This window comes from Pseudoalteromonas sp. SG43-7, from assembly GCF_014164295.1.
Taxonomy (GTDB): domain Bacteria; phylum Pseudomonadota; class Gammaproteobacteria; order Enterobacterales; family Alteromonadaceae; genus Pseudoalteromonas; species Pseudoalteromonas rhizosphaerae.
This window is the reverse complement of sequence record NZ_JACJEY010000014.1, coordinates 57,672-112,966: the sequence shown is the minus strand read 5'-3', so window position 1 is coordinate 112,966 and position 55,295 is coordinate 57,672. Positions and strand designations below refer to the sequence as shown.

Here is a 55,295-nt window from a genome sequence, read left to right as displayed (position 1 = left end):
CAAAAAAGCTGGCACTGCCAGCTTTTTTGCGTTTATACGGATACTTTTCATAAATGTTCTAATGTACTTTCATTTAAAAAACGACTTAGCTTTCTCAGATTTAAGCCCTCATTTATTTCTCATTCTTTCCTCTTTGTGCAATAAAATTTTAGTGAATTATTCACAAAGAAATTAAGGTTCGCTGCGCTTAAAGAGCTAGCCTACGCAAATAGAACCGATTTGATAAATTATTGGCTCTATTCGTTTCACTGCAGTGCCCTTCCTTTTAATACATAATCATTTTGACAGCGGTTACTAGCAACAATGCGGCGAAGATTTTTTTGACTAACGTGACTGGTAAGTGATGGGTGGCTTTGGCGCCTAACGGGGCGGTAAACCAGGATGTGCAAATGATACCGAATAACGCTGGTAAATACACAAATCCAGCAAATCCATTTTCTAGTGCAAAATGGCCGCTGCCTGAGCTGATGTAACCAATTGAACCAAATAATGCGATAACAATGCCGCATGCGGATGCACATCCTATGGCTTTTTTCATATCGACTGAGAAAAACGTTAACAATGGTACCAAAAGCGCGCCTCCGCCAATACCGATCATCGCAGACAAGCCGCCGATGATCGTGGTCATAATGGTTAACACACCTTTATTGGGCATGTCACGCTCAACCGATGGCTCACGCTTATTACTTACAAACATCTTTATCGCAATAAGTACCACTGTGACAGCAAACACTAAGCGAACAACCTGCTCAGGTAATAGTGCCGCTATAAAGCCACTGATAAGCGCCCCCAGTGCAACGCCCGTCATTACCCAAGGAGCAAGAGTCCATGGAACATTGCCATTTTTATGATGTGCGATTGCGGAAGACGTTGATGTAAATAATATTGATGCTAATGACGTTGCAATTGCGGCAATAACGACTTGCTCAGCTGGTAGAATTTCAAAATGCAGTAAAATAATACTCAACACAGGAACAATAACCAACCCGCCCCCAATACCTAGCAGCCCTGCTAAAAAACCTACGCCACAGCCAAGTAAGGCGCAGTATAAAATCAACATTATCAATTCACTCATTGCGTTTATCTCTTATTATAATTTTGGGGCACTCATGCCAGATGAATGCGTTTCTATTTCCAACAGAGCAGCGATCACTCACCACATTGGCCGCGAGTATATCAATATAACTGATGCCCATTGATATATTTGCTAAATTAAGCCCTGAATAATCCTCATGTTTTAGATGAAATAAATACAAGATACCCACCCAGAAGTCTAAATATCTGTATAGCCAAGTTGGCACTCTGTCTTTTAAAGTGCCACTTCAGATAATTTATAGCTAATGCCGTGCAATATTATTAGTTGATGAATACAGCTCATGTTTTAGGTGAAATTAAACCGTTTTTATTCATGTACCGATCCACGTATAAATAGCTCAACTCTTAGAGGCAACACAGTTTTACAGCGGTTTTAATTAAGCCATCAGGCACAAACACAAAAACTGTGAACATCACTTACTGAGAGATCAGTAACGTTAATTCGCTCAAGAGCACAGCATAAACGCAGGTTTTAAATCAGATAATTGGATACAGATCACCATGACTAAAGATTTCACATTTACTATTAAGAGTATTTGTCTCGATGAAAATTATCATCCAGTAGCTAATACACGTATCACTACCAATTTTGCAAACTTGGCCAGAGGCAGTTATCGCCAAGCAAACTTACGCAACGCCTTAAAAATGATCGATAACCGTTTTAATGCCTTGGCGCAGTGGGATAACCCAAAAGCGGATCGTTATTCTGTAGAGCTTGAAATCATCTCTGTTGATATGGATATTGCTGGCAGTGGTAATAGCTTTCCATCGATTGAAATATTGAAAACAAATATTGTTGATCATCACACTAACAAACGCATTGAAGGCATTGTAGGAAATAATTTTTCCTCCTATGTGCGCGACTATGATTTTAGTGTATTACTGCAAGAACATAATAAAGATCAGCCTAAATTTAGTATTCCTGATAACTTTGGCGAGCTGCATGGCAAACTATTTAAATATTTTATTAGTTCTGACAGCTACAAAAAGCACTTTAAAAAGCCGCCAGTAATATGCCTAAGTGTTTCGGATAACAAGACCTATCATCGTACTGAAAATCAGCACCCTGCGTTAGGTGTTGAATATCAGCCAAATGAACCGTCTTTGACTGAGCAATATTTCAAAAAAATGGGCTTGCAGGTGCGTTATTTTATGCCGCCAAATAGTGTAGCGCCCTTAGCCTTTTATTTTGTTGGTGATTTGCTAAATGATTACACTCATCTTGAGCTTATTAGCACTATTAGCACTATGGAGACATTTCAAAAAATCTACCGACCAGAGATCTATAATGCCAATGCGACTGCGGGGAAATCATATCAACCAAATTTGAAGAACCTAGATCATTCACTCACGCAAATTGTTTATGACCGTGAAGAGCGCAGTAAATTGGCGAATGAACAGGGGAAATTTGCTGAGCAGCACTTCATCAAGCCATATCAAACAGTGCTTGAGCAATGGTCTGCTAATTACGCGTAATAGCGAGTTCAATCGTTAGATTCAATCGCAACTTAAAAAGTTAACCCAAATAAATGGCATTATTTATTATGAAAACATCTATTAGCAAAACAATATTACCGACTTCAACTGCAGGCAGCTTACCTAAACCTTCATGGCTTGCAGAGCCAGAGACTCTTTGGTCACCTTGGAAACTTCAAGGTGATGAATTAATTGACGGCAAACACGATGCATTACGGATCTCTCTGCAAGAGCAACAACGCGCAGGTATTGATATTGTCAGTGATGGCGAGCAAACACGCCAACACTTTGTTACCACATTTATTGAGCACCTTAACGGTGTAGATTTTGAAAACCGTAAAACGGTGAGAATTCGTGACCGCTATGATGCCAGTGTACCGACAGTCATTGGACCTGTTAGTCGTATAAAACCGGTTTTTGTTGATGATGCTAAGTTTTTACGCAGCCAAACCAAAAAACCGATCAAATGGGCGCTACCAGGTCCTATGACTATGATAGATACACTTTATGATGACCATTATAAAAGCCGCGAACAGCTCGCTTGGGAATTTGCCAAAATTCTTAATCAAGAAGCCAAAGAACTAGAAGCTGCGGGGGTTGATATCATTCAATTTGATGAGCCTGCATTTAACGTGTTTTTTGATGAGGTAAATGATTGGGGAATTGCGTGTTTAGAAAAAGCCATTGAAGGCCTTAAATGCGAAACGGCCGTACATATTTGTTATGGTTATGGCATCAAAGCCAATACAGATTGGAAAAAAACGTTAGGCTCAGAATGGCGACAATACGAAGAAGCATTTCCAAAACTGCAGCAATCTAATATTGATATTATCTCATTAGAATGTCACAACTCTCATGTACCAATGGAACTACTTGAACTTATTCGCGGTAAAAAAGTAATGGTTGGCGCCATTGACGTTGCCACCAATACCATAGAAACACCTGAAGAAGTGGCAAATACGCTACGTAAAGCACTGCAGTTTGTCGATGCTGACAAGCTCTACCCGTGTACTAACTGTGGTATGGCCCCCCTACCTCGCGCAGTTGCAAGAGGTAAGCTCAATGCGTTAACCGCTGGCGCAGAGATTATTAGAAAAGAGCTGGCTCAAAGTAATTAAAATCTAATTTATTTCATGAGGTGGAGTAACCACCTCGTCCTAATTTATTTTCAACAATTACACTTACTACAAATACAATAAGCCTATATACACATAAAGTATTTAATACCCGCGCTTTTGCCAAAACTCAATTTCTGACATGGACTCTTGTTCAAACACTGAAAATGTTTTATCGGCAATCAGTTTACCGTTTAGCTCTATGGTCATGCGCCAGTCACCTATTTTATTGCTGATAGGTTGCCACAAGGTATCACCTAAGTAAAAGTGCCAGTCATTGTCTTTAACGTATTCAAAGCCGTCAAATGGTGGCATTACCTCACCATCAGCATCCGGTATGTCAGGATGATAAATACAATAATGAAGCTTTTCGCCTTTGGCTTTTTTAATATTAATGATAAAACCAAACTCCACATCGAGTTGTGCGGGTACTTTTGTGGTAAATGCTTGAATTTGCGGTAAGGCTTTTGATGATGAATCCCACTTTGTATAAATACCAAAGCTTTGCATAGTGATTGCGGGCTGAGTTTTTGCCATTATTTATCCTTTTTTTGATGCATTAGTTTAACGTATTTACACGGCAAAATTAAGCGCCAAAACGTTTAGGATCTTTAGGATAGAAAAAATCAGGCTGGCGATCACACAAGGCAAACTCACGGGTATTTTTGTAAGGTAGTTTCATAAACCCGGCAACCCCCACATCAGTAATGCTCACCGCATATTGCATCAACTTATTAAGCAAGCGCTTAAACTGTGCTTCTTTAGTGCCATCTAACAAACGATAGTAATGATGTATTTTCATTCTATCTGGTAAAGCTTCAAAAATAATGCAGCCGGTATGATGTATTTGGTTTAACTCAAATACGCATTTGATCACTTTTTTAGGTAGCTGCAGTTGCTCGTCCGGATCTTTACCGTCTTCAAAATAAGAATGTGGTCGGGTGACTTCTGAGCTTTTTAAATTCATTACCTCATAGTCAAGCTCTGGAAGTTGTTCAAACTTAAATGCCCCTGTGCCATCACGCTCCAGTTGAATGGTCTTTCTGGCATCAAATAAACAACACTTAAATAAGCCTTTTTGATGAATGCCTTGTGCCAACATCACGGTATTATTAACCGCTTGGGTAAAAGCATGGCCTAAACTTTCATCATGCATGATCAGTGATGATTCAACGAACAGTGATTCCTCTTTCCAATGAAAGCTTAAGCCCCCTACTACTGGGTATTTTGCTAATCGGCTGATAGAGGCTAAAAATGCTTTTTCAGTATCACCGGTATCAAACAGGAATTCTTTATAATACCGGTCCAATTGAGCGTCATTTACATCAAGCAGTTGTTGATTGAGGTCGGCTTGGCGTAAAAATTGTTTACGTGAACTATAAACCACAGTATCAGGTAGTTCGTCATCGTTACCAAACCAAAATGGAATATTGGCTCGCACATCTTCAGCTAAATTGAGCTCTGGTAAATATGCTTTTGCCATAGCAGGCATATTACGTATAAAGTAATCACCCGCCCCGTCTCTTGTAATTTTATTTTTAGAGAGCATACCGTCAATCACTTTTGCAAGCTCCATAGGGAGCCCTAGTGAACTGGCTGGGATCACTTGCGCGCCAAATCGGCATGACTGTGCAGAAGCCAGTGCGTATAAGGTGGACGCCACGCCTTGCTCATCAAAACGCGGCGATGATTTAGCACCTGACATTTGCTCATCACCAATAAAATACACATCCCCCATCCGCGCATTGGTGGTACTTAAATCGCCAGACATTAAATCCATAAAGTTACTGGTGATTGGCTCGCCATTACTGTCTATTTGGGCATACACCGAGCTGCCCCAGTCCACCAGCGATAAGCCTTGGGTATGTTCATCCCACACTAGATTAGAGGGCTTGATATCGCCATGCACAATCGGTTGTGGCGTTATGCCATTTTGCTGAGTGCGTAGGTCTATTAATACATTACGTAGTTTTAGCGCTAAACTGGCGATTGCTGCTGCGCTAAAGCGGCCTTTTTTAAGTGATACTTTTTCTAAGTCTTCGCCCAGCGCGCGGGCCATCATTAAAATGCCCTGCTTTTTTATCCGTTCAAAAGCATAAAACTTAGGCACTAATGGGTTATCAACTTGCGAGAGCATATACGCTTCGTCCTCAAGTCGATCACGTACACTTTGCGCCAAGGTGATACGTGAAAATTTAAACACCCAAGGAAGTTTACGCTCATCTAAACCCGCAAATACAAATCCAAAAGCACCCGAGCCAATCATTTCAACCTGGCTGTAGCCTAAATTAGTGAGTTGCTTAATACAGATATTCAACCATTGGCGATGTTTTTTGGCGTCATGGTGCGAAAGCAAATAGACCGACTGCTCTTCATTGATATAAAAATTGCGGATTGCTTTGGTTTTCACTGCGAGGTCTCAACGTATTCTAAAAAATGTAAGGGATAAGGGTGAAGCTAGCTTATTGATTATTAATTTTTTAGTTCTAAATTTCTAGTCATTTAGCCTCAGCTTAGCGTGTCCTGACATTTTGCGCAAAAAAGTGTAAAAAGGCAATCTGTGTTAAAAAATAATGCCCCCAACTCACTAAACGACAGGTGATACTCTTTATTCATGGTAATTGCTTAGTTAGATATTACAGACTTTCTGATTGGTAAAATAAAAGAAAAAAAGCCGCGTGATCAGCGAACTGATCACAACAGCTTTTAACAACCAGAATCGTTATAAATTAGAGTGCTTGTTCAAGCTCTGGTAGCACATCAAATAAATCTGCTACTAAACCATAATCCGCCACTTGGAAGATTGGCGCATCGGGATCTTTATTGATAGCCACAATTACTTTTGAGTCTTTCATACCCGCTAAGTGCTGAATTGCGCCACTAATACCTACAGCAATATATAAGTTAGGCGCAACGATCTTACCGGTTTGACCCACTTGCATATCGTTTGGCACAAAGCCTGCGTCAACCGCAGCACGAGACGCACCAATTGCCGCGCCTAGTTTATCGGCAATACCATTAAGTAATGAAAAGTTCTCGCCATTTTGCATACCGCGTCCACCTGATATAACCACTTGCGCAGCAGTTAACTCTGGGCGCTCAGATTCGGTTTGCTCAACACTTACAAATGCGCTTAATTCACTGCTAAACACAGAATCAACAACACGACTCTCAGCGGGAGCTTGCTCACCTTGCAGATCAAAGCTACTTGCACGAACGGTGATCACTTTTTTGCTATCCAGTGATTTTACAGTTGCGATGGCATTACCTGCATAGATTGGACGTTTAAATGTATCAGCGTCAACCACATCAATGATTTCTGAAATTTGTGCAACATCAAGTAATGCGGCAACACGTGGCATGAAATTTTTGCCCGTTGTAGTGGCACTAGCAACAAGATGCGAATAATCTGGCGCAAGCGATAACACTAAATCTGCGATGTTTTCAGCTAACTGATGCGCATACTCACTATGATCAGCCACCAGCACGGTGTTTACACCTGCAATACTGGCCACTATTTCACTCATTGGTGCTACGTTTTCACCAGCAATTAGTACATCAACAGCAAAACCAAGCTTTAATGCTGCGTTTATGGTTTTAGAAGTTTCAGGCTTTAAACTGCCATTGTCATGATCTGCTATAACTAATGTTTTCATTTAAATCACCTTCGCTTGTGTTTTTAATAAATCAACTAACTGGGCTACATCATCAACAATGATACCGCCACTGCGTTTTGCCGGTTCATGTACCGCAACAAGTTCGATACGCGGGGTTAAGTCTACACCTAAGCTATCAGCTGCAATTACCTCAAGTGGTTTACGTTTGGCTTTCATAATATTTGGCAATGATGCATAACGGGGTTCATTCAAACGTAAGTCTGTTGTGACTACGGCCGGTAACTTTAATGCCACTGTTTGTAAACCGCCATCAACTTCACGCGTCACATTAACAGTGCCATTTGCTATGTCGACCTTTGATGCAAACGTACCTTGCCCGCGCCCAGTAAGAGCCGCCAGCATTTGACCTGTTTGATTGTTATCTGAATCAATCGACTGTTTACCTAAAATTACCAGTTCAGGGGCTTCTTGCTCGACGATTTTAGCAAGCAGCTTTGCAACGTGCAGTGATTCTAATTTTTCGTCAGTCTCAATATGAATCGCTTTATCGGCGCCCAGTGCCAGAGCTGTACGTAATTGTTCTTGAGATGCTTTAGCACCAATGGTTACAGCAATCACTTCAGTGGCAGTGCCCGCCTCTTTTAAGCGGATAGCTTCTTCAATGGCAATTTCGCAAAATGGGTTAAGTGCCATTTTCACATTAGTTAGATCAACGTCGCTATTATCTGCTTTAACGCGTGCTTTTACGTTGTAGTCGATAACTCTTTTTATTGGAACGAGAACTTTCATAGGAACTCCATAATTATTTAAACCTACAAGCTAACGTGTACGTCAACCTATTTATTTTATGAAATCAGACTACTTCCTGTTGACGTAAACGTCAACCTAAAATAACCTTAAACTATTCATCGCCTGTAACGTTTCATTTGCAAGTATGAAATTGCCCTCGTAAAGGCACAGGTCCGTCACATAAAAGAGGTTAATATGGTCGAACGCGAAACCATGGAATTTGATGTCGTTATTGTCGGCGCAGGCCCAGCAGGCTTAGCTACCGCCATACGATTAGCGCAACAAGCACAAGAAAAACAACAAGAGTGCATGATCTGCGTGGTTGAAAAAGGCTCTGAAGTGGGCGCTCATATTTTATCGGGCGCAGTATTTGAAATCACCGCTTTGGACGAGTTACTGCCCAATTGGCAAGAACTTGGCGCACCAGTGACCACTAAAGTAACCAGTGATGAAATATATTGGTTTAATAATGACAGCAAAGCCACCGCTATCCCTCACTTTGCCGCACCTAAAACATTTCATAATACTGATAACTATATTGTCTCTATGGGTAATGTATGCCGCTGGCTTGCAGAGCAAGCAGAAAAACTAGGTGTTGAGATTTTCCCAGGGTTTAGCGCGCACTCACTGATTATTGAAGATGACACAGTAAAAGGCATTATTACCGGCGATATGGGCCTTGATAGCAATGGCAATGAAAAAGATGGCTTTATGCCTGGCATGGAACTTCGTGCTAAATACACTGTATTTGCTGAAGGTTGTCGTGGTCACTTAGGTAAACAGCTGATCACTCAATTTGCACTTGCTCAAGATGCCTCACCGCAACATTATGGTTTAGGCTTTAAAGAAATTTGGCAAATCGATCCTGCTAAACACAAGCAAGGCACGGTAGTTCATGGCACCGGTTGGCCCTTAAGTGCAGATACTAACGGTGGTGCGTTTATGTACCACAGTGATAATAATCAAGTTGTAGTCGGCTTAATTGTTGATTTAAATTACTCAAACCCGCATTTAAGCCCGTTTGATGAATTTCAGCGCATGAAACACCACCCAATCTTTAAAGATGTATTAGCCAGTGGTGAACGTATTGCTTATGGCGCTCGTGCGATTGCAAAAGGTGGCTTACACTCATTACCAAAAATGCACTTCCCGGGTGGTTTGTTGGTCGGCTGTGATGCTGGCACCTTGAATTTTGCCAAAATCAAAGGCAACCACACAGCGATGAAGTCAGGTATGATTGCCGCTGAGGTGATCTTTAGCGCGCTTACAAACGAGCAACAGCATACTGACTTAGTTGACTACAGCGAAGCATTTAAACAAAGCTGGGCTTATAAAGAGCTATACCAATCACGTAACTTTGGCCCTGTGATGCATAAGCTAGGAAAATTTCTTGGTGGTGCGTATAACACCCTTGATCAAAATATTTTTGCAGGGGCATTACCTTTTACTTTTAAAGATAATATCCCAGATCACGCAACGCTAGTTGATAAAAATCAGGCCAGTGTCATTAATTACCCGAAGCCTGATGGTCAACTCAGCTTTGATAAATTATCTTCGGTGTTTTTATCAAATACCAATCATGAAGAATCTCAGCCGTGTCATTTAAAACTAAAAAATAGCGCTATTCCTATCGATGTTAACTTAGTTAAATTTGACGAGCCTGCTCAGCGCTATTGCCCGGCGGGTGTGTATGAGATACAGCAAATTGCCGGCAAAGACGAGTTTGTGATCAATGCACAAAACTGCGTGCATTGTAAAACCTGCGATATTAAAGATCCGAGCCAAAACATCACCTGGGTAACACCTGAGGGAGCCGGTGGTCCCAACTACCCAAATATGTAATCTAAATACAATTAAAGCGCTTGATACAGCGTAAAAATAATATTTTACATATAAGTTATAAACCTATCCTAAATTGCAGGGGCTTCGGCCCCTTTTTTGCGCTATGCTAATAAGAATTATATATGAGTGAGATATTTTTATGCCGTCGTCTAATGTTGTATTCCGTTTTTTAGCAGAGCCCACCGATGTGAATTTTGGCGGGAAGGTTCATGGCGGTGTCGTCATGAAGTGGATTGACCAAGCAGGTTATGCCTGCGCTGCTGGTTGGAGTGGTCATTACTGTGTCACTGTATCTGTCGCTGGGGTTAAATTTCGTCGCCCAATTCTAGTTGGTCAAATTGTTGAAGTTGAAGCTAAAATTGCCCACACTGGCAAAACCAGTATGCAAATCTTTATACAAGTTCGCTGTGGCGATCCGAAAACGCGTAATTTAGTTGAGACTAACCACTGTGTAATTAGCTTTGTTGCCATGGACGAAACAGGTTACCCCGTAGCAGTGCCAGAATACATCGCAGTGAGTAATGAAGACAAAAAATTAGAAAACTACGCAATTAAGATGAAAGAGATTGCCATAGAAACTGAAACTTTATTGCATAAATCAGAACCCTGATCACCTAAACTATCTATCTGTAAAAGCTACATCCTAGTCAGAAATATTTTCTCCAGCCAAACTGAACGAGCGTTTAAATAGCGCTCATTGGTATACTTTATATGCTATAAAAGACTATAACTGGCTGTTTTTAAGCCAAATTAATCATGGCACGCACCATGCAATATTAAAATTAACCGGTAATTTAAAGGTTATATTTTTATTTTGTAAAGGAGCTATTAAATGATTAAATCAATTTCACTTTCTGCTATCTCATTAGCATTGTTAGGTTTTAATACTGCAGCTAGTGCAGAAACAACAAACATGGATTACCCTCGCGTATATACAGGTATTGGCTATGGTCAATACTCATTCAAATTTGAAGACTCTGATGACGACATCGATTTTGATGATGATTCACAAATGCTTAAGGGTTACGTTGGTACGCAATTTAATAAGTATTTAAGTTTAGAGCTTGCCTATCAAAACTTTGATGAAGTAAGCGATATTGATAGCTATGCTGAAGTTGATGGTGTGTCTTTGGCCGCACGGTTAGCTGCCCCTATTACGGATAGCTTCTCTGTCTATGCTAAAGGTGGTTGGCTAGAATGGGATGCTGAGGTAACCAGCGACCTTCCTGCTATTGGTAAGATATCAGCAGATCAAAGTGGAGGCGATGTATTTTATGGTGCAGGTATCGAGTACGCATTCACCACCAACATGCAGGTACGCTTTGAGTATGAACGCTATGAACTAAAAGATGAAATTGATCCAGAAATGGATGTAGCATCGGTTTCATTCCAATATATGTTCTAAGAAATGCTTAACCTATTTTGAGGTTATTTAGCAGTAAAAGGCAGCTTCGAGCTGCCTTTTTTGTTGTTAGCGGTTAGAATATCGTATCTTTAACAGTAATTGAGTTTCATGAGCGATTTTCAACTAACGGCTATTGGCCATATTCAATCTCCTTATAAACAAAAGTTCGCCATTCCTCGCCAACCGCGTTTAGTTCCACAAGCAAAAGCTAAGTTGGTATTTGCTGCTGATTTTAACCGTGAAGAATTTGTTCGTGGTTTAGATGAATTTAGCCATATTTGGTTATTGTTTCGCTTTCATGAAACTGCAGATAAAGGCTACTCAGCCATGGTTAGACCACCGCGTTTAGGCGGTAATGAGCGCAAAGGCGTATTCGCCACACGCGCGACCTTTAGACCCAATGCCATAGGCATGAGTGCCGTCAAACTTGAAGGCATAGAGTATAAAAATGGCCAGCTGTGTTTATTATTGGCAGGCATAGATTTACTTGATGACACCCCGATTTTAGACATCAAACCATATTTACCTTATTCAGATGCCATGGTTGATGCCACTGCAGGCTTTGCTGACACGCGCCCAGAAACGCAAATGACCGTTGAGTTTAGCCCGCAAGTGCAGGCGTTTATTGAACAGCAAACCAACTTTCCACAGTTGCATGACTTTATTAGTAATGTACTTAAGCAAGATCCTCGCCCTGCCTATAAAAAGCAAAAAGAGGGTGAACAAAGTTATGGAATGACCTTGTATGATTTTAATATCCGTTGGCAAGTAAACGACGAGCATAACTATGTCACTAGCATAGAAAAAAGTTAGAAAAACACACTTAGCGCTTTAGTGTAAAAGCAACCGCTGCTAAACTGAGTGCCCAATTGAAATAATAATTTTATAACTATCGGAATAAACATGCGTACCAGTCAATATATACTCGCAACACTTAAAGAAACGCCATCAGATGCTGAAATTGTATCGCATCAATTAATGTTAAGAGCGGGCATGATCCGTCGCGTCGCGTCGGGCCTATATACTTGGTTACCCTCTGGATTACGCGTGTTACGAAAAGTCGAAAACATTGTGCGTGAAGAAATGGACAAATCAGGTGCAATCGAAATGTTGATGCCTGTTATTCAACCTGCGGATCTATGGGAAGAGTCTGGCCGTTGGGAGCAGTTTGGCCCAGAACTTATGCGTTTTACTGACCGTCACAATCGTACTTTCGCGTTAGGACCAACCCATGAAGAAGTGATCACTGACTTTGTTCGTAAAGAAGTAAGTTCGTATAAACAATTACCGCTTACTTTGTATCAAGTACAAACAAAAGTGCGCGACGAACGTCGTCCTCGTTTTGGGGTTATGCGCGCGCGTGAATTTACTATGAAAGATGCCTATTCATTTCATTTAAGTGAAGAATGTTTAGATGCAACTTATCAAGTAATGCACAAAGCATACTGTAATATATTCGATCGCTTAGGCCTTGATTACCGTCCTGTTATTGCTGATACCGGCTCTATCGGTGGTAGTGTATCTCATGAATTTCATGTGTTAGCTGAATCAGGTGAAGATGCTATCGCCTTTAGTGATAAAAGTGACTACGCAGCAAACATCGAAAAAGCAGAAGCATTAGCGCCAAGTGAAGCGCGCCCTGCTGCCGCAAAAGAATTAAAAGCATTCCCAACGCCTGATGCGAAAACTATCGACGAGCTAAAGAAACACTATGGTGTTAAACCTCATCGCAGTGTTAAAACACTGATTGTTTACGGCGCGCCAAATGAAGATGGTCAACGTGGTTTAGTTGCATTAGTAATACGTGGCGATCATGAGCTTAACGAACTTAAAGCTGAAAAACATCCATTAGTAGATTCTCCACTGGAAATGGCAAACGAGGCTGACATAATTGCAGCCATTGGTGCTAAACCGGGTTCATTAGGCCCTGTTGGCTTAATCATGCCAATTTTAGTAGACCGTACAGCCAACGTAATGGCTGATTTTGTAGCCGGTGCTAACAAAGATGACGAGCATTACAGCGGTATTAACTGGGATCGCGATGTAACTGAGTATGAAGTTGCTGATCTACGTAATATTGTCGAAGGTGATCCTAGTCCATGTGGTAATGGTACTTTACATATTAAACGCGGTATTGAAGTTGGCCATATCTTCCAGCTTGGTACTAAGTACTCAGAAGCGATGAAAGCGGGAGTATTAAACGAAAGCGGTAAAAACCAAATAATGACTATGGGTTGTTATGGTATTGGTGTATCGCGTATTGTCGCAGCGGCTATTGAACAAAATAATGATCAATACGGTATTATTTGGCCACAGCCAATCGCCCCGTTCGATTTAGCTATTGTGCCAATGAATATGCATAAATCGCATCGTATACCAGATATCGCTAATAACCTTTACGACGGTTTAAAAGCCGCAGGCTTAGACGTGTTATTTGATGACCGTAAAGAGCGCCCAGGTGTGATGTTTAACGACATGGAATTACTCGGTGTACCTTTCACGTTGGTAATTGGTGAGCGTAATCTTGATGAAAACAAGGTTGAGCTGAAAAATCGCCGTACCGGTGAAAAACTAATGATAGATATTGATAGCGCTGTTGAAGCAATCAAAGCGGCCATGAACGCTTAATCATCAGCACCCTCTGTAACAAAAAAACCGCGAAATGCGGTTTTTTTGTTTTTGCACGATCATTAATTGTCATAGATGTTTCGTCAAACAGTCTTATAAACGTCATTCAAGTTGCTTAACTTTGTTGTTATTACACCGTGAGTAACCTCCTATGCACGACATCGAAAAAAGTGATAAAAAGTACTACCCAGCCGTTTGGATCTCCGATGTACATTTAGGCTATAAAGATTGTCGAGCAGATTACCTACTCGACTTTTTAAATAGTATTGAGTGCGATACCCTTTATCTAGTGGGTGACATCGTCGATTTATGGTCTATGAAGCGAAGTTTTTATTGGCACCCTAGTCACTATCAAGTATTAGCCTGTATTCAAGCCAAAGCAGTTCAAGGTACTCGAGTGATTTATATTCCCGGCAATCACGATGAAACATTCCGGCACTACGTCAATAACAGCCTATTTGGTATTGAAGTCCACCAGCAGTTTATTCACACAACCAAAGCCAACAAACGATTTCTTCTGGTTCACGGTGATGATTTTGACTCAGCAACTCGGTATAACAAACTGATCAGTATTGCCGGTGATGCAGGTTATGACTTTTTACTATTTTTAAATCGCTGGACTAATCGTATTCGACGCCTATATGGTGGTAACTATTGGTCACTTGCTGCTTGGATCAAAGCCCGCGTTCATAAAGCGCGTGAAGCAATAGAGGCATTTGAAAATGCTGCTATTCATGAGGCTAAAAAGCAAGGCGTAGACGGTATTATTTGCGGTCACATTCATCACCCACAACTCAAAGTCGTTGATGGCATTGTTTACTGTAATGATGGCGATTGGATAGAAAGTTGTACCGCAGTAGTAGAGCAAGAAAATGGTCGTATCGAATTGCTACACTGGTCTGACACTCAAACAGTGATTAATTCTGCTGATATTACCAAACTTAATCAAAATCTTGGTGGACCAAAGGCTAAACCTGAAAAATCAGTAGCTTAAAATTTAGACTGTGTGGTTTATTTTAACCACATAGCTAATTTGTCTTTCAAAACTTTTGGCTTTATGGGTTTGGTAATATAATCATTCATACCAGCTGTAATACAGCGTTCTCTGTCACCTGCCATAGCGCTGGCAGTCATAGCGATAATAGGCACTTTCGCATAGTCAGCACCAGCTTTGTTGCTGCGAATTGCAGAGGTCGTGTCATAGCCATTGAGGTTTGGCATTTGGCAATCCATAAAAATCAGATCAAATAAAGCTGTTTGCTCTGTATTTAATATTTCTAGTGCATCGAGGCCATCGCTGGCACATACAATAGTGACACCGGTATTTTTTAATATTGCTTTGGCAACTTCAAGGTTGATCATATTATCATCAACCAATAACACCTTAAAATTTGAGAAATCGTATTCAACATATTCTGTTTGCTCACTACCTTGGCTAGCAACCAAAAAACTATTATTAACACCAAACAAACTTGCTAACTTAAAGCTAAATTGATCTTGAGTAAGCGGCTTATTAAGTACATGGCAATTTTCAGGCACCTGCTCTTTGGCTTTTTTACTAAGCAATAAATCACGCAAAATTAATACATATTTTTTATTCTGCTTATTACATAAATTAATCAGTGTTTGTAAGTATGGGTGATCATTATCAACAACCAGTAAATCAACTTTTAACTCTTGATATTGTGCTTGGTAGTCAAATCGTTGAATATTATTGGCCGCTACTTGGCAATTTTTAATCAATAAATTAGTGACATTGTTATATACATTGTCGCTATCTATCAGCACGCCAACCTGAATATCTTTTGCCAACTCAACGGCTGTATTGAGCTTTTTCTCAGCTGCAATATGTAATTGCACTTGCGCTGTAAAACAGCTCCCTTTGCCTTTTTCACTGGTGACGCTAATATCACCGCCCATCAATTGCGCCAACTTACGACAAATTGATAAACCAAGCCCAGTACCACCAAAGTGGCGAGTGGTACTGGTGTCCTCTTGGGTAAAGGCCTCAAACAACTTATCGATATTTTTTTCAGCAATGCCGATGCCTGAATCTTCAATAACAAAGCTCATTAATAACTTTTCTTCAGTAAGATACTGACATCCAAGAGTCAAACTGACTTCACCTTGATGGGTAAATTTGAATGCATTATTAAGTAAGTTTATTAATATTTGTTTTAATCGGTGGCTATCTCCTACTAACATACGATCAATAACTTTATCGGTATGCAAAAACACTTCTAAGCCTTTACGCTGGGCTTGTAATGCCATAGAGGTGATCATATCACTGCATACAGTAATCACATCAAAACTGTGATTATCAATATCAAGTTTACCTGCTTCTATTTTTGAAAAATCCAAGATGTCATTAATTAATGTCATTAATGAGTTAGCGCTGCTATTGGCCAGCTCTAGGTATTGCTGTTGCTGTTGCGTTAGTGTGTCTTCTTTGAGCATTTCCAGCATCCCTAATACACCATTCATAGGGGTACGTATTTCATGGGAAATGTTAGCAATAAAATCACTTTTCGATTTACTGGCTGCCAACGCTTGTTCAATCGCACTTTCAAGTTCAGTTGTGCGTTGGCGAACCTTTTGCTCTAACGTACTATTGAGTTTTTCAAGCTCTACTTGAGTCTGTTTAAGTGAATTGATGTTTCGTAAAATCGCTGCAACCTGGTGGCGCTGGGTAAAAATATCAAACACGCTAGTAAGTGTAATTGAGTAAAAGTGTTGTTGATCCTGCGGATCAGTATACACGCCTTCAAATGATGGTTTTGACCCCTGCGCTATGGTTTCATCAATACATGAATTATCACTTTCAGCAAGCGTAAATAATTGCGTGAATTTGGTGTGATCAATAATGATATCAAAGAACTGCAACGCTGTTTTATTGGCATTACTGATAAGCCCATCCTCTTGTACTGTTAAGATTGCATCGAGGGAATTTTCAATAATCTTGTTATTACGCTCCTTCAAGGAGTGAAACTCTAATTTGCGGTTTATATACCTTTGGTATAACCACACTAATAACCACAAAGCAGTGAAAAGTGAAATAATTACCAGCACAAAATGATCACGACGCTTAGCAACGTCTTTTGCCAAAATATCGGTATTAATTGATACCGCAAGTTCAAGGGGCAACATGCTAATGTTATTTTCTAAACTAATACGTTGTTTTAAATAATAATGGCTTGGTAAATCATGAAAAGGTAAAGTCGCTTGGCTGCTCATATCTTGGCTTTGACTAAATACACTTGACCAAGTAATGTCTTGACCAAACTCAAAACCAAATCGCAGTTTAGGATCTGGGTGAAATAAAAACTGCTGCTGATCATTTAACAGATAAACATCAACCCCAGCAGGTGAACTAAAAGTAACACTATTAAATAACTCATCAGCAAAATAATTGGTTACTAATACAGCAAACACTGCTCCTTGTTTATTAAATACCGGCTTAGCAACTCGGTAGGTACTCACGTAGGGGATCTGAATTTGGCCATGCTCTCGATTATAGTTAATCGGTGATATATAGACAGATTCACTATCTAACCTGCTGGCATTAAGCATGTAATCCCGCTGCCCTTTTTGTTGTAATAAGTCTCCCTCTAGGCGCACCAAAGCATCATTGATCCTATCAACACGGACAATTTCTTGACCATTATCAGCAAGGGTAATATATCTGGCTTGTAATAGCTGCGGGTCAGTGCGCATAAAGCCACTAAATATTTCAGCTAAGCGCGTTTGCCATATTGCGATGGGAGTATTTAATAGTGGATCAATAAGGTTATTTGCAGCGGCTCGGCTGATGCCACTGATAGGCGGTGTGGCATTTAAAAAGTTGATTGACGAAACACTGTCTTTTAAATGTCCTTTTAACATCAGTGCTTTTGTATCAAGCTCTTGCTGTAGTGTGGTTTGGGCAACCTGGTAAACATCTTTGCGTACTTTCAGCTCAAATATATATAAAGCAGGTATTGCGAGGATGAAAAAAAACAGCAATGCTAATAAAGAAAGTTTATTACTGCGAAATAAATTAAAAAATGTCAGTGAGTTGCGCATCAAAATTGCCAGTTTGCTTTCAAATACAAACTACATTATAGAGCAATTAAAAAGTTATCTCTGCGCTTTTTATCGATTCTTAGTTTTTCTAAGGAAACTATAGTAATAAAAAATGACGAGCTAGCCCGTCATTTTTATTATTTAACTGAGAGTATTGTAACAACCACGCCCAGCCTACTTCTATATAATTTATTATCTAAATAAGACTTCTTCTTTATTAAACCATTTAACACAAAATGCTAATAGTGCACCGGCAACAATCACGGTCGCTAAAAAGATTAGTCCAAGTAACGTGTAATCAATCGTACCTTTGATAATTTCTTTAATCGCTAAAGCCACATTAGTAACCGGTATAAATGCGGTTTTAGCTGTTAGCTCAACATTCGGTAGTAAAGCAACAATGATAGGAAATATCACCCCCATACTCAGTGGTGTCATGTAATTCTGAGCTTCTTTAAAGCTACGAGCATAAATCGATATTGCTAACGCAAGAGAAGAAAAAATCGCGGCGACGGGTAATAAAATAATAAAAATGAGTGCCAAATCTAATACGCGTAATGAACTAAATGCTGTTTTTATCACATCCAAATCAATGAAAGAAATCGCGATACTGATCCAAACGCCCATACTCAACACGGTTATCGTTGTGGTGGCGATTGACGCTGCAAGTAAAGTAATAAATTTACCTAATACAAGTTGCGTACGGGTGATTGGTGTCAATAGTAACGTTTCTAATGTGCCGCGTTCTTTTTCACCTGCACCTAAATCAATTGCTGGGTATGTTGCTCCCATCAATACTAATGGGATCAGTAAGTAAGGGATAAAGCCGCCTATTTTCTCACCTAAATTTTCTCGTTTATCAGCAGTATCAACTTTTACAACTTTGATTGGATCAATAATTGCACTTTGTTGCTCAACTGAAACACCGTAGCTTAATAGTTTTTCAGCTCTTAGCTTATTACCAAATTCTTCAGCAAGCTCTTTTACTCTGTCGAATAAAAAGTTAATCGCTTTAGCATCGTTATAAACCACTTGCCACTGACTTTGTTTTGCGTCATCAAGGTTTTGTTTGGCATCTGCGGGTAAGAAAATACCCATATCAATGGTGCCGGCTTTAACGGCCTCTGTAAGCTCTGCAACTGTATTAAAGGTGTGATCACCTTTGTATAATTGAAAACTTTTATGATAAAAAACTTTATCTGTGAATGATTGCGCATATTCGCCATTGATAATGGCATAGGTATGAACTTTTTGTTCGGCTTCAAGTGTTGCTTGAGAACTAATAAATGCCATCACCGCAAATAATAATGGAAAGATAGCAACTGGTAATGCGACAATAAAAATGAGTGTTTTTTTATCTCGTAATAGCTCCTTTAATTCCTTTTTAAATACTTCAAACATTATTTTTCTCCGTCAATATATTCATAAACGCTTGATTAAGTTCGTCGCTTTTACCCACTTTTTTAAATTCGTCAAGACTGCCGTCAAAACAACTGATACCTTCGTTGATCACCGCAACGCGGTCACACAGTAGCGCTACTTCATCTAAATGATGGGTTGAAAATATAACAGGAGTCCCTTGCGCTTTAAGCCGTTTTATAAACTCGATCACCGTTTGAGTGGTCATAATGTCTAATCCAGTGGTCGGCTCATCAAGTACCACGACTGCCGGATGGTGCACAACTGCGCGGGCTATATTGGCTTTTTGCTTCATACCCGTTGATAAATTATCAGCACGTTTATCAATAAAGCTATGCATATCGAGTAAATCAAATAACTCTTCACACCGTGAACTAATCGCGTCTTTACTCATACCGTGTAGTTTTGCAAAATATTCGATATTTTCTTTTACCGTTAAACGGCCATATAAACCGGTACTGCCAGATAGAAAACCAATAGACTTACGACCAAATAGTGGTTTTTTAATGATGTCTTCACCAGCAATAATTATTTGCCCTTCATCGGGTTTTAACGCTGTCGAGAGCATTCTTAGCGTGGTGGTTTTTCCTGCACCATTAGGGCCGAGTAAGCCCAGCACTTCGCCTTTATTACAATGAAAGCTGACATCTCGCACCGAATGAAAATAATCTTTATCTTCACGGGGATCTATTTTATCGACTTTGTTTTTTTTATGGTCTTTAGTTAGCTTAAATTTCTTTTTAAGCCCCGTAACTTCTATCATGTTCGTGTCCTTCGTTTTGGTCTAAAGTAATCCGTATTACTATAAAACTCGGGGTTATTATTATCATACCAGCCTGGTACGCCTAGCAGTGGTAATGGTGAGAGCTGGCTATTGTCCCTTAAACAGTTATCGACGCTAATCATCTCATAAAGGGTTTGATCAATATACTGATACTGCTGGGCTAAATCTTTACAAAATATGTCACTCGGTACTTTTACAAATAATGCTTTACCTGTCAGACCAATATACGGCTTTGTTAGCATTTCATAATTAGCGTGGCCGAACATAAATGGCGCAATGGTTTTACCCCACAACGCTCTTTGCTCAATAAATGCCTGCTGCCATTGATGATTTTTAAGTAACGCAGGCCAAACATTATCACTTACAGCAAGTACAACCCCACATTCATCAAACAAGGTTAAGGCATTGCGGTGTTTTGAGCGTACTTTAGTGCCGTGAAGTGTGATCTCTTCAACATGGCGTTGATTGATCAATGCTTTCGTTTTAGGAAATAAACACCAGATAAGTCCACCAAATAAGTCATGCCAATTTTGTTGTCGCGTTGGTACTTTACCGGTATCAAAAATGATTTGCTCATAATAGCGCTCTTCCTCACTAAAGCAGGCGTCTTCAACAAAGCGAATTGTTTGCTGATTTGCATTTTTAGCATCTAAAAATGATGAAATCCACGCACATTGCGGCCAGTCGGATAAACCGTTTAAAGAAAACAGTGTATTTAAATGGCTAAATGCACCATTTTCTAAACTGGCGCTATGCCATTGTTCGTAAGGGGTAAAACGCTTCATGAGTATCTTTAGCTTTACAATTATTATGGTTGGAGTTTACCGCAAAAACTGGTTCTCTTTAATAGAAGTTCTTATACTGAGCTCACTTAAAACAAAAAAAGAGCGACTATGAAACGTTATTTTTCTCTGACACTCCTTGCAACTGCGGTACTTGCAGGATGTGCAACAACAAGTCTCACCTCTGATGATGTTAGCAAAGGGTATAATTCAATCAATGCCCAACAACTCGCAGAGCATGTCAAAGTGCTTGCCTCCGATGAATTTGGAGGCCGCGCTCCATCTTCAAAAGGTGAAGAACTCACACTAGCTTACCTTACTGAAGAATTTAAAAAACTAGGTTATCAACCAGGTAATGGCGACAGCTTTTTACAAGAAGTTCCGTTGGTGTCTCTTGAAGCAGATCCAAACATGGTGTTAACTATCGGCGGCAAAGATTACCAGTATAAAAAAGACATGGTAATGGGCAGCAGTCGCATTAGCGAACGCCAAAGTATTAAAGACTCTGAACTGGTATTTGTTGGTTATGGTGTTAATGCCCCAGAATATAATTGGAATGATTACGCAGGTTTAGATGTTAAGGGTAAAACTGTGGTGATTTTAGTCAACGACCCTGGTTTTGCCACTAAAGATCCTGCTTTGTTTACCGGTGATGCCATGACTTACTATGGCCGTTGGACTTACAAATACGAAGAAGCCAGCCGTCAAGGTGCTGCTGGGGCTATCATCGTTCATGAAACTGCACCGGCCTCTTACCCTTGGTCTGTGGTTGAAAACTCATGGAGCGGCGAGCAGTTTGGTTTTCAAAAAGAAAACAATAATATGGACAGAGTCGCTGTTGAAGGTTGGGTAACCACAGAGGTTGCTAACGAGCTTTTCACTAAAGCAGGTTTAGATTTTGCCAGTGCGAAAACCAATGCAGCAAAAGGCGCTTATCATGTTGATATGGGCGATTTAACAGCGTCTGTTGCGGTTAAAAACACCATCAAAAAATCAATTTCATATAACTTCATTGCGACTTTACCCGGTAGTGAAAAACCAGATGAGCATATTATATACTCAGCACACTGGGATCACTTAGGTACTGATAAAAACCGTAAAGGCGACCAAATCTACAATGGAGCACATGATAACGCGACAGGCACTGCAGGCTTAATTGAAGTAGCTGAAGCGTTTGCAAGCTTACCAAAGCACCCTAGCCGCTCAATGACCTTTTTAGCAGTGACAGCTGAAGAGCAAGGTTTATTAGGATCTAAGTATTATGCTGCACACCCAGTGATAGCAGCAAATAAGACAGTCGCTAATATTAATATGGATAGCTTGAACTTGTTAGGCAAAGTAAAAGATATCAGCGTGGTTGGTATTGGTAAATCAGAAATGGACTCGCTATTAGCACAGGCAGCTAATGCACAAGGGCGCACGGTCTCCGGCGATCCTAAACCATCTTCAGGCGGGTACTATCGCTCTGATCATTTTGCTTTCGCCAACATGGGTATTCCAGCGATGTATGCGGGTGGTGGCAGTGAAGCACTTGACGAAGATACGGCTAATTATCGTAAACGCATGAGCTTAGTGCTACGTGGTTGTTACCATCAACCATGTGACAGATACCGTGATGAATGGGATCTATCGGGAGCTGTACAAGACTTACAACTGTTTTATCAAGTAGGTTTTGATATTTCAGAGCAACCACAATGGCCCAAATGGAATGCGAACTCAGAATTCCAAAGAAAATAACGCAAATGATATTGATTTTCATTTAATTTAAATCTAAAGTGCAACTTAGATAGTTTTTAGGTTGCACTTATGTTTTCACTTTCACTGCCCAAAATTAGTTTTCCAGCGTCCACACATTTTATTACCAGTAATAAACGGCTGCTATTACCGCTATTGTTGTTGTGTTGTTTAGCTTATGCTCCTTTGCGAGCAATGACATTGACGGCAATGAGTGATGCGTTTTTTCAAGTTAGTATATTTGTTGCCGCCACTTTATTTATCTATTACTACGCCATCGATCGGTTGCCTCACTTAGAGCTTGGCTATTTAAGTCAAAAATCACCCTTGATAGAAATTAGTTTTGCTTCATTACTCGGTGCTTTACCTGGCTGTGGAGGCGCCATCATAGTAGTGACACAATTTACCAAAGGACAAGCGAGCTTTGGCTCTATTGTTGCTGTATTAACAGCGACCATGGGTGATGCTGCATTTTTACTATTAGCAACGAAGCCGCTTGAAGGCTTACTTATTATGATTATTGGCCTGAGCGTTGGTATAATCAGCGGCTCCTTAGTCAATGCATTTCATAAGCAAGATTATCTTCGCCCAGCAAAAAATGATTATGCTGATGAGTGCTTAAATCAGCCTAGTAAGGCAATTATAGTCAGTAAATCAATTTGGCAAATTATTATGATGCCCAGTCTTATTGTGGCAATAATGATTGCTTTCAATACTGACTTTTCAGCCTTTGACGCTCTACTTGCTGAATCAATAACCTTATTTGGCGCTATTATGGCGCTATTGGCTGTGACCACTTGGGCGCTGTCGTCTAAAGGTCAAAGCTATCAACAAGTAACTTCAGAAGAAGAGACTATAACGCCCCCTTCAAAGCTATATAAAGTTTTGCAAGACACCCATTTTGTTACGGCATGGGTAGTTGCCTCATTTATGCTATTTGAGTTATTAGTAACATTTGCCGGTGTGGATTTAAAAGTCTGGTTTACTCACTATGCATACTTAGCGCCTTTAATTGCCGTTTTGATTGGTTTTTTACCTGGCTGTGGACCACAAATAGTGGTAACTACATTGTATATTCAAGGCATCATTCCCTTTAGTGCCTTAGCTGCGAATGCAATATCAAATGACGGCGATGCCCTTTTCCCTGCAATCGCAATGGCACCACGTGCCGCATTTGTGGCAACAATATATTCGGCAATTCCCGCTTTACTCGTTGGCTATGGCTTATATTTCTTTGGGGTGTAAGTCACTGACATAAAAAAGCTCAGCGACTGCTGAGCTTTGATAAAATGAATAATTAAGAGCTACGCTTAACTCATTGCCATCATCATTTTGGCTGGGTTTTCTAAATACGATTTCCACAAGTTATTGAATCGCGCTATCGTGGCCCCATCAATCACTCGGTGATCGCCTGACCAACTAACTTGCATAATTGCAGCAGACACCACTTGCCCTTTGGCATCAAAACGCGGTAGATGTTGTAATTTACCCAATGCCACAATCGCCACTTCTGGCTTGTTGATAATTGGCGTCGCAACTGTTCCGCCAATCGCACCAATATTAGAAATGCTAATTGTGCCGCCTTTGAGATCGTCAGGGCTAACACGTCCTTCACGGGCAGCATCCGTCAATCGCGTTACTTCATTGGCTACATCAACAATACTCTTTGTTTGACATTGTTTGATATTTGGCACTAACAAACCAATTTTAGAGTCAACTGCCATACCGATATTGTGATCATCAAAGTAGCTAAGCTCAGTGCATTCATCATTTATTTTCGAGTTTAATACCGGAAATTCTTTCATAGCCAGCGATAAGGCCTTGATGAAAAATGGCATCATTGTCAATTTAACGCCTTGTTGCTTATATTGCTCTTTTAAATCACTGCGCAAAGCAATCAAAGTTGTTAAATCAATCTCATCACAAAATGTAAAATGTGGGATAGTCGTTACCGAAGCAACCATTTGTTTAGCCATTGCTGCTTTGATGCCTTTAATTGGCTCAATACGCATGCCGCCAGTGTCGCTAGCTGTGGTTTTCGTAACGTCAGGCTTCGTTTGCAGTGGTGATGTATCAATACTATTTGGCACTTCCCCTTTCACAAACTGTTCAATGTCCTCTTTGTAAATACGGCCATTCTTACCACTGCCTGGGACTGTGGTTAGATCAACATCAAGTTCACGTGCTTTGCGTCTTACTGCCGGTGATGCGACCGCCTTTTTATTAATTACAGGGGCTGTCACTGACTTTTCAACTACTGCTGTTTTTTGCTCTACCGCTTTGGTTTGTGCTTTCACTAATGCATCATTGATATCGACAACGTTTGCTTGAGTGCCTGCAATCGACATTTGAAAAAGTGGACTGTGTACTTGTGCAACATCCCCTTTAGCATAATAAAGTTTTACCACTGTGCCGGTATATTTAGCTGGAATTTGTACCAGTGCTTTATCTGTCATTACATCACAAACGGCTTGATCTTCTTCTATCAAATCGCCTTCGCTGACTAACCACTCAACAATTTCACACTCAACAATTCCTTCACCAATATCGGGAAGGATAAAATCCTCAACGACTTCAGCGTGAGTATTTGTTTGCGTGTGCTCTATTACCCTGGTTGTTTCTGCTTGAGTATGATCGGCTGTAGTCTCACCAGCTACATCCATTGCAAACAGTGGGGCATGCACTAAAGCAATATCCCCTTTAGCATAATAGAGCTTACTGATCACACCATCATGAACCGCAGGAATTTGCACCAGTGCTTTGTCTGTCATTACATCACAAATCGGTTGATCTTCAGCTACGGTGTCGCCTTCGGCTACTAACCATTCAACAACTTCACATTCAACGATACCTTCACCGATATCCGGTAAAATAAAATCTTTTGCCATGATGACTCCTAAAATTCGACCGATTGCTTGATTGCTGCTAGCACTTTCAACGCATCAGGTACATATTCTTTTTCAAGCGCTAATGGATACGGAGTATCTAAGCCGCAAACACGTAAGATAGGTGATTCTAAATGCAAAAAACATTCTTGTTGGATTGTCGCCGCAATTTCTGCACCAAAACCATTAGTGATTGGTGCTTCATGGCTAACAATAAGTCGACCTGTTTTTGTCACTGAGTTAACAATCGTTTCCATATCCCATGGTAAAATACTGCGTAGATCAATCACTTCACAACTAATACCTTGCTCATTTGCACGTTTTGCAGCATCTTCGATGATTTCCATCTGTGCGCCCCAAGCAAGTAGTGTTACATCCGTACCTTCACTAACTATTTCAGCTTTACCCAGTTCAATGCTGTAATCTTGTTCAGGAACTTCACCCGTTGATGCACGATATAAGCGTTTAGGCTCAAAGAAAATAACTGGATTATCATCTTTAATTGCAGCTCGTAATAAGCCCTTTGCTTGGTAAGGGTTGCGAGGAACAACAATCTTAAGTCCCGGGGTATGTGCAAAATAAGCTTCAGGTGATTGTGAATGATATAAACCGCCGGCAATACCACCACCGTAAGGAGTACGGATAGTCAGGTTGCCAACATTAAACTCGTTACCGCTACGGTAACGAAATTTAGCAGACTCATTTACTATTTGGTCAAAGGCTGGAAAGATATAATCGGCAAATTGAATTTCAGCAAGTGCTGGTGCGCCAAACGCTGCTAAGCCATTAGCAAAACCCATGATCCCTTGTTCGGTTAATGGTGTATTAAATACACGGTGCTGACCATATTTCTCTTGTAGTCCAGACGTTGCTCGAAATACGCCGCCAAAATAGCCAACATCTTCACCAAAAATACACGCTTGCGGATGTTCAGCCATGGTTATATCAAGGGCTGAATTAATCGCATGTAACATATTCATTTTAGCCATTACTTAATTCTCCCTGCAGTCACTGGGTAAGCATCGGGGTGTTGCTTGATATGCGTTTTCAATTGCTCATATTGACGTTGCAAAGAAGGGATCGGTGTATCATATACATCTGACACCAACTCTTCTAAGGCCGGTTTTGCAATCACTTCAGCGCGTTTTAACGCGGCTAGTATATCTTCACGAATTTGCTCTTTGGCTTTATTGTCTTCTTCTTCATTAAGCCAGTTTTGCTTAATTAACCATTTGCGAAAACGTTCGATTGGACAAGACTGATAATTCGCTTCTTCGTCTTTTGAACGATAGCCACTAGGATCATCTGATGTAGAATGCGCGCCAAGGCGATATGCAATCGATTCAATTAAAATCGGCTCACCTGTTTTAGTGGCAAGTTCACGGGCTTTTTTAGTTGCGGCATAAACAGCAAGTGCATCAGCACCATCAACACGAATCGTTTTAATACCGTAACCTACGCCACGAGAAGCGATGCCGTCGCCCTTAAATTGCTCATCCGCAGGAGTTGAAATCGCATAACCGTTATTGCGAGCAAAAAATATAACCGGTGACTTATGCACTGCGGCCATATTTAAACCAGCATGAAAGTCTCCTTCTGAAGCAGCCCCTTCGCCAAAGTAACAGATAGTTATGTTATCTATCGTTGAGCTTAGCTCACCTGATTTTGCATCTATGTGTTTAATTTTTTGGCCATACGCGTAACCTGTTGCTTGCGGTATTTGAGTGCCTAGCGGCGATGAGATAGTCATGTAATTAAGTGCACTTGAACCGTAGTGAATTGGCATTTGGCGACCTTTACCTAAATCCAACTCATTTGAAAACATTTGATTCATAAACTGATCAAGTGTGAAGCCACGGTAATGAAGTGCAGCCTGCTCACGGTATTGCGCCATGATCATATCGTCTTGATCAAGTGCCGCAGCAGACGCTGTCACTGCCGCCTCTTCGCCTAAACATTGCATGTAAAAGCTTACCCGGCCTTGGCGTTGAGCAGCTTGCATACGCTCATCAAGTGCACGAATAAAACGCATTGTTTCATACAAGCGCAGCGCAGTACTTTCATCAATATCGGGGGCTGTTGCACCGTCGTGGATATCGCCATCCTCGTTTAAAATACTCAAGGTCGGAATATTTAAGGCATGACCGTCAATAAATGAGAGAGCATGACTAATATTCAGCGATACGTTATTTGGATTGCTCATAACCTACCTTCTTTTGTTGTCGTAAACAGTACAAGTCAGTTGTTATTATTGGCTGTGCTCTGCAGGATAAACTTTGCAGAAACTGTACTGTATTTAAATTAAAGCTGCTAACACTTTACGTTAACGTAAAGTGTTATTCAACTAATCATAGACGAAACAAAGTTAATTGGCGACAGTGGCATTGGAAAGTTAACTATACAAGAGCATAAAGTATATACAATCATATAGTTAACGATTTGAGCTGATCGGCAAAGCAACAAATTAAATAATATTATCAGTCAGTTGTAATGGTATTACCGTTAATAGTGCACGTTGTCCAAGGGCAACATCGGCATTAGGAAATATAATTGCTTCGCCTTCAACATCTGCGTAATAACAGGTCTGACCATCCGTTGCGAGTAAATCACCTTTGCTAAACCCGGTAAAATTCTCGGCATCATCCGAAAAAGGAAACGAAAAATCGTGTTCAGTGCGATTGATTGATCGGTGCACAGCAAATAACTCAAAGTCACTTGCATCAAATTCTTTATATATCACTTCTTTTTGGCTAATTAATGCGATTAGGGTCGCTTTGGTTTTCGCAAAACGACTCATATCATTTTCACCAAACGGTTTTACTTGACCAAGTTCAACGGTAAATGAATCTGCACCATGAACAAAAGAAGAATAGTAACTAAAAGTGGTGGCTGGTGATTTCATCATTAGCACCGTATTTACTCCACAGCTTAATAAAAACTGTAGTTGCGACTTTTTCCACGGTTTACCATGTAAAAAGGGATATACAGCAAATTTATCATTTTTTGAACCACGAATAGCAGTATGCAAATCGTAATGACAGCGCTCTCGCTGCTGCCCGCCGCGTTGATAAAAGTCACTAACATATTGTTCAAGCTTGGCCGCTCGTGTGCGCTCATTATTCATCTTTACACCTTCGACAGTGTGATGACCATTAAACAAACGGTTTAGATTTTCTTCTACAAAACGCTTGTCAATATTAATTGATTGCGGGTTACCAAAAATAAACAGTACACGCTGTGCTAGTTGTAAATCGCCTAAGATAATACGCTTAATTAATTCATCGCAAATTTCAATAGGTGCTGTTTCATTACCATGGATCGCACTTGAAAGTACCACATCGATTGTAGTAGCGCATTTTGGTTGAAACTCTATAACGCCGGTGTCATGAATAGTTACAGTGGTACCATTACTTAAAGTAAAAGCACTCGGTGCTAAGTGCCATTCATTATTACGGCTGAGAGTTAAAAAATCGCCTTGCTGTTGTAATTCGTTTAAATACTCTGAGTTGGCTGTCATAATCCAAATGCCTTCATATTATTATGCAAATGAGAAACAAAAACGGCTGAATAAATCAGCCGTTATAAAATAGTCTAAGCGTTATTAACTAATCACTGAATCAACCAACTTCTTGGCTTCTTTTTCTAATAGCGCTAAATGTTCTTCACCTTTGAATGATTCAAGGTAAATTTTATAAATGTCTTCAGTACCTGATGGACGCGCTGCAAACCAGCCGTTTTCAGTAACTACTTTTAAACCACCAATAGCGGCATTATTTCCAGGCGCATGAGTTAGCTTTTGTAAAATAGGCTCGCCCGCAAGTGTATCTGCCGTAACATCTTTCGCACTTAGCCCTTTAAGTCGCTCTTTTTGGGCAGAACTTGCAGGCGCATCTATACGTTTGTATATAGGCGCACCAAATTCGAGCTCAAGCTCTTTATAAAGTGCTGATGGGGTTTTTCCTGTTACAGCTAAAATTTCCGCGGCTAATAATCCCATGATGAAACCGTCTTTGTCGGTATTCCATACTGTACCGTCAAAACGAAGGAATGATGCCCCGGCACTTTCTTCACCGCCAAACGCGAGTGTTCCAGTACTTAGCCCTTCGACAAACCATTTAAAACCAACAGGTACTTCTCGCACTTGACGATTATTACGGGCAACTACTCGGTCAATCATCGCACTTGAAACAAGTGTCTTGCCAATTTCAACGCCTTTGGACCAATCACGATGATTTAATAAGTAATCAATGGCAACCGCTAAAAAGTGATTAGGATTCATTAAGCCGTCAGGAGTTACAATACCATGGCGATCATAGTCAGGATCATTGCCAATGCTTATATCAAAATCATCTTTAAGGGCGATTAAGTTTGCCATCGCATAAGGTGATGAGCAATCCATACGAATTTTGCCATCTTTATCAAGTGGCATAAATGCAAAGCGCGGATCGACACTTTCATTGACGATTGTTAAATCTAAAGCAAATTTTTCGGCGATAATAGGCCAAAAGTTGATCCCTGAACCACCGAGCGGATCAATACCCACTTTAATATTTGCTTTTGCAATCGCTTTTACATCAACAACATTAATCAGATCTTCAATATAAGGAGTCATTAAATCTTGGTATTTAATAAAACCTGAACGGGCTGCTTTTGCAAATGGGAATAGCTCAACTTCAACTAAATCTTCTAGTAGTAGTTGATTTGCTCTGTCTTCTATCCACTTAGTAACGTCAGTATCTGCCGGGCCACCATTAGGTGGGTTATATTTAAAACCGCCGTCTTCTGGAGGATTATGTGAAGGTGTAACAACAATACCGTCAGCTAATTCATGAGGATGTAATTTGTTATGACACACGACCGCGTGGCTAATCACCGGTGTAGGTGTAAAATCGTCGTTTTCTTGCGTGATCACTTGTACTTCGTTAGCAACAAGCACTTCAATCGCTGAATTGTAAGCCGCCTCACTTAACGCGTGCGTATCCTTACCTAAGAATAGCGGTCCAAAAATATTATTTTGTTTTCGGTAATCACAAATTGCTTGAGTAATGGCGAGAATGTGAGATTCATTGAATTTCACATCATATGAACAACCTCGGTGCCCTGAAGTACCAAAAGCAACACAATGTTCAGGGTTTTGCTCTAGATCGGGTTCATTTAAATAATAAGCAGACACTAATTTTGGTACATTTACTAAATCTGATTGTGTTGCAGGTTTCCCTGCACCGGAATGAATCGCCATTACATTTCCTTTATAAGTAGTCTCGAATTTTTTCAGCTTGTTCAGCACTATAGCCTAAGCCAAGTGCCACTTCGTGTAGCATCATTTTCTTACGGGTAGTATTTGAGTTGGTCATTACCCAGTATTCACTGTCGGTAATGTTTTTTGGATTCATACTGCTGCCACTGTTTACTAACGCTTCTTTGCTGGTTGCGAAGTAAACGCGATCACGCCCTTGCACATCCAATACCGCTGAAAAATCAGTTTTATGAGTTCTATGTAAAGCAGATAAAATAAACAAAAAGCGCCCTACTACGCCTTTTTGCATCGCCAACTCTTCTTTATTGAGTATATTAAAAACACTGGCATGCGCTTGTGTCAATGGTGTGACAGCGGCTGACTTTTTATTCTCGGTCGATGAGGTGTGTTCAGTTGTTTGAGTCGTCTTTGCAACCTCATGCGTGACGGGCTGTTCTGGTTTTTCTTGCGCGGCTAAATCATTTTCGCCGTGAATATTTAATAAACGACGTAAAATAGTTGAGGCGCTTTCGCCTATACTTTGAGTGTTACTTGCAATGTATTGATATAACTCGTCGTCTATGTCAATTTTTTTCATGTTATTCCTGTCGTTACGGGTCACATTTTTTTCATCCATGCTGATTATACCCAAACCTGATTTAATTCTCTATGTTTTGCAATTTGTTATTTCACTAGGCAAACTAGGCACACTTTTATGAAATTGTTTTTGGAAACTGTGATGCTGTTAAATTACAAACAAACTGGCCAAGGGCCGCATGTAATTTTGATCCATGGATTGTTTGGTTCACTGGAAAATTTAAATGTTATAGCCAATGCATTGGCAGAAAATTTTACAGTAACGAATCTTGATTTACGTAACCATGGCCGTTCACCACACAGTGATATTATGGATTACTCGGCAATGGCTGACGACGTACTCGCCTTAATGGACCATTTAAGTATTGATAAAGCCCATTTAGTCGGTCATTCTATGGGCGGGAAAGTTGCTATGCAAATAGCACATATTAATCCAAGCTCAGTAAATAAGCTCGTAGTATTAGATATCGCTCCTGTTGCATATCAAAGTCGTCATGATGATATCATTGCGGCATTAAAGCTGGTAAAAAGCCATGCTATTAATGACCGCAAAGAAGCGGATAAATTAATGACGCAGCTAATACCTGAATTAGGTGTTCGCCAGTTTTTGCTAAAAAGCTATGCGAAAAACGAACTTGGTGAACTGCAGTGGCGCTTTAATTTGACTACCCTAAGTGAAAAATATCGCAATATTTTAGCAAATATTAAAGCAAATGATTCTTGTTTATGCGATACTTTATTTATCAAAGGGAACGATTCTGATTATATATTGCCTGAATATCGTGAAGCTATTATGGCTCAATTTAGCAACGCAAAAGCAAAAATTATTCATGGCGCAGGTCATTGGTTGCATGCCCAAAAACCAATGGCGGTTAATAAGTCTATCAATGATTTTTTAATGGCTTAATAAAGCAAAATTTAATCACGTATTTTTGACTTAGCGCACTAAATTATTACAATTTTATATGCTATAGTACGCGCCGTTTAATTTAAAGGTTATACGTTGATGGTCAGTCAGTTAATTAACGAATTTGATACCCTTGGGTTGTACTTTGGCTTAGCCGGTGTGTTCTTTTTTATCGGTATGGCTATCCAAGACGTACTAAAAAAAGGTAATGTGCCTAAATTTGGCCGTTATGTAGTATGGCTTGTGCTATTTTTAGGGTGTTCTGGTTTTATCGCTAAAGGACTTATTCAAGTTTTTTGGCAAGGTGCGGGTGTGGGTTAACCATGGCTAAGTCTGAAACAGATAGAACAACGCTCGATTTATTTGAATACGAAAAACGCCCCGGCAGACCAAAAACGAATCCCCTACCAAGGGAGGTTCAGTTAAAGGTAAATAAACGTAATCAAATAAAAAGAGATAAAGCACGTGGTTTAAAGCGTGTCGAATTTAAAGTTTCATCGCAGTTATATCAAGCGTTAAGCGATATGGCCGATGCACAAAATATTAGCCGCAGTGCGCTGATTGAAACTATTTTACAAGAAAGATTGGCTATTGATAGATAAAAGGTTTTAAATCCATGGCAAGTGTAGGTATTTTTTTCGGAAGTGACACAGGTAACACAGAACACGTAGCTAAAATGATCCAAAAAGAATTGGGTAAAAAGTTAGTGGCTGTGCATGATATTGCTAAAAGTTCAAAAGAACAGATCGCAGAATTTGATTTAATCTTATTTGGCATTCCTACTTGGTATTATGGTGAAGCACAATGTGATTGGGATGACTTTTTCCCTGAATTAGAAGAAGTTGATTTTGATGGCAAGCTTGTGGCTATTTTTGGCTGTGGCGATCAAGAAGACTACGCTGAATACTTCCTTGATGCGATGGGTATGATCAATGACATCGTTACTGAGCGTGGCGCTATTGTTGTGGGTCATTGGCCAACACAAGGGTATGATTTTGAAGCCTCGAAAGGCATGGCTGATGACAACCATTTTGTTGGTTTAGGCATTGATGAAGACCGTCAACCAGAGCTTACTGAACAACGTGTAAAAGCATGGTCAGCACAAGTTTATGAAGAAATGTGTTTAAGTGAACTTGCTGATTAAATGCACTTTATTGCTAGTAATCGTATAAAATAGTGACGTTCGTTTTCCTATTACACATTTTATAAGTATTTCTAGCAATTGATCTTTGCACTTAATGACTAGGCACGTTATTCTTATCGTTGCTAATGTGTCGTGTACATCTTTGTAAGGTGTCTAGTATAACCAAATATAATTGAGACAGATTTAATGACTGATCATAACTTGGAATTAAAAAAAGCCGGCTTAAAAGTAACTTTGCCGCGTATTAAAATTTTAGAGATTTTACAATCTCCAGATAACCAACACATCAGCGCTGAAGATGTTTACAAAATTCTTTTGGACCTAGGTGAAGAAATTGGCCTTGCTACTGTGTACCGCGTACTTAACCAATTTGATGATGCGGGTATTGTTAGCCGTCACCATTTTGAAGGCGGTAAGTCAGTATTTGAACTCTCTGGTAGCACACACCATGATCATCTTGTATGTTTAAAATGTGGTAAAGTTGTTGAATTTGAAGATGAAATGATTGAACGTCGTCAACTTGAAATTTCAGAAGAAAATGGTATTAAATTAACCAACCACTCTCTTTATCTGTATGGCGAGTGTACTGACACTGCAGCATGTAAAGCATTTGCTGATAGCCAATAATTTATTAGCTGAATAAAAAAAACCTGCAAATTGCAGGTTTTTTTATGTCTGTTACTTTTATCCCCTCGCCTTTGAGCGAAGGGATAAAAAACTACTGCTGCGTTTTAGTCCAAGAATCACGTAAACCAACTGTTTGGTTAAAAACAATGTTCTCTGACTTAGTATCACGGCTGAAGTACCCTGTACGTTCAAATTGAAAACCTTGTGCAGGCTCTGCATTAGCAAGTGATGGCTCAAGTTTTGCGTTTGCTAAAACCACTAATGAATCAGGATTTAAAGTTGTTGCAAAGTCTTCAGCTGCTGCAGGATTTGGTACGCTGAATAACCGATCATATAAACGAACTTCTGCGGTGATTGACTCACTGGCTGACACCCAGTGGATAACGCCCTTCACTTTACGTCCATCAGTTGGATTTTTGCCCAGCGTTTGTGGATCATAGCTACAGAAAATCGTGGTTATTTCGCCATTTTTGTCTTTTTCAACACGCTCTGCTTTAATAACATAAGCACCACGTAAACGAACTTCTTTATCAAGTACTAAGCGCTTGAATTTGTTATTTGCTTCTTCTTTGAAGTCTTCACGTTCAATATAAATTTCACGGGTGAACGGAACATCACGACGACCCATACTTTCATCATTTGGATGATTTGCAATTGATAAGGTTTCAACGGTATCAACAGCATAGTTTTCAATGATGATTTTAACCGGATCGAGAACGGCCATGGCACGTGGAGCATGTTCGTTTAAGTCTTCACGGATACAGGCTTCAAGCATGCCCATTTCAACCATGTTTTCTTGTTTGGTTACGCCAATACGTAAGCAAAATTCACGAATTGATGCTGGTGTATAACCACGACGGCGAAGACCTGCAATGGTAGGCATACGCGGATCATCCCACCCTTCAACATACTCATTGACCACTAAATCATTTAGCTTACGCTTTGACATTATAGTGTATTCAAGGTTTAACCTTGAAAACTCAATTTGTTGTGGATGACATTCAAGACTGATGTTATCTAACACCCAATCATATAAACGGCGGTTATCTTGAAATTCAAGTGTACACAATGAATGGGTAATGCCCTCTAGCGCATCTGAGATACAGTGCGTAAAGTCATACATTGGGTAAATGCACCATTTATCACCGGTCTGATGATGGTGTGCAAATCGAACACGATAAATAATAGGATCACGCAGCACCATAAATGAGCTGGCCATATCGATTTTTGCACGTAGTACACACTCGCCTTCTTTAAATTCACCAGCACGCATTTTTTCAAATAGTGCTAGGTTTTCTGAAGGACTAGTATCACGGGTTGGACTATTTTTACCAGGCTCTTTTAACGTGCCGCGATATTCACGCGCTTGATCAGCTGTTAAAAAGCACACATAGGCTAAGCCTTTATTGATTAGCTCTACAGCATAGTCATACAAAGTATCAAAATAATTTGACGAATACTTTATTTCACCATCCCAGTTAAAACCTAACCACTGAACATCTTCTTTGATTGAATTAACGTAGTTAATATCTTCTTTTTCAGGGTTAGTATCATCAAAACGTAAATTACATTGACCACTGTAGTCTTGCGCTATACCAAAATTTAAACAAATTGATTTAGCATGACCAATATGTAAAAAACCATTTGGCTCTGGTGGAAAACGAGTATGTGTAGACGCATGTTTACCTGATGCTAAATCTTCATCAATACGGGTTCTTATAAAGTTACTTGGGCGATTCTCAATTTCCGCCATAGGAATACAATCCTCACAATAGTGCATGGTGACAAAACTACTGCATTATACCCAAACCACCCCAAGATGCGAGTTTCAGTTGGAATTAAAAGCGATTTAGGCAAGGCATTGATTGCAAATAATAGTGGTTCTATTGGTAAAATCAATAACGCAGTATAAATCGCTTTTAAACCAACCCGTTGGGCGTTTCGCAGGCATTTACTCTCATCGTTGTTACTTCTTAAAAGGGACTATCATTGTTGCAAAGTAACGCCTTGATATTAAGCCCCTGTGAAACGCTGAATTCTGCATATTGAGGTGGTTTGGGTATATTATAAAAACAAACCTTAACATACAGTAATAGATGCGGGTTTATTACATACTGTGTGCTTAGCGGAAAATACTAGCTTAAGAACCACGTCTGGGTTGTTATTCAACCTCTTAATGGCGATAAATTGTTCTAGCGCAATAAAACAGTCATTCAACCAAGCTACAGTGGCGTCATTAAAGTAATTCTTTTAAGGAGAAAATAATGGCTTCACTTTCACAGCATCGCGTTTATATCCCAACTACTGCACGCGCAAACCAATATATCTTAGCGGAGTTCGTACCCAGTGCCGATTTATACGCACGTTTTAGCAATATACAGCAATGTTATGAACGTTTAGCACGACAGCTATTCTCCTCATGTGATGAATACGAGCTACACAATGTACATTTGATAGCAAACGATAAGCTTCCCGTTGTTAGGTTTCATGAAGAGTCGTATTGTTTACAAACAGAAAAGCAAATTTTATTCTTTTATAACCCGCGTTACCATGAAGCGCATAAATGCATTTACGACAGCAGCAAACCCAGTAAAAAAATTCGCTTGCTCTTCCTTGCTACTGGTGAAGACTTGCGTGCGAATGCTGCCATATTCCATACCCGTGTTAAAAAAGTACTCGAATACCTACAAAGCACATTATTGATCGATGAAACAGCAATAAAAGTGCGTGATCATCAGCATTTAACCTATGACTTGTTCGCCAAAGCGAAAGGATGTAAAGAAAGCTACGGTTATAAACTTAGAGGACTCTACCCTCGCTACCAAAGCCGCCATTGTACACTCCCCGCAGAACATAATGAGATGACTTATACGACATTTGCGATCCCAATAACACGTACCATTAAAACTCAGTTTCATCATTTACTTAATAAGCCAACATTCACAGAGTTTTACCAGTATTTTTATGACGCATTTATTCAGCAATGCGCCGCCAAAAATTTACATTTAGCGGCGATGATAGCAAATGGTACGATGCCAATAATTAGAAACAGTAAGACTGATAACAACGATGGCAATCATGAATTGCAAAAGCTGAGCTTTTCAACCGACGATCAAAAAACGCAATACAGTCATTATTGGCATGATGAAAAACTAGTAGATTCACTGCATTTTGTTATTGTTGCCAGTGAAAAAGACGAACAAGGAATTGGCCACGGTCGGTTTATGAATCAAGTTGAAAGTGTGATCCGTACACTCATCGAACCATTATCTATTAATAAAGAGCGCCAAGATATCACTGTGCGATTTTTTCAACATATCAATCATTATCTATAATAGCGAGCTTGTCGATAATGACCCCCTTAAGCTAAGTTCAGGTTAACTACAAACCTTATCCCTGCCAGTATTTTTAGCATGGTAAAGGTTTGTGTCAGCAACTTTTAATAATGTATTAAGGGCTAATCCTGGCTGCATTTGTGCGACCCCAGCACTGCTTGTTAAAGTGATTTTTTTATCGGTCAAGCTTAACGATTTTAAACAAATGCATAAGTTACCGATAAAATCATGCCCTTGTGCAAGTGTTAAGTTTGGCATTACCACAATAAACTCTTCACCACCAAAGCGAGCAAATTGATACTCAGTATCAGCTAACTGCTCAGTAAGTAACGCGCTAAAAGCAATTAGGGCTTGATCACCGATATCATGACCATATTGATCATTTACTTGTTTAAAATGATCAATATCTAAAATTGAAACTGAAAAGTTTTGTTGCTTCCCGATAAGTTGCGATGCAATAAAATCGAGAATATAGCGACGGTTATGAGCTCCAGTGAGTGGATCTGTATTTGCTCTGCGTTGGCTTCGTAAATATGCTTTGCGTTGATTTAATGCGAAAATTGTAATGCTTAATATCGCTAATATACCAATAACAGAATAGGCTGCTTGTAACTGTCCTTCTTTAGCTAACTTATCTAAAGTAATTTGTTGGTATTTTAATTTCTCTTCAGCCAACTGCAATTTGATATCTTGTTGAGTAGATTCAAATCGTGAGCGTGCTTCTTGCTCGAGTTTCTGCTGCGTTGTTTCTTTTGCTTGCTCTGTAAGCTTAATCAATAACTTCAGTGCATTAGTAGCCTCTGCAAAACGACCTAATTGTTCTAGGCTTTGCGCCTTTAAGCTAAGTGTATTACGGCTGTAACGGTTATTAAGCGGCCTATCGTAATCAGTCAACAATAACTCTGATGCTTGAATATATTCAAGTGCTTGCTCTGGTTGCTGTAATGCTAAGAAAGTTTTAGCAAATCCATTATTTAACGCAATTATATGCGCTGGATTTACAATCACTTTATTGACATAACTTTTAGCCAAGTATAGTAGTTGCAACGCTTGCGAATATTTTTTTTGCTTCAGAGCGACATTTGCCTTACCAGCTGGTGCCAAAAAAAGATAGCGCGGTGCTTTTACCATTGCTGATAACATTATCATTTCTTCATAACAAGCCGCCGCTGAATCAAGTTTTTCAGCGCGCTCATATGTCATGCATAAGATATAGATAACAGGCAAACCATTGACAACATCGCCGTTTTTGCTGGCGATATCGCGCGCCAAAACTGCATATTGCTCACCTTTCTCAAATAGTGACATGGTCGAATAATATGCCGCTAAACTATCATAAACATAAAGCATGGTAGTTGATGACATATTCGTAGTTTTGGCTTCAATGTAGGCATTTTCGATAATTTCTATTGCTTTAGGGTATTCCTCTTGCCAGAGCAACAGAGCTCCTTCAATAGACTCAGCTTGTACCAACATCTCTAAATCGTTTGCTTGAGTAAAGGCATTTTGTGCTAAGCGGATTTGTTTAATACTTTCAGGTAACAGCCCTTCTTCTAAAGAAAAAACACTCCGATACATTAACCAATAACCTTGGATCCAATCATCGTCTTTAGGCAGTTGTTGTTGGGCAAGTTCAAAGTAACTTTGTGAACGTGCGATATCACCTTTAAATAAATACAGCCGTGCTAACAAAGTATTATTATAAGCGTGTTCAGTGGTAGAAATACCCTGAGCTGCTTGTGTAAGAACTAATTCTTCGATCAACTGATTTGGTTCAGCTAATGCGCGTTGTTCGGTTACTAAAAATGCGGTACGAAATGAAGTAGATGAAAATAAATTGAAAGAGCAACAAAAGCATACAAGGTAGACTGTAAAATAAATTATTCGCATTACTGCTAGATCTTCCAATGATAAAAAGCAATCGCACATTATAACGGCAGTTTTGATTATTACCAGTAGATTTTATTGAAACAAGCTATTGATTTTTATTATTAAATAAACAGCTAAAGATTCTGAAATTTATCATTATCTAGACATAATACTTTATGAATAATGACAATAAAAAAGGCTCACTAAGTGAGCCTTTTTTTCAAAACATAGCGGGTTATTACCAGCCAGTTTTTTCTTTAAGTGCTTTACCGATATCAGCAAGTGAACGTACAGTTTTTACGCCCGCAGCTTCTAATGCAGCAAATTTCTCATCAGCAGTACCTTTACCGCCAGCGATGATTGCGCCAGCATGACCCATACGCTTACCTTCTGGTGCAGTAACACCAGCAATGTAAGAAACAACAGGCTTAGTAACGTTAGCTTTGATGTACTCTGCAGCTTCTTCTTCTGCAGTACCACCGATTTCACCGATCATTACGATCGCTTCAGTTTGTGGATCTTTTTCGAACATTTCTAAAACGTCGATAAAGTTAGTACCAGGAATTGGGTCGCCACCAATACCAACACAGGTAGACTGACCGAAACCTGCATCTGTAGTTTGTTTAACAGCTTCGTACGTTAAAGTACCAGAGCGAGAAACAATACCTACTTTACCAGGTTTGTGGATGTGACCAGGCATGATACCAATCTTAGTCTCACCAGGAGTGATAACACCTGGACAGTTAGGACCGATCATACGAGTACCTGTTTGATCTAGTTTAACTTTAACGTCAACCATATCAAGTGTAGGGATACCTTCAGTGATACAAACGATTAGCTCGATGCCCGCATCGATTGCTTCTAAGATAGCATCTTTACAAAAAGGTGCTGGTACATAGATAACTGATGCAGTTGCGCCAGTTGCTTCTACAGCATCACGTACAGTGTTAAATACTGGAAGACCAAGGTGCGTTTGACCGCCTTTACCTGGGCTTACACCACCAACCATTTGTGTACCGTACTCAAGCGCTTGCTCAGAGTGGAAAGTACCTTGGCCACCGGTGAAACCTTGACAGATAACTTTTGTATCTTTATTGATTAATACAGACATTATTTGCCCTCCGCAGCAGCAACAACTTTTTCAGCCGCGTCTGTTAGTGATTCAGCAGCAATGATATCTAGACCAGAGTTCTTAAGAACTTCACGACCTAGCTCAGCGTTAGTACCTTCTAAACGTACAACTACTGGTACGTTTACGCCAACTTCTTTAACTGCACCAATGATGCCTTCAGCGATCATGTCACAACGAACGATACCACCGAAGATGTTAACTAAAACGGCTTTAACGTTGTCATCAGAAAGAATGATTTTGAATGCTTCTGATACACGTTCTTTAGTCGCGCCGCCGCCAACATCTAGGAAGTTTGCAGGCTTGCCTCCGTGTAGGTTTACGATGTCCATAGTACCCATTGCTAGGCCTGCACCGTTAACCATACAACCAACGTTACCGTCTAATGCAACGTAGTTAAGTTCAAAACTTGCTGCATGAGCTTCACGTGCATCTTCTTGTGATGGATCGTGGAAATCACGCATTTTAGGTTGACGGTAAAGTGCATTACCATCGATACCGATTTTGCCGTCAAGACAGTGAAGGTTACCTTCATCAGTGATAACAAGCGGGTTGATTTCAAGTAGTGCGAAATCGAAATCAGTAAACATTTTACCAAGACCCATAAAGATCTGTACGAACTGTTTCATTTGTACTGGGTTAAGACCCAATTTAAAACCTAGTTCACGTGCTTGGTAAGCTTGAGGACCTACTAATGGGTCGATCTCTGCTTTGTGGATAAGCTCTGGTGTTTCTTCAGCAACAGTTTCAATTTCAACACCGCCTTCAGTAGACGCCATGAAAACAACTTTGCGAGATGCACGGTCAACAACTGCACCTAAGTACAATTCGTTGGCGATATCAGTACAGCTTTCTACTAAAATTTTAGCAACTGGCTGACCATTCTCGTCTGTTTGGTAAGTAACTAGGTTTTTACCTAACCAGTTAGCTGCAAACGCTTTAACTTCGTCGATAGTTTTAACTAGCTTTACACCGCCAGCTTTACCACGTCCACCTGCGTGAACCTGAGTTTTAACAACCCACATATCACCGCCGATTTTCTCAGCAGCTGCTGCAGCTTCTTCAGGTGTATCGCAAGCGAAACCTTGAGAAACTGGTAAACCATATTCGGCAAAAAGTTGTTTTGCCTGATACTCATGCAAATTCATGATGCTTTATCCAATTTTTTATACTAAAAGAGCTGACTATTTTTATAAATAGACAGCTATCCCAAATTGCGCACCTAGTATAGATCCCAAGGCTTAACATGAAAACCCCAGTACGACCAAAGGCGCAAAAAAAAAGCTGTGAATATGACTCACAGCTTATATTTTATACTACTGAATTAAACATCCAGTAATAAACGAGTTGGATCTTCAAGTAACTCTTTAATTGTTACTAAGAAGCCAACAGATTCTTTACCATCTATTTGGCGATGATCATAAGATAATGCCAAATACATCATAGGAAGAATTTCAACTTTACCATTCACAGCCATTGGACGATCTTGGATTTTATGCATACCCAAAATTGAAGACTGCGGTAAGTTAATAATAGGTGTTGATAGTAACGAACCGAACACACCACCGTTAGTGATAGTGAAGTTACCACCCGTCATGTCGTCAAGTGTTAACTTACCATCACGACCTTTAAGTGCTAATTCACGAATACCTTTTTCGATTTCAGCAACAGATAGCTTATCGCAATCTTTTAGTACTGGAGTCACTAGGCCACGTGGCGTAGAAACTGCAATGCTGATATCAAAATAGTTGTGGTATACGATATCATCGCCATCAATTGATGCATTTACGTCAGGGAAACGTTTTAGTGCTTCAGTAACTGCTTTTACGTAAAAAGACATGAAACCTAAACGGATACCGTGACGTTTCTCGAACACTTCTTGATACTGCTTACGAAGATCCATGATTGGTTTCATGTTAACTTCGTTAAATGTCGTTAACATTGCAGTAGAGTTTTTCGCTTCAAGAAGACGATTAGCAATGGTTTTACGTAAACGTGTCATAGGCACGCGTTTTTGTGTACGGTCACCCATTGGTGCCGCTGGCGCTGCTTCAGCTTTCGCCGCAGGAGCTGGTGACTTCAAGAATTGATCAACATCTTCTTTTGTCACACGACCATTTTTACCAGAGCCTTTAATTTTAGAAGCATCTAGGCCTTTTTCTGCGATTAAACGACGCACTGACGGTGTTAACACGTCTGAGCTATCGCTAGAATCAGCAGCTGGAGCTTGTTCTTTTGCTGCAGGGGCTGCAGCTGGTGCGCCACCGGCTTTAACTTTACCGATAACTTGGTCACCCAGTACTGTATCGCCTTCTGCGTGAATAATTTCACCCATTACGCCATCTTCTTGAGCAACAACTTCAAGAACAACTTTATCAGTTTCGATATCAACTAGGTTTTGATCGCGTGTTACTGCGTCACCTGGTTGCACATGCCAAGTAGCTACTGTCGCGTCTGCGACTGATTCTGGAAGTACAGGTACTTTAATGTCCACTTCTTTACCTTCTGATGCTGGTGCTGATTGCGCCGCTGGCGCGTTTTCTTGTTTGTCCGAAGCTGGTGCAGCTTCGCTCTTTGCGTCTTCAGTTGGCGCAGCTGCATCAGCCTCACCAATGATACCGATCACTTGGTCGCCAAGTACGGTTGCACCTTCTTCTTGTGAAATTTCAGTGATCACACCATCATGTGGTGCAACAACTTCTAAAACAACTTTGTCTGTTTCGATATCTACTAAGTTCTGATCACGGCTTACTTTGTCGCCAACACTTACATGCCATGTAGCAACGGAAGCATCAGCAACCGACTCAGGAAGAACAGGAACTTTAATTTCTGTGCTCATTGCTTATCCTTTATTTTCAATAGTAAGCGCGTCTGCGACAAGCGCTTGTTGTTCTTTAGTATGCACTGACATATAACCACACGCTGGAGAAGCAGAGGCTTTACGACCTGCATATTTAAGCTTCGCACCTTGTGGGATTGCATCTACAAAGTGGTGTTGTGAACAATACCAAGCACCTTGGTTTTGCGGCTCTTCTTGACACCAAACAAAGTCTTTCACATGTTGATAACGCGCCATAATGGCTTCCATTTCATCATGTGGGAATGGGTATAACTGTTCAACACGCACAATAGCTATATTATCTTGCTCAAGCTTACGACGCTCTTGTAATAGCTCGTAGTAAACTTTACCACTACAAAATACTACGCGTTCTACTTTCTTAGCATCAATATCATCGATTTCATCGATCATATTATGGAATACACCTTCTGCAAGCTCTTCAAGCGACGACGTTGCAAGTGGATGACGTAACAATGATTTAGGTGTCATAACAATCAGTGGGCGACGCAGTGGTCTTACTGATTGACGACGTAACATTGCATATACTTGTGCCGGTGTTGATGGCACACATACTTGCATGTTGTGATCAGCACATAGCTGTAAGAAACGCTCTAAACGTGCTGAACTGTGCTCAGGACCTTGCCCTTCATAACCATGTGGCAATAAAATGGTCAGTCCACATAAGCGACCCCATTTTTGCTCACCTGAACTTAAGAATTGGTCAAATACAACTTGGGCGCCGTTAGCAAAATCACCAAACTGTGCTTCCCACAATACTAGTGATGTTGGCTCTGCTGTCGCATAACCATATTCAAACGCCACAACCGCTTCTTCTGAAAGCACAGAGTCAAATACTTGGAAAGTACCTTGATCTTCACTTAAGTGCTGTAAAGGCGTGTAAGTGGCCCCATCAGTTTGACTATGTACAACTGCATGGCGGTGGAAGAAAGTACCACGCCCTGAATCTTGGCCTGTTAAACGAATATCAGTGCCTTCAGTTGCGATTGTTGCATAAGCAAGTGTTTCTGCCATACCCCAATCAAGTGGTTTCTCACCGTTAGCCATTAATTTGCGATCATCGTAAATCTTTTTAACGCGAGACTGGGCTTTATATTGCTCAGGGTAACTTGCTATTTTGTTACCCAGTTCTTTTAATTTTTCAACTGGAACGCTGGCATCGTAATCAACACTCCATTCATGGCCAACATACTTAGCCCAATCAGATGAGTGTGATGTTTCTGGTTGAATTTCTTCAACAACACAATTGCCTTCGTCTAAACCATTACGGTAGTCATCAGCCAGTGCTTTAATTTCATCTTCAGTAAACGAGCCTTCAGCCATTAACTGATCTGCGTAGATCAAACGTGGCACAGGGTGTTTTTTGATTTTTTGGTACATGATCGGTTGAGTCGCATTCGGCTCATCCGCTTCATTATGGCCGTGACGACGATAACAAACTAGATCAATAACCACATCACGTTTAAATTGATTTCTGAAATCAAGTGCGATTTGCGTAACAAATGCAACCGCTTCAGGGTCATCTGAATTAACGTGGAAAATAGGCGATTGCACCATTTTTGCGATGTCTGTACAGTAATCTGTTGAACGTACATCGTATTGTTTGCTTGTAGTAAAACCAACTTGGTTGTTCACTACAATGCGAATACTACCACCACAACTAAACGCATTTGTTTGCGATAAGTTAAAGGTTTCTTGAACAACACCTTGGCCTGCAACTGCCGAATCACCATGAATGGTGATAGGTAGTGCTTTAATACCTGAACTGTCACCCAAACGGTCTAAACGTGCACGAACCGAGCCCATAACTACTGGGTTTACGATTTCAAGATGCGATGGGTTAAAGGCAAGAGCCATATGAACTTTGCCACCTTTAGTAGCAAAATCCGAAGAGTAACCCATGTGGTATTTAACATCACCTGAGCTTAATGTTTCTTTATGCTTGCCAGCAAACTCATCAAATAGTTCTGATGGATTTTTACCAAGTACATTGACAAGAACATTTAAGCGACCACGGTGAGCCATACCAATTACCGCTTCTTGTTGGCCACTTTCGCCAGCACGGTGAATAAGCTCTTTCAGCATCGGTACTAACGCATCACCACCTTCGAGTGAGAAACGCTTAGCACCTGGGAACTTAGCCCCTAAATACTTTTCAAGACCATCGGCTGCGGTTAATCCTTTGAGGATACGCAACTTTTCTTCTTTACTGAATATTGGTCGTGATTGCACTGATTCTAAACGTTGTTGTAACCAACGTTTTTCTTCAGTTGATGTGATGTGCATATACTCAGCACCTACTGAACCACAATATGTGGTCATTAGTGCTTGATATAACTCACCTAAAGGCATGGTATCGCGGCCAACGGCAAACGATCCCACGTTAAATTCACGGTCAAAATCAGCTTTAGATAATTCATGGTATTCAAGTTCTAAATCTCGAACACGTTCACGCTGCCAAATGCCTAATGGATCTAAGTTAGCATTTTGGTGACCACGGAAACGGAAAGCATTAATAAGCTGCAGTACTTTGACCTGTTTAGGATCGCCGCTACCACTGCCCTCTGCTACCACTACTTCTCTATGCTTGTTTTTCGCAAGCGCCGCAAACTGTGCACGAACTTCTGAATGCTTTACTTCAACATCCACACCATCTACTTTTGGTAATTGTTCGAACACTTCTCGCCATTCTTCTGGCACAGAAGTCGCATTGTCTAAATACGCTTCATAAAGCTCTTCTATATAAGCAACGTTTCCGCCGTTTAAATGTGAAGATTCTAGCCATGCCTTCATCACACCTTCGTGCATTTATAAGCCCTTTTCTTTAGCGCAGAAATTAATTGTTATAACAAGATGGCTAATTTACATTAGCCATCTTACATTTATCAATATTATTAAACTGAACGGTTTATTAACATTGATTTGATTTGTCCGATTGCCTTAGTTGGATTAAGACCTTTAGGACAAACGCTAACACAGTTCATGATACTGTGACAACGGAACACGCTGAATGCATCGTCTAAGTCAGCTAAACGCTCTTCTGTTGCTGTATCTCGGCTATCTGCCAAGAAACGGTAAGCATGAAGAAGACCAGCTGGACCGATGAACTTGTCTGGATTCCACCAGAACGAAGGACACGATGTTGAACAACATGCACATAGAATACACTCATACAAGCCATCTAACTTGTCACGTTCTTCAATTGATTGAAGACGCTCACCTGCAGCAGGTGTATCGTTAATTAGATAAGGCTTTACTTTTTCGTATTGAGTGTAGAACTGACTCATGTCAATAACAAGGTCACGTACCACTGGTAAACCTGGTAATGGACGAATTACGATTTTACCTTTGCCACCTTTTTGTAGCGTTGATAAAGGAGTAATACATGCTAAACCATTTTTACCATTCATGTTAACACCGTCAGAGCCACACACACCTTCACGGCATGAACGACGAAATGATAACGTTGGATCTTGCTCTTTTAATAATAAAAGTGCATCCAATACCATCATGTCGTGGCCTTCTTCCGTTTGCAAAGTATATTCTTGCATACGGGGGGCGTTATCAACATCTGGATTGTAACGATAAACAGAAAATTGTACTTGTGCCATCGTCTCGCTCCTAGTAGGTACGTGCTTTAGGTGGAAATGCTTCGCGCAGTTTCGGCGCATAGTTTACATCACGCTTGCTCATTTCATCCGTTACCGGATTGAATACTGAGTGACATAACCAGTTTTCGTCATCACGATCTGGGAAGTCAAAGCGAGAGTGTGCACCACGGCTTTCTGTACGGAAGTTTGCAGCAACTGCTGTTGAGTATGCTGTTTCCATCATGTTATCTAACTCTAGACATTCGATACGTGCAGTGTTGAAGTCTGATGATTTATCATCAAGACGCGCATGCTGCAAACGTTCACGAATTTCTTTAAGCTCTTTTAGACCGGCTGCCATTGACTCACCTTCACGGAATACCGAGAAGTTAAGTTGCATACACTGCTGTAGGTCTTTCTTGATTTGTACTGGATCTTCGCCTTGACCAACTGTTGAGTTCTCCCAACGATTGAAACGAGCGAGTGCAGCGTCTAAATCTGATTCTGAGGCATCTTTTGATACTTCAACGTCATTTAGGTAAGTGCCAAGGAAGTTACCTGCAGCACGCCCAAATACAACTAAATCAAGTAATGAGTTACCACCTAGGCGGTTTGCACCGTGTACAGATACACAGGCAATTTCACCAACAGCAAATAAACCTTCAACTACTTTTTCGTTGCCGTTAGCATCGATTTGTAGCGCTTGACCATTTACGTTAGTAGGAACACCACCCATCATATAGTGACAAGTAGGGATTACTGGAATTGGCTCTTTTGCAGGGTCAACGTGAGCAAATGTTTTAGCAAGATCACATACACCTGGAAGACGTAGGTTAAGCGTTTCTTCACCTAAGTGATCAAGTTTAAGCTTAATGTGTGGACCCCAAGGACCATCACAACCACGACCTTCACGAATTTCTGTCATCATTGAACGGGCAACAACATCGCGTGACGCTAAGTCTTTCGCATTCGGTGCATAACGTTCCATGAAGCGTTCGCCATCTTTATTTAAAAGATAACCACCTTCACCACGACAACCTTCCGTTACTAGCGTACCCGCACCAGCAATACCGGTTGGGTGAAACTGCCACATTTCCATGTCTTGCATAGAAATGCCAGCACGTGTCGCCATACCAACACCGTCACCAGTGTTAATGTGAGCATTAGTAGTTGAAGCGAAGATACGACCCGCACCACCTGTTGCTAGTACCACAGCTTTTGATTTGAAATAAACAACTTCGCCTGTTTCAATATCAATAGCAGTACAACCAACTACATTACCATCATCGTTTTTAACTAAATCTAATGCATACCACTCAGAGAATACATTGGTTTTGTTTTTAACGTTTTGTTGATAAAGAAGGTGCAATAACGCATGACCTGTACGGTCAGCCGCAGCCGCGGTACGTGCTGCTTGCTCGCCACCAAAGTTTTTCGATTGACCACCGAAAGGACGTTGGTAAACACGGCCATTTTCAAAACGAGAAAACGGTAGACCCATGTTTTCTAATTCAGTAATTGCTTCTGGGCCAGTTTTACACATATATTCGATAGCGTCTTGGTCACCGATGAAATCGGAACCTTTAACGGTATCGTACATGTGCCATTCCCAGTTATCTTCATGTGAGTTACCCAGCGCAACCGTAATACCACCTTGTGCAGACACAGTGTGTGAACGCGTTGGGAAAACTTTAGAGATAAGTGCACAGGTTTTACCTGATTCAGTGATTGCAAGTGCCGCGCGCATACCCGCACCACCTGCGCCAATCACGACGGCATCAAATTCACGAACAGAATATTTCACTTAAACACCCCATAGAACGATTAGACCAATTGCTACGTATGCAGCGGCCATTAGGTTCAAAACAAAACCTAAAACAGCACGCAATTTTGCGCATTTAACGTAGTCAGTCAGTACTTGCCAAAGGCCAATACGGGTATGAACCATAATGCAAACAAGGGTAATTAGTGTGAACCCTTTCATTGCTAGGTTTGAAAACAGGCCTTGCCATGCTTCGAAAGTGACTTCTGGTGTACATAAGAAGTAGCCAATAATAAAAATCGCATACGCGGTAATTACTAGTGCCGTGGTACGTAACGAGACATAATCTTGTATGCCGTCACGTTTTAGAGTTGCTTGATTTAAAACCATATCCACACCCCTGCTAATACAGAAGCCACAACGCCAAGTGCCATTGCAATTTTAGCGCTAAGGTTACCTGATTCAAGTTCTTCCCAATGTCCCATATCCATAATGATATGACGGATACCACCAATAAGGTGATACGCCAATACAGAAATGGTGCCCCAAGCTATAAATTTGGCAATGAATCCGCTAAACAGACCCTTGACGAATTCAAAACCTTCAGCTGAAGAAAGAGACTCTGACCAAGCCCAAATGACAAACGTTAAAGCAAAAAATAATGCAACACCGGTGACGCGGTGAAAAATTGATGCTTTAGCCGCTGCCGGCATAGATATAGTTGTTAGATCTAGATTTACAGGTCTTTGCTTTTTCACAGTTACTTGCCCATCTTGCCCACTAGGAGCTCATCTACTTGTTTTTCTTAACCCACCAAAAAACGATTTTTCTGATGGAACTATCTAAGTAAAGCGTTTTGTTACGACTAAAATTCACATTTTTGCAAAGATTAGCTGTAAAAATAACGTTCACCTACAGACAATACGGTATAAAACCTTCGATAGTATATATAGCCAGAGGTCTTTTTACAATTCTTGTTTAGTTATAGCTATTTGCGAATTAGCCAATGGTATAATATTTAATCCCGTGAGAATATTTATTATACATTTGTGCATAATGTTTATAAAAATTGACTTTAACCCCCTCTTTCACGTTAAAATGAAAAGAATGTGCTTAAACAGATTCAGAACATAACAATCAGAGTTGTTATCTTAATAGGAGATAAATAGATGGCGGATAAGAAAGCCACAGTCCATATTGATGGTCTAGATCCAATCGAACTTCCAATTTACCAAGGTACTGCTGGTCAGGATGTAATCGATGTACGTACGTTAGGTGCTCATGGTCATTTCACATATGATCCAGGTTTCATGTCGACTGGTTCTTGCGAATCTTCAATTACATATATCGACGGTGGCAAAGGGATATTACTTCACCGTGGTTACCCAATTGAACAACTAGCCGAAGACTCAGATTATGTTGAGTTGTGTTATTTACTGCTAAATGGTGAGTTACCAACTAAAGAGCAATATGCTGATTTTGCATCACAAATTACACATAGCACGATGCTTGATGAGAAAATTGCAAACTTCTTCCAAGGTTTCCGTTTTGATGCCCATCCAATGGCTATGCTATGTGGTGTAGTTGGTGCATTATCATCTTTTTATCATGAAGATCTTGATATTACTGATGCAATACAACGTAAAACAAGTGCAGTAAAATTAATTGCTAAGCTACCAACTATCGCAGCGATGGCTTACAAATATAACGTAGGTCAACCATTCGTTTATCCACGTAATGATTTAAGCTATGCAGAAAACTTCTTACATATGATGTTTTCTGTACCAGCTGAAGAATATAAAGTTAATCCAGTGACTGCTAAAGCAATGGATAAAATCTTTATGCTTCACGCTGATCACGAGCAAAATGCATCAACGTCTACAGTACGCTTAGCTGGCTCTTCTGGTGCTAACCCATATGCATGTATTGCAGCGGGTATCGCATCACTATGGGGCCCTGCACATGGCGGTGCTAACGAAGCATGTTTAAACATGTTAGAAGAAATTGGCTCTGTTGATCGCATCGACGAATACGTTGCTAAAGCAAAAGATAAGTCGGACCCATTCCGTCTTATGGGCTTTGGACACCGTGTTTACAAAAACTTCGACCCGCGTGCAACTGTAATGCGTCAAACCTGTCACGAAGTACTTGCTGAGCTTAATATTCAAGATCCATTGCTGGATATTGCAATGAAACTTGAGCAAATTGCCTTAGAAGACCCATACTTTGTTGAGAAGAAACTTTACCCTAACGTAGACTTCTACTCAGGTATTATCTTAAAAGCAATTGGTATCCCAACAAGCATGTTCACTGTGATCTTCGCAATGGCACGTACTGTTGGTTGGATCACACACTGGGACGAGATGTTATCGCAACCTGGTCATAAGATCAGCCGTCCACGTCAGCTATATACTGGTCACACACACCGTGATTACGTAGCGACAGACAAGCGTTAATTTTAGTTAATGCTAAAAAGGGCCGCATTTGCGGCCTTTTTTGTATCTAGTCCTTGAGAAATATCACAAAGCCATTACAATTCCGATTCAGTTTTTAATTCGGCTTTGCTGTGCTTGGTGTTGAAAAGTTATGTTTAATATAGAAAAAATTCGCGCAGACTTTCCTGCCCTAAAACAACTCATCAACGGGCAACCGCTGGTCTATCTTGATTCGGCTGCAACCACACAAAAACCACTGTCAGTTATCAGCGCGACTGAGCAATTTTACGCACGCAATAATGCTAATGTTCATCGTGGCCGCCATACCTTAAGCGAACAAGCAACCCATGCCTATGAACAAGCAAGACAGACCGTTGCCAATTATTTTAATATCGATGCAAATGAATTAGTTTGGACCAAAGGAGCTACTGAGGCAATAAACTTAGTGGCGAATGGCTTAACTGAGCAGCTTGATAATGATTCAACCATCATCATTTCAGCCTTAGAGCATCACGCTAATATTGTGCCATGGCAACAGTTAGCAAAGCGCACGGGAGCAAAGCTACTGGCACTTCCGTTACAAAAAAATGGCTGCTTTGATGTTCAAGCATGTGTTGAATTCATCAGTCAGCATAAGCCATCTGTACTTGCTATCACTCACGCGTCTAATGCGCTTGGTAATATCACAGATCTTGACCCAATATTACATGCCGCAAAACGCCATGACGCAATTACATTAGTGGATGGCGCGCAGGCTGCGCTACATTTACAGCCAAATTTACCTCAACTCGGTTGTGATTTTTATGTTTTTTCGGCTCATAAAATGCTCGGCCCAACCGGATTAGGTGGATTATATGGTCGCTATGATCGGTTAAATAGTTTAGCTGTGTATCAAACTGGTGGCGAAATGATTGAAACTGTTACATTAGCAAAAACAATATTTCGTCAGGCACCAGCAAAGTTTGAAGCAGGTACACCAAACATTGCTGCAGTGATCGCTTTTGCAGCTGCAATCGATTATCTAACCAGTTTAAATAAGACTAATGTATATACTCATGAACAAGTAATTTTTAATTATGCGGCAGAAAAACTGCAATCCATCGCAGGAATTACCGTTTATAGCAACCTTGAGAACAATATTGGCACCCTTTGTTTCAATTATAAAGACGAACACCCTTTCGATATAGCAACACTTTTAGATGGTTATGGTATAGCAGTTCGCAGCGGTCATCATTGTGCGCAGCCATTAATGCAACATTTAGGTATTAATGGCAGTGTTCGAGCCAGCTTTGCATTTTATAATAACCATAGCGATGTTGATTTATTTATCGCTGCTTTGCAAAATTGCTTAGAGTTATTAGACTAATTATGGATAAGACATGATTAAAACGTTTAAAGAAATTGCTTTATCGCTTGAGAGATCGCCATCATGGCAACAAAAATACCGTGAAATAATGCTACTAGGTAAACAATTACCAGCTATGCCGGCTGTTTTAAAAACCAGTGATGCCCTTGTGCCTGGCTGTGAGAGTAAAGTTTGGCTGTATTTGGATTTTGATCTTGAAGAAAATTGCCTAGTTATTATTGGTGACTCAGATACCCGCATAGTAAAAGGATTATTAGCGATCATTCTGTCGCTTTATAATGGCTTAACCCCTGAACAAGCTATTAACACTGACGCATTTGCACAGTTTAATCATCTAGGGCTTATCCAGCACCTTAGTCCTTCCAGAGGCAACGGTATTAAAGCCATGGTTGAGCGTATTCAAACCATGGCAGAACAGAAAAACTAACTTTTCACGGTACGTGCGCAGCGATCTAAATATTTACGTATTGATTTTGCTGCGACAAAAAAACCAAAACTTCCGGTTACCATAGTCGCTGAACCAAAACCGTTGTTACAATCCATATTCATGGAGCCATCAGCCCCCTGTTTAGCATGACAAACGCTGCCATCAGTACTTGGATATACCAATTGCTCAGTTGAATAAACACAATCGATGTTGAATTTTCGCTTTGGATTGCTACTAAAGTTGTACTGTTTACGCAAAATATATCGCACTTTTGCCAGTAATGGATCATGGGTGGTCTTTGCTACATCACCAAAAGTGATTTGACTCGGATCAGTTTGACCGCCAGCACCACCGGTGGTGATCACCGGTATTTTGTTACGTTTACAATGCGCTATTAATGCCGCTTTTTCTTTTACTGCATCAATGCAATCTATGACATAGTCAAAACCACTTATATGCTCACGAATATTATCTAAAGTAATAAAATCATCGACAACACTGACCTCACACAGTGGATTGATCAATTCACAGCGGGCCTTCATTGCGACAACCTTTGCTTCACCCACAGTGCCTGTTAATGCATGTATTTGCCGATTCACGTTGGTTGCACAAATATCATCAAGATCAATTAAGGTTATTTTACCAACCCCAGTACGTGCTAGAGCCTCTGCCGCCCACGAGCCCACGCCACCAATACCAATAACACAAAAGTGGGCTTGTTGTAGCCATTCAAATTCAGTGTTGCCATATAATCTTTTGATACCACCAAAACGGATATCGGTTGCTTTTTCACTCATTTACCAATCCAGTTGCCATGGTGTTTGCCAAGGCTGAAAATTTTCATGTTCAATTAATGTTGTAAACTCATCATCGTAATGCGGTAACAAACTAAATTGCTGTAGTTTACCTTGCCACACAAAACTTAGTGCAAAAGCATGTAAATAGGTGCGCTCAGCAGCAGTACCACCGTATATTACATCACCTAAAATCGGCGCAGAAAGGCTTTTTAGCGCGACCCGTAATTGGTGCGTTTTACCCGAGTAAGGCTTTAAAATAAATGCCCGTCTATTGGCTTTAAAATTAATAGAATAAAAGCGAGTTATGGCTGGGTTTTCTTTACTTGTTAATAGCTTATAGGTACTACGGCGTGATTTAGCCATATCCCCTTTGATCCAACCTTGCTTTTTCTTCGGTTTGCAATCACTTATCGCCAAATAAAACTTATTAACTTGATGAGCAGTAAATAAAACTGTCAGCTTTGCAGCCGCTTCACTACTGCGTGCTAAAATTATTAGCCCTGACGTCACTTTATCAAGGCGGTGCACAGCATATAACTTTTCTGCCAGTTGGTGCTCAGCGAGTACTACAAACCCAGGGCCTTCTTCACTATGAAAATTAAGCCCGGCAGGTTTTTCTATAATATAAAAATCAAGATGCTTTGCTATAACCTTGAGTAATGTGAACGTGTTCACCACTTAATTACTTTGCAGTATAGCAATTACACGCGCTAAATCATCAGGCGTATCAACCCCTGCTTGCGGTGTTATTTTTGCCTGTTCTATTTTTATTTTATAGCCATGATATAAAACACGTAATTGCTCAAGAGATTCAAGTTGCTCTAATGGGGATGGCGTCAGTGAGATGTATTGTTTAATAAAACCAGCGCGGTATGCATAAATACCCACATGACGTTGAAAATCTTGTGTGTCTAATCCGTTATTTTCACCCGTGTACATATGACTTCGATCATAGGGAATGCTGGCACGAGAAAAGTACAGTGCATTTTTATTTACATCGCTGACGACTTTAACTGCGTTGGGATTAAAGATCTCATCGACATTCTCAATGGCGGCACTCAAGGTCGCCATTGGCGCACTTGAATTAGCAAGTAAAGCAGCAACTTGCGAGACATTTTCAGCGGCTAATAAAGGCTCATCACCTTGTACATTCACTACAATAATATCGTTATTGAGAGATAATAAATCAACAACTTCTGCTAGCCGTTCAGTGCCTGACTGATGATCATCTCGAGTCATTAATACATCATTAGTAAAACCTTTGACAACATCAAAAACCTGTTGGTGATCGGTGGCTATCACGACCTTACTTGCCCCTGACGCCATCGCCTTTTCATAAACATGTTGGATCATCGGTTTGCCACAAATATCAGCAAGTGGTTTACCTGGTAGACGACTCGATGCAAAGCGTGCAGGAATAACGACTACGAATTCCACTTTTCAATCTCTTCTAGGCTCAATTCACGCGCTTCATTTTCTAGTAATACAGGAATATCATCACGAATAGGGTAAGCAAGTTTTGCAGCTGTGCTGATCAATTCATTGTTTTCTTTGTCTAAACGTAATTTGCCTTTACACACTGGG

Annotated in this window: 48 protein-coding genes (1 of these 48 only partly in view); 19 read left to right on the top strand and 29 right to left on the bottom strand. The window is 40.4% G+C overall.

Annotated elements, in window-relative coordinates:
* Positions 1-265: 265 nt before the first annotated feature.
* Positions 266-1,075: a sulfite exporter TauE/SafE family protein gene (locus tag H5200_RS08860; RefSeq protein WP_182761335.1), complete on the bottom strand. Its 810-nt coding sequence runs from the start codon at positions 1,073-1,075 to the stop codon at positions 266-268.
* Positions 1,076-1,596: 521 nt separating this feature from the next.
* On the opposite strand from H5200_RS08860, the gene H5200_RS08855 reads away from it, so the two are divergent.
* Complete coding sequence (locus H5200_RS08855) at positions 1,597-2,571, top strand: DUF1852 domain-containing protein (protein ID WP_182761334.1); 975 nt, start codon at positions 1,597-1,599, stop codon at positions 2,569-2,571.
* A gap of 68 nt (positions 2,572-2,639) precedes the next feature.
* Entirely contained in the window at positions 2,640-3,689 is a 1,050-nt protein-coding gene (locus H5200_RS08850) for a methionine synthase (protein WP_182739273.1), read from the top strand.
* A 102-nt stretch (positions 3,690-3,791) separates the two neighbouring features.
* On the opposite strand, the gene H5200_RS08845 is transcribed toward H5200_RS08850, so the two are convergent.
* The 4 genes from H5200_RS08845 to H5200_RS08830 all read right to left on the bottom strand — a co-directional run bounded on the left by H5200_RS08845 (position 3,792) and on the right by H5200_RS08830 (position 8,092).
* Positions 3,792-4,223, bottom strand: a complete 432-nt coding sequence (locus H5200_RS08845) for a DUF3859 domain-containing protein (protein ID WP_182717842.1) — start codon at positions 4,221-4,223, stop codon at positions 3,792-3,794.
* A gap of 49 nt (positions 4,224-4,272) precedes the next feature.
* The gene (locus H5200_RS08840) at positions 4,273-6,096 is read right to left on the bottom strand and encodes a protein kinase domain-containing protein (RefSeq protein ID WP_182717843.1); all 1,824 of its coding nucleotides are present in this window, start codon (positions 6,094-6,096) and stop codon (positions 4,273-4,275) included.
* Positions 6,097-6,415: 319 nt separating this feature from the next.
* Positions 6,416-7,342 carry an electron transfer flavoprotein subunit alpha/FixB family protein gene (locus tag H5200_RS08835; RefSeq protein WP_182717844.1) on the bottom strand — a complete coding sequence of 309 codons (927 nt, stop codon included), beginning with the start codon at positions 7,340-7,342 and terminating at the stop codon, positions 6,416-6,418.
* Positions 7,343-8,092 (bottom strand): electron transfer flavoprotein subunit beta/FixA family protein, encoded by a 750-nt coding sequence (locus H5200_RS08830; RefSeq protein WP_149981096.1) that lies wholly within the window; start codon positions 8,090-8,092, stop codon positions 7,343-7,345. It lies immediately after the preceding gene.
* A gap of 195 nt (positions 8,093-8,287) precedes the next feature.
* On the opposite strand from H5200_RS08830, the gene H5200_RS08825 reads away from it, so the two are divergent.
* The 6 genes from H5200_RS08825 (at position 8,288) to H5200_RS08800 (ending at position 14,961) form a co-directional block, all read left to right on the top strand.
* Complete coding sequence (locus H5200_RS08825) at positions 8,288-9,934, top strand: electron transfer flavoprotein-ubiquinone oxidoreductase (protein ID WP_182761333.1); 1,647 nt, start codon at positions 8,288-8,290, stop codon at positions 9,932-9,934.
* A 139-nt stretch (positions 9,935-10,073) separates the two neighbouring features.
* Entirely contained in the window at positions 10,074-10,544 is a 471-nt protein-coding gene (locus tag H5200_RS08820; protein ID WP_145233918.1) for an acyl-CoA thioesterase, read from the top strand.
* A 222-nt stretch (positions 10,545-10,766) separates the two neighbouring features.
* On the top strand, positions 10,767-11,339 hold the full coding sequence (locus tag H5200_RS08815; RefSeq protein WP_182717846.1) for an outer membrane beta-barrel protein: 573 nt from the start codon (positions 10,767-10,769) through the stop codon (positions 11,337-11,339).
* 108 nt (positions 11,340-11,447) lie between these two features.
* Positions 11,448-12,152, top strand: a complete 705-nt coding sequence (gene tsaA / locus H5200_RS08810; protein WP_182761332.1) for a tRNA (N6-threonylcarbamoyladenosine(37)-N6)-methyltransferase TrmO — start codon at positions 11,448-11,450, stop codon at positions 12,150-12,152.
* 90 nt (positions 12,153-12,242) lie between these two features.
* On the top strand, positions 12,243-13,967 hold the full coding sequence (locus tag H5200_RS08805) for a proline--tRNA ligase (RefSeq protein ID WP_182717848.1): 1,725 nt from the start codon (positions 12,243-12,245) through the stop codon (positions 13,965-13,967).
* 151 nt (positions 13,968-14,118) lie between these two features.
* The gene (locus tag H5200_RS08800; protein ID WP_182739270.1) at positions 14,119-14,961 is read left to right on the top strand and encodes a UDP-2,3-diacylglucosamine diphosphatase; all 843 of its coding nucleotides are present in this window, start codon (positions 14,119-14,121) and stop codon (positions 14,959-14,961) included.
* Between the two features lie 17 nt (positions 14,962-14,978).
* Here H5200_RS08800 and H5200_RS08795 read toward each other — a convergent pair whose 3' ends face one another.
* From H5200_RS08795 to H5200_RS08780, 4 genes are all read right to left on the bottom strand, one after another.
* Entirely contained in the window at positions 14,979-18,029 is a 3,051-nt protein-coding gene (locus H5200_RS08795; protein WP_182761331.1) for an ATP-binding protein, read from the bottom strand.
* Between the two features lie 192 nt (positions 18,030-18,221).
* Entirely contained in the window at positions 18,222-19,430 is a 1,209-nt protein-coding gene (locus H5200_RS08790; protein ID WP_182717851.1) for an ABC transporter permease, read from the bottom strand.
* Entirely contained in the window at positions 19,423-20,211 is a 789-nt protein-coding gene (locus H5200_RS08785; RefSeq protein WP_182761330.1) for an ATP-binding cassette domain-containing protein, read from the bottom strand. Before H5200_RS08785 ends, H5200_RS08790 begins: the two co-directional genes overlap by 8 nt.
* Positions 20,208-21,017 carry a DUF3025 domain-containing protein gene (locus H5200_RS08780; RefSeq protein WP_182717853.1) on the bottom strand — a complete coding sequence of 270 codons (810 nt, stop codon included), beginning with the start codon at positions 21,015-21,017 and terminating at the stop codon, positions 20,208-20,210. The genes H5200_RS08785 and H5200_RS08780 overlap by 4 nt, the downstream gene beginning before the upstream one ends.
* Positions 21,018-21,125: 108 nt before the next feature.
* On the opposite strand from H5200_RS08780, the gene H5200_RS08775 reads away from it, so the two are divergent.
* Both H5200_RS08775 and H5200_RS08770 read left to right on the top strand, forming a co-directional pair.
* Positions 21,126-22,751 carry a M28 family metallopeptidase gene (locus tag H5200_RS08775; protein WP_182739267.1) on the top strand — a complete coding sequence of 542 codons (1,626 nt, stop codon included), beginning with the start codon at positions 21,126-21,128 and terminating at the stop codon, positions 22,749-22,751.
* Between the two features lie 69 nt (positions 22,752-22,820).
* A complete protein-coding gene (locus H5200_RS08770; RefSeq protein WP_182761329.1) occupies positions 22,821-23,993 on the top strand; it encodes a putative manganese transporter in 1,173 nt (390 codons plus the stop codon).
* Between the two features lie 65 nt (positions 23,994-24,058).
* On the opposite strand, the gene H5200_RS08765 is transcribed toward H5200_RS08770, so the two are convergent.
* The 6 genes from H5200_RS08765 to seqA all read right to left on the bottom strand — a co-directional run bounded on the left by H5200_RS08765 (position 24,059) and on the right by seqA (position 31,467).
* The gene (locus H5200_RS08765; RefSeq protein ID WP_182761328.1) at positions 24,059-25,636 is read right to left on the bottom strand and encodes a dihydrolipoyllysine-residue acetyltransferase; all 1,578 of its coding nucleotides are present in this window, start codon (positions 25,634-25,636) and stop codon (positions 24,059-24,061) included.
* Between the two features lie 8 nt (positions 25,637-25,644).
* The gene (locus H5200_RS08760; protein WP_182761327.1) at positions 25,645-26,622 is read right to left on the bottom strand and encodes an alpha-ketoacid dehydrogenase subunit beta; all 978 of its coding nucleotides are present in this window, start codon (positions 26,620-26,622) and stop codon (positions 25,645-25,647) included.
* Positions 26,622-27,836, bottom strand: a complete 1,215-nt coding sequence (locus tag H5200_RS08755; RefSeq protein ID WP_182761326.1) for a thiamine pyrophosphate-dependent dehydrogenase E1 component subunit alpha — start codon at positions 27,834-27,836, stop codon at positions 26,622-26,624. The genes H5200_RS08760 and H5200_RS08755 overlap by 1 nt, the downstream gene beginning before the upstream one ends.
* Before the next feature lie 261 nt (positions 27,837-28,097).
* Positions 28,098-29,150, bottom strand: a complete 1,053-nt coding sequence (astE, locus tag H5200_RS08750; protein ID WP_145233889.1) for a succinylglutamate desuccinylase — start codon at positions 29,148-29,150, stop codon at positions 28,098-28,100.
* 84 nt (positions 29,151-29,234) lie between these two features.
* Positions 29,235-30,872: a phosphoglucomutase (alpha-D-glucose-1,6-bisphosphate-dependent) gene (gene pgm, locus H5200_RS08745; RefSeq protein ID WP_182761325.1), complete on the bottom strand. Its 1,638-nt coding sequence runs from the start codon at positions 30,870-30,872 to the stop codon at positions 29,235-29,237.
* Between the two features lie 10 nt (positions 30,873-30,882).
* Complete coding sequence (gene seqA / locus H5200_RS08740; RefSeq protein WP_182717858.1) at positions 30,883-31,467, bottom strand: replication initiation negative regulator SeqA; 585 nt, start codon at positions 31,465-31,467, stop codon at positions 30,883-30,885.
* A 141-nt stretch (positions 31,468-31,608) separates the two neighbouring features.
* Between seqA and H5200_RS08735 the strand changes: the two genes are divergently transcribed.
* The 5 genes from H5200_RS08735 (at position 31,609) to fur (ending at position 34,144) form a co-directional block, all read left to right on the top strand.
* Positions 31,609-32,373 (top strand): alpha/beta fold hydrolase, encoded by a 765-nt coding sequence (locus H5200_RS08735; protein WP_182739278.1) that lies wholly within the window; start codon positions 31,609-31,611, stop codon positions 32,371-32,373.
* 99 nt (positions 32,374-32,472) lie between these two features.
* A complete protein-coding gene (locus tag H5200_RS08730) occupies positions 32,473-32,694 on the top strand; it encodes a DUF2788 domain-containing protein (protein WP_054204660.1) in 222 nt (73 codons plus the stop codon).
* A 2-nt stretch (positions 32,695-32,696) separates the two neighbouring features.
* Positions 32,697-32,975, top strand: a complete 279-nt coding sequence (ybfE, locus tag H5200_RS08725) for a LexA regulated protein (RefSeq protein WP_016709654.1) — start codon at positions 32,697-32,699, stop codon at positions 32,973-32,975.
* A gap of 14 nt (positions 32,976-32,989) precedes the next feature.
* The gene (gene fldA / locus H5200_RS08720; RefSeq protein ID WP_149981079.1) at positions 32,990-33,517 is read left to right on the top strand and encodes a flavodoxin FldA; all 528 of its coding nucleotides are present in this window, start codon (positions 32,990-32,992) and stop codon (positions 33,515-33,517) included.
* A gap of 186 nt (positions 33,518-33,703) precedes the next feature.
* On the top strand, positions 33,704-34,144 hold the full coding sequence (gene fur, locus H5200_RS08715) for a ferric iron uptake transcriptional regulator (RefSeq protein ID WP_145233880.1): 441 nt from the start codon (positions 33,704-33,706) through the stop codon (positions 34,142-34,144).
* Positions 34,145-34,235: 91 nt separating this feature from the next.
* Here the strand turns inward: fur and glnS are convergent, their stop codons facing one another.
* Positions 34,236-35,897 (bottom strand): glutamine--tRNA ligase, encoded by a 1,662-nt coding sequence (gene glnS / locus H5200_RS08710; protein ID WP_182761324.1) that lies wholly within the window; start codon positions 35,895-35,897, stop codon positions 34,236-34,238.
* 511 nt (positions 35,898-36,408) lie between these two features.
* Between glnS and H5200_RS08705 the strand changes: the two genes are divergently transcribed.
* The gene (locus H5200_RS08705) at positions 36,409-37,479 is read left to right on the top strand and encodes a DUF3083 family protein (RefSeq protein ID WP_182717859.1); all 1,071 of its coding nucleotides are present in this window, start codon (positions 36,409-36,411) and stop codon (positions 37,477-37,479) included.
* A 42-nt stretch (positions 37,480-37,521) separates the two neighbouring features.
* Here H5200_RS08705 and H5200_RS08700 read toward each other — a convergent pair whose 3' ends face one another.
* The 9 genes from H5200_RS08700 to sdhC form a co-directional block, all read right to left on the bottom strand.
* On the bottom strand, positions 37,522-39,369 hold the full coding sequence (locus tag H5200_RS08700) for a diguanylate cyclase (RefSeq protein WP_182739262.1): 1,848 nt from the start codon (positions 39,367-39,369) through the stop codon (positions 37,522-37,524).
* A gap of 217 nt (positions 39,370-39,586) precedes the next feature.
* Positions 39,587-40,459, bottom strand: a complete 873-nt coding sequence (gene sucD, locus H5200_RS08695) for a succinate--CoA ligase subunit alpha (RefSeq protein WP_145233870.1) — start codon at positions 40,457-40,459, stop codon at positions 39,587-39,589.
* Positions 40,459-41,625: an ADP-forming succinate--CoA ligase subunit beta gene (gene sucC / locus H5200_RS08690; protein ID WP_145233868.1), complete on the bottom strand. Its 1,167-nt coding sequence runs from the start codon at positions 41,623-41,625 to the stop codon at positions 40,459-40,461. The genes sucD and sucC overlap by 1 nt, the downstream gene beginning before the upstream one ends.
* Before the next feature lie 176 nt (positions 41,626-41,801).
* Positions 41,802-43,316 (bottom strand): 2-oxoglutarate dehydrogenase complex dihydrolipoyllysine-residue succinyltransferase, encoded by a 1,515-nt coding sequence (gene odhB / locus H5200_RS08685; RefSeq protein WP_182717861.1) that lies wholly within the window; start codon positions 43,314-43,316, stop codon positions 41,802-41,804.
* Positions 43,317-43,319: 3 nt separating this feature from the next.
* Positions 43,320-46,142 (bottom strand): 2-oxoglutarate dehydrogenase E1 component, encoded by a 2,823-nt coding sequence (locus H5200_RS08680; protein ID WP_182761323.1) that lies wholly within the window; start codon positions 46,140-46,142, stop codon positions 43,320-43,322.
* Between the two features lie 86 nt (positions 46,143-46,228).
* On the bottom strand, positions 46,229-46,945 hold the full coding sequence (locus H5200_RS08675; RefSeq protein WP_064666153.1) for a succinate dehydrogenase iron-sulfur subunit: 717 nt from the start codon (positions 46,943-46,945) through the stop codon (positions 46,229-46,231).
* A 10-nt stretch (positions 46,946-46,955) separates the two neighbouring features.
* Entirely contained in the window at positions 46,956-48,728 is a 1,773-nt protein-coding gene (sdhA, locus tag H5200_RS08670) for a succinate dehydrogenase flavoprotein subunit (RefSeq protein WP_182717863.1), read from the bottom strand.
* Positions 48,729-49,076 (bottom strand): succinate dehydrogenase, hydrophobic membrane anchor protein, encoded by a 348-nt coding sequence (gene sdhD, locus H5200_RS08665; protein WP_169017830.1) that lies wholly within the window; start codon positions 49,074-49,076, stop codon positions 48,729-48,731.
* Complete coding sequence (sdhC, locus tag H5200_RS08660) at positions 49,067-49,444, bottom strand: succinate dehydrogenase, cytochrome b556 subunit (protein WP_084448108.1); 378 nt, start codon at positions 49,442-49,444, stop codon at positions 49,067-49,069. The genes sdhD and sdhC overlap by 10 nt, the downstream gene beginning before the upstream one ends.
* A 411-nt stretch (positions 49,445-49,855) precedes the next feature.
* On the opposite strand from sdhC, the gene H5200_RS08655 reads away from it, so the two are divergent.
* The 3 genes from H5200_RS08655 to H5200_RS08645 all read left to right on the top strand — a co-directional run bounded on the left by H5200_RS08655 (position 49,856) and on the right by H5200_RS08645 (position 52,914).
* Entirely contained in the window at positions 49,856-51,142 is a 1,287-nt protein-coding gene (locus tag H5200_RS08655; protein WP_182739260.1) for a citrate synthase, read from the top strand.
* Positions 51,143-51,272: 130 nt separating this feature from the next.
* A complete protein-coding gene (locus H5200_RS08650) occupies positions 51,273-52,487 on the top strand; it encodes an aminotransferase class V-fold PLP-dependent enzyme (RefSeq protein ID WP_182761322.1) in 1,215 nt (404 codons plus the stop codon).
* Positions 52,488-52,500: 13 nt separating this feature from the next.
* A complete protein-coding gene (locus H5200_RS08645; RefSeq protein WP_182761321.1) occupies positions 52,501-52,914 on the top strand; it encodes a SufE family protein in 414 nt (137 codons plus the stop codon).
* Here H5200_RS08645 and tcdA read toward each other — a convergent pair.
* The 4 genes in view from tcdA to H5200_RS08625 are tightly spaced (at most 3 nt apart) and all read right to left on the bottom strand, a layout consistent with a single transcriptional unit that may run on beyond the window.
* Entirely contained in the window at positions 52,911-53,711 is an 801-nt protein-coding gene (tcdA, locus tag H5200_RS08640) for a tRNA cyclic N6-threonylcarbamoyladenosine(37) synthase TcdA (protein WP_182761320.1), read from the bottom strand. The genes H5200_RS08645 and tcdA overlap by 4 nt on opposite strands.
* Positions 53,712-54,386 carry a TIGR01621 family pseudouridine synthase gene (locus H5200_RS08635; protein WP_310737044.1) on the bottom strand — a complete coding sequence of 225 codons (675 nt, stop codon included), beginning with the start codon at positions 54,384-54,386 and terminating at the stop codon, positions 53,712-53,714.
* 3 nt (positions 54,387-54,389) lie between these two features.
* Positions 54,390-55,148 (bottom strand): 3-deoxy-manno-octulosonate cytidylyltransferase, encoded by a 759-nt coding sequence (gene kdsB, locus H5200_RS08630; protein WP_182761318.1) that lies wholly within the window; start codon positions 55,146-55,148, stop codon positions 54,390-54,392.
* Positions 55,136-55,295 carry the 3' portion of a Trm112 family protein gene (locus tag H5200_RS08625; RefSeq protein ID WP_182761317.1) on the bottom strand. The gene runs 38 nt beyond the window's last position, so 160 of the gene's 198 nt are visible here — the last part of the coding sequence; the start codon falls outside the window, past its right edge; its stop codon occupies positions 55,136-55,138. The genes kdsB and H5200_RS08625 overlap by 13 nt, the downstream gene beginning before the upstream one ends.

Bases quoted from the DNA above. Each gene is read 5' to 3' on its own strand.
- H5200_RS08835 (WP_182717844.1), bottom strand. From the start codon at position 7,342: ATGAAAACATTAGTTATAGCAGATCATGACAATGGCAGTTTAAAGCCT.
- odhB (WP_182717861.1), bottom strand. From the start codon at position 43,316: ATGAGCACAGAAATTAAAGTTCCTGTTCTTCCTGAGTCGGTTGCTGAT.
- H5200_RS08815 (WP_182717846.1), top strand. From the start codon at position 10,767: ATGATTAAATCAATTTCACTTTCTGCTATCTCATTAGCATTGTTAGGT.
- H5200_RS08765 (WP_182761328.1), bottom strand. From the start codon at position 25,636: ATGGCAAAAGATTTTATTTTACCGGATATCGGTGAAGGTATCGTTGAA.
- sucD (WP_145233870.1), bottom strand. From the start codon at position 40,459: ATGTCTGTATTAATCAATAAAGATACAAAAGTTATCTGTCAAGGTTTC.
- H5200_RS08795 (WP_182761331.1), bottom strand. From the start codon at position 18,029: ATGCGCAACTCACTGACATTTTTTAATTTATTTCGCAGTAATAAACTT.
- tcdA (WP_182761320.1), bottom strand. From the start codon at position 53,711: ATGAGTGAAAAAGCAACCGATATCCGTTTTGGTGGTATCAAAAGATTA.
- H5200_RS08700 (WP_182739262.1), bottom strand. From the start codon at position 39,369: ATGCGAATAATTTATTTTACAGTCTACCTTGTATGCTTTTGTTGCTCT.
- H5200_RS08705 (WP_182717859.1), top strand. From the start codon at position 36,409: ATGGCTTCACTTTCACAGCATCGCGTTTATATCCCAACTACTGCACGC.
- tsaA (WP_182761332.1), top strand. From the start codon at position 11,448: ATGAGCGATTTTCAACTAACGGCTATTGGCCATATTCAATCTCCTTAT.
- astE (WP_145233889.1), bottom strand. From the start codon at position 29,150: ATGACAGCCAACTCAGAGTATTTAAACGAATTACAACAGCAAGGCGAT.
- pgm (WP_182761325.1), bottom strand. From the start codon at position 30,872: ATGGCGATTCATTCCGGTGCAGGGAAACCTGCAACACAATCAGATTTA.
- H5200_RS08825 (WP_182761333.1), top strand. From the start codon at position 8,288: ATGGTCGAACGCGAAACCATGGAATTTGATGTCGTTATTGTCGGCGCA.
- H5200_RS08845 (WP_182717842.1), bottom strand. From the start codon at position 4,223: ATGGCAAAAACTCAGCCCGCAATCACTATGCAAAGCTTTGGTATTTAT.
- H5200_RS08850 (WP_182739273.1), top strand. From the start codon at position 2,640: ATGAAAACATCTATTAGCAAAACAATATTACCGACTTCAACTGCAGGC.
- fldA (WP_149981079.1), top strand. From the start codon at position 32,990: ATGGCAAGTGTAGGTATTTTTTTCGGAAGTGACACAGGTAACACAGAA.
- H5200_RS08650 (WP_182761322.1), top strand. From the start codon at position 51,273: ATGTTTAATATAGAAAAAATTCGCGCAGACTTTCCTGCCCTAAAACAA.
- H5200_RS08645 (WP_182761321.1), top strand. From the start codon at position 52,501: ATGATTAAAACGTTTAAAGAAATTGCTTTATCGCTTGAGAGATCGCCA.
- H5200_RS08785 (WP_182761330.1), bottom strand. From the start codon at position 20,211: ATGATAGAAGTTACGGGGCTTAAAAAGAAATTTAAGCTAACTAAAGAC.
- H5200_RS08780 (WP_182717853.1), bottom strand. From the start codon at position 21,017: ATGAAGCGTTTTACCCCTTACGAACAATGGCATAGCGCCAGTTTAGAA.
- H5200_RS08860 (WP_182761335.1), bottom strand. From the start codon at position 1,075: ATGAGTGAATTGATAATGTTGATTTTATACTGCGCCTTACTTGGCTGT.
- H5200_RS08820 (WP_145233918.1), top strand. From the start codon at position 10,074: ATGCCGTCGTCTAATGTTGTATTCCGTTTTTTAGCAGAGCCCACCGAT.
- ybfE (WP_016709654.1), top strand. From the start codon at position 32,697: ATGGCTAAGTCTGAAACAGATAGAACAACGCTCGATTTATTTGAATAC.
- sdhD (WP_169017830.1), bottom strand. From the start codon at position 49,076: ATGGTTTTAAATCAAGCAACTCTAAAACGTGACGGCATACAAGATTAT.
- H5200_RS08770 (WP_182761329.1), top strand. From the start codon at position 22,821: ATGTTTTCACTTTCACTGCCCAAAATTAGTTTTCCAGCGTCCACACAT.
- H5200_RS08655 (WP_182739260.1), top strand. From the start codon at position 49,856: ATGGCGGATAAGAAAGCCACAGTCCATATTGATGGTCTAGATCCAATC.
- H5200_RS08680 (WP_182761323.1), bottom strand. From the start codon at position 46,142: ATGCACGAAGGTGTGATGAAGGCATGGCTAGAATCTTCACATTTAAAC.
- H5200_RS08790 (WP_182717851.1), bottom strand. From the start codon at position 19,430: ATGTTTGAAGTATTTAAAAAGGAATTAAAGGAGCTATTACGAGATAAA.
- H5200_RS08775 (WP_182739267.1), top strand. From the start codon at position 21,126: ATGAAACGTTATTTTTCTCTGACACTCCTTGCAACTGCGGTACTTGCA.
- H5200_RS08755 (WP_182761326.1), bottom strand. From the start codon at position 27,836: ATGAGCAATCCAAATAACGTATCGCTGAATATTAGTCATGCTCTCTCA.
- H5200_RS08855 (WP_182761334.1), top strand. From the start codon at position 1,597: ATGACTAAAGATTTCACATTTACTATTAAGAGTATTTGTCTCGATGAA.
- H5200_RS08735 (WP_182739278.1), top strand. From the start codon at position 31,609: ATGCTGTTAAATTACAAACAAACTGGCCAAGGGCCGCATGTAATTTTG.
- sucC (WP_145233868.1), bottom strand. From the start codon at position 41,625: ATGAATTTGCATGAGTATCAGGCAAAACAACTTTTTGCCGAATATGGT.
- H5200_RS08830 (WP_149981096.1), bottom strand. From the start codon at position 8,092: ATGAAAGTTCTCGTTCCAATAAAAAGAGTTATCGACTACAACGTAAAA.
- H5200_RS08760 (WP_182761327.1), bottom strand. From the start codon at position 26,622: ATGGCTAAAATGAATATGTTACATGCGATTAATTCAGCCCTTGATATA.
- glnS (WP_182761324.1), bottom strand. From the start codon at position 35,897: ATGGCGGAAATTGAGAATCGCCCAAGTAACTTTATAAGAACCCGTATT.
- seqA (WP_182717858.1), bottom strand. From the start codon at position 31,467: ATGAAAAAAATTGACATAGACGACGAGTTATATCAATACATTGCAAGT.
- H5200_RS08800 (WP_182739270.1), top strand. From the start codon at position 14,119: ATGCACGACATCGAAAAAAGTGATAAAAAGTACTACCCAGCCGTTTGG.
- fur (WP_145233880.1), top strand. From the start codon at position 33,704: ATGACTGATCATAACTTGGAATTAAAAAAAGCCGGCTTAAAAGTAACT.
- H5200_RS08730 (WP_054204660.1), top strand. From the start codon at position 32,473: ATGGTCAGTCAGTTAATTAACGAATTTGATACCCTTGGGTTGTACTTT.
- H5200_RS08805 (WP_182717848.1), top strand. From the start codon at position 12,243: ATGCGTACCAGTCAATATATACTCGCAACACTTAAAGAAACGCCATCA.
- H5200_RS08675 (WP_064666153.1), bottom strand. From the start codon at position 46,945: ATGGCACAAGTACAATTTTCTGTTTATCGTTACAATCCAGATGTTGAT.